Consider the following 57,671-nt stretch of genomic DNA (forward strand, 5'->3'; position numbering starts at 1 on the left):
CCCTCTAAAAACGCCCTTAGCTCAAACCTAAGGGCGTTTACTCTTCTACAACCAGTCAAAACAAAATCCACTCAAAAACACCTCTTCGAAAGCTGCAAACGTTGCCTCCGGACCAAGGAGGCATGGGGCCAGCTATACCACTAGATCAAACAACTACACCTCAACACCACCTTAAGATCAGGCTAGCTGTTTAGTCCCTTGGTGTGCTGGGTTGGGTTGATCTTGAAACGTTCAGGCTCATTTGCCCAGATTTTGCAAACGTATTCGTAGGGGGTGAGCCCCTAAAGAGTTCTCAGTCGGCAGGTAAAGTTGTAGGCCATCAAGAAGGTTTGCAAATGGTTTTTCAGCAGGTCATGCGATTGATATAATGCTTGACCATTGCCTCCTTGATCGTGCATTTCATGCGTTCCACCTGTCCATTGGTCCATGGATGGCAGACTTGGGTGAGCCGATGTTCAATACGAAGTGCGTTGCAAATCCGGTCAAAGGGAATATCCCAATACGCTTCCATCCTCTGGCGTTTTGCAAACTAGATGCCGTTATCAGTCAGGATTGTGTGAATGGTGTAAGGCATGGCCGCGATCAGATTGTCGAGGAACGCTTTCGCGATCACCCGTGTGGCCTTGGGATGAAGTTCTGCATAGGCAAACTTTGACGTCCGATCAATCGCCACGACTAGATACGGCCGACCTTCATCGGTGTGAGCTTCGGCAATATCGATATGGAAGTAGCCAATGGGGTAGACCTTGAATTTCTGCTGCGTGGGCTTATCTCTGGCGGCAAGCGGGAAATGCCATGCCGTTGCAAACACCGATGCAGCGAGGAGCGAGTCAGATGCGGAAAGCTGGGCTGCAATGCATACAAGCAGTCGTCCAGAGGAAGTAGCATGTATTTGCGAAAGGAGACCATGGCGGCCTCTTCCTCCGGCGTCAGGGCCGTTGAGCGAACCTCCTGCAGTCCCATCCGGGCATCGTGTGCAAAGTCCCGCTGACGCCATTCGGCAACCGTCTTTGGATTGAGTCCATGCTGCGCGGCCAGCGCGTTCAGGCTCGCTTGACTATGCTGTATCGCTCGACGTACTGTCTTTGTCGTACGGACGCTTCCATGCAAAATTTGTTCCATGGATTTCTCCTCCGTAGCTGACTATAAATTAGCCCAGCACACCGTGGGACTAAACACCTAGGTCGCAAAATATGAGAGTCATGACGTGCTTGTGTTATCGGTGAGAGGTAAAGGAAGTGCGGATCAGCTGGAAAACTGCCGGATCACAGTTTAACCTGATTAAAGATACCCTTTATCTACTTGGCTGGAGCATCCCATGGCTCAAAGTAAATACCGGTTGGTAACACGCAGTGATTTCGACGGACTGGTTTGCGCCGTCTTGTTGAATGAACTCGATATGATTGATGACATACTATTTGTTCATCCAAAGGACATGCAGGATGGTAAGGTCAACATCACTGATCGGGATATCGTCACCAATCTACCTTATGTAATCGGAGCCCATTTGATCTTTGATCACCATTACTCAGAAACCATCCGAAACACAGGTGAGCGTGTCAATCACATTATTGATGCCGATGCACCTTCTGCTGCGCGAGTGGTGTATGAGCATTTCGGTGGGAAAGCACGCTTCTCGACAATCAGTGATGACATGATGATTGCAGTCGATAAGGCCGATTCCGCACAATACACGCAAGATGAAATCCTGCATCCAACAGGTTGGGTATTGCTGAATTATTTGATGGATGCGCGAACCGGTTTGGGGCGCTTTCGGGAATTCCGGATTTCCAACTATGCCCTGATGATGGATCTGATTCGCTATTGTCGTGATCACACCATTGACGAGATTCTCGATCTACCCGATGTGAAGGAGCGTAGTCAGCTTTACTTCGATCATGAGCCGAAGGCACGTGATCAAATCATTTGTTGCAGTACTGTTCACAATAATTTAGTGGTATTGGATTTGCGGAATGAAGAAACCATCTACGCTACCAATCGTTTTCTTATCTATGCAATGTACCCATCCTGCAATGTATCCATCCATGTGATGTGGGGGCGGGACAAGCAAAACACGGTATTTGCTACTGGAGCCTCAATCGTTAATCGCAGCCCACATATCAATATTGGAGAGTTGATGTTGGCGTATGGTGGGGGAGGGCATGCGAATGCAGGCACTTGCCAAGTAGATAATCACAATGCTGACAGTACGTTGAGGGAAGTGGCTATGAAGATCACTGCATTCAAATAGTACACTGTCTGACAGTAGTTCCACTTTGTCACATTTCGTCGGTAGCGGCAGGCCTTGCATGGTATGAGCGGAAATGGCCGTTTGTCGCTTTTGCGTGTGGTGGTCGGCGATGCGTTGAACCGGTGCGGTGTCGTGGCCGGGGGTAGGGGGAGGTGCAGCATCTTCACTACATCCTTGCTCGACAGCAGGCAGTGCGTATCACGCAAAGCCAGATGCTTCTTGGTCGAGAACATTTGGGCCATCATCACCAGACTCATGTGCTAATGCCAGCAGCGCCAGCCTCGTGTCTGGTAGTCCGCCAAACCGCAAGCGCTCTTGGCATCGTCGAGGACGCGTTTGACGAAGTGGCGGAAAGTTTGCATGGAAATCAACTGGGTCAGTGGGGTATCGGCAGGGGCATTGCTCAGGCAGTACTTAAGTTTGCCTACGCCGAACTCGCTTCGAATTCAGTTCGTTTGGATGTCATGATTCTTCCTTATTGAGGTCAATAATGACCTATCGAGGTGTCCGAAAAAATTAGACTATTACAGACGTCGGTTCGATTCCCGTTTGCGAAATTGAACCCACGTCCGCAACTCCGGATCGGTGCATGGTTTCACTCAGCCGAACCGGCCCTGAGAAGGACTGCGTGCTTCCGAAGTAAGCGCCGGAAGAATGATTCAATCCGTTCTGTGGGCCCGTGGCCGGTGAGAGTTCGTTGACCCCGAAACGATTGATCTGTAATGAGAGAGGTCGTGGACTTTGGGCCATTTTCGGAGAGCGAGGTTGGAGCGAAGAATGGCCAGGAGACCGTGGAATATGGCCCGCAACGGCCGATTTGGGTGGTTGGCGAAGTCCGCAGGCGTTCGCAGGAACCCGCACGAGTACGCGGGAACTGGTGCGATCAGGTAAGAAAACCCCCAGCCGAGAACGGTTGGGGGTTCATTATTGGTGGAGCCGGCGGGAATCGAACCCGCGTCCGAAAGTCCTCTACGGTGAGATCTACATACTTAGTCTGGCCAATTGAATTTGACCCGGCATCCGCCGACCGACAGGCTGAAGACGAGCGAGTTACCTTGGATTTAATGCCAAACCAAGTAACCCGGCCTGACACGATCTGATGTAAATGACTCTGCTGCGGTTGCCCGCCTGACCCACCAGCAGATCAGTGCAGAGTCCAGCTGGGATTAAGCAGCTAGAGCGTAAGTTTCGTCGTTTGCGACTACATTTGTTCAGCGTTTTACGGGAATCTGAGATCCCGGTATGCACCCATCCGCTTTGCAACCCCCGTCGAAACCTGGTCGGCCCCAAATTGGATACTGAGTAAGATGCGGCCTATTCGATTAAGTTCAAGCCGCAGGATGCGATTATAGCAAGGGCGGGCCTGTTTCAGCTACAGATTTGATTGCGGCCACCTTGTTTGGCGTTATAAAGCTTTTCATCGGCATGTAAGAATAAATCGCTTTCACTTTTGAAGTCCGGATAAAAGGCAACCCCGCCGCTGAACGAAAAGTGGCGAATGTCGCCGGGTTCGACTTCAAATGGTAGACGATTGAAAGCTTCGCGCATGTTATTTAGCTTTTGTAACAGGGTGTCACGTTGAATGTCCCAGAACAGCATGACGAACTCTTCCCCGCCGAAGCGGCTGAGGTGATCATTGGCGCCCATGTATGCACCTAGCAGTAAGGACAGGCGTTTAATGACGATATCGCCGAAGTAGTGGCCCCAGGTATCGTTGATGGTCTTGAATTTGTCGATGTCGATCACGCACAGACCTAGTTCGGTGCCATCCCGCATGTCTGCAATGCGGATTACATCTTGTGCTTTACGCTTGAAGCCAATTTTGTTGAGTAGGCCAGTGGCGCGGTCTTTATTGATCAGATCTTTATTGATGCGGATTTTGGCAACCCGATTCACCAGTTGTCGGGTGGTGACGGCTTCTCCCTGCTCAATCAGCAGGTCATCAAATCCGGCCTGGATGGCGCGGGTTGCTGCTGCCGTATCCATACGGGGCAAGTGCAAAAACATTTCCAGGCAAGGGTCTGTCTCCATGTTCAGGCGAATGACTTGCTGTACCGCCGGGATTTTGGAGAACATGATGTCGCTGACAACGGCGATGTCAGGCTTGCGTTGTTTGACGGCTTGGTTGAAGCCATCCACATCCTGATATTCGAGCATTTCTATGCGGCTGGCACTCAATAATTCGCGGCTGAACGGAAAATCTCGCCCCAGTGCGACGATAAGGCTGACATCTGGTGCGCGTCGTTGGGTGAACAGGTTGAACAGCTTTTCAATCAGGCTTTCATTGGAGATGGGTTTTTCGGCATAGGCCAAACAGTTGCATTCAACCAGAGTACGTTGCAAAAGAAAGCGGCCGCCTTGCTTGGCGGTTTGAAGGTAGACGTAACGGTGGTTCTGCGGTAGCTGCCGGAGCAGCTCGGATAGAAACATGGTCTTGTTGTCGCGGTCTTTTTGCAGGCTATAGAGCGAATCGAGATCGACCACAAACAAGTCGTCGTCAGTTGACACGGCGCAAGCCTGTAAGAAATCGACCATCTGATCAAAAAACAAGACGTCGAAATCGTACTTATGCGCGTGCAACAGCAGTTCGTGCTGGTTGTCTTTGATAAAGTACGTCTGTGCAAGCATGTATACCTTGCGCTTGAACAGGTGGTCGGTATCGATACCGCTCATTGTTGTTACCGGTGGCGATGGATGATCTCTATAGCCTTATCATCGTATGTTAATCGGGGCGGTTTCAAGTTTTTTAAACGTGTTGCAGCAACTCTTCGGGATGGTCGATGAAACCGTCGGCCCCCCATGTATGTGGGGTATCAGTATTCGAAATATAGCCATAACTGGCGATGATTGCGCGCATGCCTGCCGCTCGGGCCGCTTCCACATCTCGTTCGGCATCGCCCAGATACAGGCAGGTTTTAGGAACGACACCCAACTGTGAGGCTGCATGTAGCATGGGTTTGGGGTCTGGTTTGGGCACACCAACCGTGTCGCCACTGACTACCACGCCAGGCGGCACTGCCCAGGGCAGCGCCGGTACCAATCGGTCGGTAAAGCGCATGGGTTTGTTGGTGACAATACCCCATTTCAGCCCTCGCGCGGTAAGTGCCTGTAACAGTGGATTGACACCATCAAACAGGGTGGTGAGGTCTGCGAAGCTGGCCTCGTAATGATCCAGAAAGCGGCGGCGATAATCGTCGAATATAGGATCTGTCTTATGGATCCCAAAACCAAGCTCGATCAGCCCACGTGCACCATGTGAGGCTACTGGGCGGATCAGTTCATAGGCTACTGGTGGTTTGCCTTCTTCTGCCAGCAAGCGATTAAGTGCGGCACCAAGATCGGCAGCAGTATCGGCCAAAGTACCATCAAGGTCGAACAAAACAGCCTGGATCATGCGATGGCCTTTCGGCAGGCGATGAGATAGTTCACATCAGTCTGTGTCGTCAGGTGATAGGTCTTGTTCAACAGGTTGTAACCCATGCCGCGTACATCGACGACGTCCAGTCCTGAATGCCTGGCCATACGGGAAAGCTCGGAGGGCTTGAGGAAGCGTGCGTAGTCATGTGTACCACGTGGGAGCAGCCCGAGCAGGTATTCGGCACCAAGAATGGCGTGGACGTAAGCTTTGGGATTGCGGCTGATCGTGGAGAAAAACACCCAGCCACCGGGTTTGGCAAGCTGTGTGCAAGCGTGTACCACACTGTCTGGGCTGGGGACGTGTTCCAGCATCTCCATGCAAGTGACCACATCAAACTGTCCAGGCTGTTGCTGGGCTACTTCCTCGACCGAGATGCAACGGTAATCCACTTTGTTGCCGGATTCCAGCAAATGCAATTTGGCGACTTTCAACGATTTTTCTGCCAAATCAATACCAGTGACAGCAGCACCATGCTCGGCCAGGCTTTCGGCCAAAATCCCGCCACCACAACCCACATCGATGACCTGCTGGCCAGTCAGCGTGGCATATTCTTCAATGAACCCCAGGCGTAGCGGGTTGATATCGTGCAGCGGCTTAAATTCGCTTTCCTTATCCCACCATTTGTGGGCAAGCTCGCTGAATTTGGCGATTTCAGCATCGTCTACGTTGGGGGCTCGGGTATCAGTCATCATCATCAAGGATTGCTAAAAGTAAGAAATCACGCTCAAACAGGCAGGTATCACAGGTTGCGCACTTTATCACGCCATGCCCGGGCACGAGTAATCAATTGGGCCATGTGGAGTGTGGTCAGTTCCCTGGATTTCAACAGGCGTTGGCCGGCCACCCATACATCGGTGACATGCTCGCGTCCAGCGGCATAGACCAAGTGGGAGATCGGATCAAAGCAGGGGGCGGTTTCAACATCGTCCAACCGGATGGCGCACATGTCGGCAGCCTTACCTGGTTTGAGTGAACCAATCAGATGATCCAGCCCCAAGGCTTTGGCGCCGTGCAACGTGGCCATTTCCAATGCCTGATGGGCAGGTACGACATCCGCCTGCAGGGTGGCCACCTTGGCTAGCAGTGCAGTAGTACGCATTTCATTGAACATGTCCAGACGATTGTTGCTGGCCGCACTATCGGTGCCGATGCCGACATTGACACCGGCCTGCAACAGTGCATTGACCGGTGCAATGCCACTGGCCAATTTCATATTGGAGGTTGGGTTGTGGGCAACATGGCAACCGTACTGCGCGAGCCAGTCGATTTCTTCTTGATTCAAGTGCACGCAATGTACGCCAATCAGGTTGGGGGACAGCAAGCCCAGTGCTTTTAACCGGGCAAGTGGCCGTATGTGGAATTGCTGCAGGCTGGTTTCGATTTCAGACAGCGATTCATGCAGGTGAATATGGATTGGTAGGTTCAGTTCTTCAGACAAGGTGATCACTTTGCCAAAAGTACGGTCTGAAATGGTGTAGGGTGCATGTGGGGCCAGTGTGAAGCTGATCAATGATTCGCCGCTGAATTCGTCACGTGCAGCCAAGCCCTTGTTCAAGTAATCATCGGCATCGCTGGCATAGATGGTGGGAAATTCCATGATCGTGGCACCGACCACACCGCGCATTTTGGCGGTAAGCAAGGCTCGTGCTGTGGCAGCCGGATAGAAGTACATGTCGTTGACGCAGGTAACCCCGCTGCGTAATTGCTCGGCCAGTGCCAGCAGGGTGCCATCATAGACGAAGTCATCACGCACCAACCGGCCTTCGGCAGGCCAGATGTGGTGGTTGAGCCAATCCATCAGAGGCAGGTCGTCTGCCAAGCCGCGTAACAGGCTCATTGCGCAATGAGCATGAAGATTGACCAAACCTGGCATCAGCACATGACTGCCGAGATCGACAGTTTCTTTTGCGATATAAGTGGCGGGTGCTTCTGCCGTTGGCAGAATCGTCAGGATGCGGCCTTTGTCGATTGCGACGCTGTGTTGTCGAAGCACGGATCGTACCGGCTCAATAGGAATAATCCAGCGGGCACTGATCAATGTATCGATGAGTTGAGGCATAGGTGCGGGCGGGGATTGCAGTGGATGCACCGATTGTAGGTGGCGACAAGAGCGACAGCAAGGAAATACCCAAGGCCGAATTTGCTGTCGATCAAAAGCTTGTCGGATGGGCTCTGGCACAATCCCTGCTGAAAACGAACCGGCAAGCAGAGTAGTCTCAGTGCCAGTGACCAGTATGTAACCCGTTAGAGTAGGGAACGTATGAAGCAGAACGAGGTACCGAATCAAGCGTGGCATGCCATGGTGGCAGAAGCCGTGTTGGAGAAGGTGGGAAGCCATCGCCAACAAGGGTTGACTCAGGGTGATGCCGAGCGTCGGTTGGCAGAATGGGGGGCCAACCGATTGCCGCCACCGTTTCGTCCGCAGGCATGGCGACGGTTTTTAAGGCAATTCCACAATGTATTGATCTATGCGCTGATCTTGTCTGCCGCCGTGACGGGTCTTTTGGGGCATTGGTTGGATATGTCTGTGATTGCGGGGGTTGTGGTGATCAATGCGGTGATCGGTTTTGTTCAAGAGGGCAAAGCCGAACAGGCATTGGACGCGATTCGGAATCTGTTATCACTGAAGGCCATGGTGGTGCGTGATGGGCAACGTAAGGAAGTGGATGCGGAGCATTTGGTGATTGGCGATGTTGTCTGGCTCCAATCCGGAGACAAAGTACCAGCGGATCTCCGACTGATTGAAACCCGTAACCTTCGCATTGAAGAGGCCGCGATTACTGGGGAATCATTGGCCGTGGAAAAGCAACCGGCACCAGTCGGGAGAGCGGCTGCGTTGGGCGACCGAACAGACATGGCCTTCAGCGGTACGCTGGTGACGTATGGGCAAGGACTTGGCATTGTGGTGGCAACAGCTGCACAGACCGAGCTTGGCAGAATCAGCCAGATGCTGCGAGAGGTCGAACCCATCAGTACCCCGTTGTTACGACAGATGGCCCGGTTTGCACAGATACTGACATATGTCATTGCAGGGGTGGCCTTGGCGGTATTTCTGTTGGGCACACTTTGGCGCGACTATCCTGTCGAACAGATGTTTCTTGCCGTGGTGGGGTTGGCTGTGGCCGCCATTCCAGAGGGATTGCCTGCGATCATGACCATCACCTTGGCGGTCGGCGTGAGACGGATGGCCAAACGTAAAGCCATCATTCGGCAATTGCCGGCAGTCGAAACATTGGGCGCCTTGACGGTCATCTGCAGTGACAAGACAGGTACGCTGACGTGCAACGAAATGACGGTTCGTCATGTGATTCTGGCTGATGCATTGCTGAATGTATCTGGCGCCGGGTATGCGCCACACGGCGGTTTCACACTGGATCAACACGATGTTGACCCAACGTCCATGCCGGTGTTGCAGCAAGCCAGCCTGGCGGCAGCGTTGTGTAACGATGCACGCCTGATTGGTGAAGGTGTGCATTGGCACATCGAGGGCGATCCGACTGAAGGGGCTTTATTGACCCTGGCCGCCAAGGCTGGTTGGGATGTGACACAGGAAAAAGGCCGCAGACCGCGTACAGACATGATTCCATTCGAATCAGAGTACCAGTTTATGGCCACCCTGCATCATGACCATGCTGGCAAAGGCCTGCTGTTTGTCAAAGGCTCGCCCGAAAAGTTGCTGCGGATGTGTTTGCACCAGCGTACCGCCGACGGCGATGTCTCGTTGAATGTAACCTATTGGCAACAGCAGTGTGCTGATTTGGCGAAACAAGGGGAACGTTTATTGGCCATTGCCTGTGGCCAGCCCTCGTCAAATGGGCAGACTCTGACATTTGACGATGTTGCAGATGGCCTGGTGCTGCTGGCCATGGTCGGCATCATTGATCCGCCGCGTGAAGAAGCCCGACAGGCTGTGGCAGCCTGCCATGCGGCAGGCATTACCGTGAAAATGATCACGGGAGACCATGCCGATACAGCTCGTGCGATTGCCGGTGAGCTGGGTATTACCGGAAATGCGCTGACAGGCCTGGAACTTGATCAATTACCCGCTGATGCTTGGCCTGACGCGGCAGCCGGGTGCAATGTGTTTGCACGTGTCAGCCCGGAACACAAGCTCAAGCTGGTATCCGCCTTGCAAACCCGGCAGCAGGTTGTGTCGATGACCGGTGATGGCGTAAATGATGCCCCTGCGTTAAAACGGGCCGATGTCGGTATTGCAATGGGTATGAAGGGAACCGAGGCCGCCAAGGAGGCTGGCACCATGGTGCTGGCAGACGACAATTTTGCCACCATTGCTCACGCTGTTGAGGAAGGGCGGGCTGTCTATGACAACCTTAAAAAAGCCATGATCCAGGCGCTGCCCACCAATATTGCACAAGCCTGCATGGTGATCATCCCCATTTTGGCGGGTATGCCCCTACCCATCAACGCAGTACAGGTACTGTGGGTCAATATGGTGTGCGCCGTGACCTTATCGCTGGCGCTTGCCTTTGAGCCGGCCGAGCCAAATGTCATGCAGCGTCCGCCGCGTGCGGCAGATGAGCCCATCTTGTCCAGATTTCTGGTCTGGCGAATCATTTTCGTCTCGGCATTGGTGGCCACAGCAAGCCTGATCCTTTATCAATGGGCACAGGCTGCAGGCCAGCCAAAGGCTGTATGTCACGCGGTAGCTGTCAATACCCTGGTGTTCTGTCAAGCATTTTACCTGCTCAACTGCCGATATCTGCTGGCTCCTGTACTCAATCGTCAGGGTTTGTTCGGCAATCGTTACATCTGGTTGGCGCTTGCTGCATTGACTCTGCAGCAGGCCGCATTCACCTACCTTCCTATCTTGAATCGGCTCTTTGACACCGCCCCGATGAATGGGGAGCAATGGCTCTGGGTCATGCTGTCAGGTGGGGTGGTCATGTTCGTGGTAGAGATGGAAAAGTGGCTGATCAGCCGTTGGCGAATGTAACTGGAGATAGTTTGCAACAACGTATTGGGACGTTACTCTCTTTCAAATGGCCGCTTGGATTGTGGATTGGCTTGGACTAATGGGCGCTTGCCAGACATGGAATTCACAAGGGGGCGTGGTATGCTGTTGGGAGAATAACACTCTGGTGTGGCGTGTATACCAGGAGCCTGAAGATGAAGGGCTTCGTCATGGGTATTTGCATTGCCACACTGTCCCCCTCGATAAACGATCCCGGGAGTATCGAAATGTATGTGATCGACCGCAATGTGGCTGTGATCAAGCCCAAGCAGCCTTTTCTGGAATGGCTCAACAAATTGCCTGAAAATGATGTCCAACTTGGATTGGATAGCCTGCGTGCCGATTGTACCGTGTTGTTGACGCCGGAATTTGAAGAGCCGGAGGAAGCGGTATCTTACATTGATGACATGTTTGAGCAGATTTTCGAGGCGGAACTTGGCTCTTGGTGTACTGACCAAGCCTTGTGGCCGCGCGAACGCAATTTGAAGGTTTTTTGGGATTGGTTTGATGTTGAAATCCACACCATGGTGGTGGATACATTGGACGAAGATGTGCCACCGACGCCACATGACGTGCATTGATGGGCTGGCTGTTCAGCTCTGGTGCAGGTAGCCTCCATACAATGTGTCCGGTAGCCTTGCCACCCGTGTCATCGGTTGGGGGCAGGGGAATTCAGAATGTCCGTCAATGTCACCCGTGAAAGGCTGTGCGGGTGCTACAACCAAGGAGTTTCAATGCGCCGTTTGACTGTTGTTGCCCTGTCGGGCTTGCTGCTGGCAGGTATTGCCCAAGCTGAGCCACTCAACTACAACGTAGTGAATCTGCAGGCCGAGGCACGTCGTGATGTGCCAAATGATCTGATGGCAGTCACCATGTTTGCCGAGCAAAGCGACAATGATGCCAATCGCCTGTCTGCTGGGTTGAACAAGGCGTTGAACATGGCAAAGGGCATGGCAGATGCTTACCCGAAAGTGAAGTTTTATTCGGGTGAAAACCAGACTTATCCAGTGTATGACAACAAGAACCGTGCTTCCGGCTGGCGTGGTCGTGTCGAAGCTAAGCTGGAATGCCGCGATTTCAAACAGTGTGCAGAATTGATCGGCAAGATGCAGTCGGTGCTGCAGATCGGTCAGTGGACATTCTCGGTATCGCCGGAACGTCGCCGTGAGGTAGAGAATGAGCTGATTGGTGACGCCTTGCAGGCTTTCAATCAGCGTGCCGAGATCGTACGTAGCAGCTTGAAGGCCAAGGGCTACAAAGTGGTGAATCTGAATGTAGGTGGTGGCGATGTTGAACCGCCGCATCCTGTTTATGCAAAACGTGCAATGGCCATGGCCGCCGAAGCGGCGCCTGCACCCGTGGCCGAAGGTGGGACGGGTGCGATTACCGTAACCGTTACAGGGGCAGTGCAGTTGGCCGATTGATCGGCTGTCGGTATGGCGGATTGGTTCGGAAAATCCAACCATAGCGTGATTGTGGTCCATTGCCCGGTTATACTTGAGCACTCTCCGAACTCGAATAGCCACGTCGGCGTCAAGCTGACGTGGCCATGTTTTTATGTCGCAACATGTTTTCTCTCCTGATACCGATGGCCAGATGTCGCCTGCGGCATGGTATGCCGCTGCAGCACAACGGGATGGCTTCATTGCCGACGATGCTCAGGCCAATGCCATCCGTTATCTGCAATCCCTTTATGAAGCCTTGCTGGAATTCAAACGCAAACGTCATCGGCCCTTTGGTAAGTGGCTGTTGACGCCGGATGTCCCGCGCGGATTGTATTTTTGGGGAGGCGTCGGGCGTGGTAAGAGTTTCCTGATGGATTCTTTCTACGCTTGTGTGCCCTACAAGCGTAAGGGGCGACTGCATTTCCACCATTTCATGCATGATGTGCATGCCGAAATGCGTACGCTAAAGAATGAGCCAGATCCACTCCAAACCGTCGCAGAGCGGATTGCCAAAAAGTATCGCTTACTGTGCTTTGACGAGTTTCATGTGTCGGATATAGCCGATGCGATGATTCTGGGTCGCTTGCTGACGGCATTGTTTGAACTGGGGGTGGTGCTGGTGATGACCTCCAACTACGAGCCGGAAGGTCTTTATCCGAATGGGCTGCAGCGACACAATTTCCTACCTACTATCGAATTGCTGAAGGCCAACCTGACCATCATCAACGTTGATGGTGGCAACGATTATCGCTTGCGGAGCTTGCAGCGCATTGAAACCTATCTCTATCCGATTACGCAGGATACCCACGGCAAGCTGGAATTCGCCTTCAATGAAGTGGCCAATGCCGCTGATCTGAAACCGGAGATCACCATTGAAGGCCGCAAGATCAAGTGCATTCGTCATGCACCGGGTGTGATCTGGTTCGATTTCATGGATATCTGTGGTGGGCCGCGTGCCCAGACTGATTACCTGGAAATTGCGCGTGAATACAATACAGTCATTGTATCCGATGTCCCCAGACTGACTGAAAAGGATGCATCTGCAGCACGACGTTTTACCTGGCTGGTGGATGTATTCTATGACTGCCGCGTCAAATTGATTCTGTCTGCACAGGTAGCACCAGAGGCGTTGTATACCGAAGGGGTGCAGGCGAGTGAATTCTTCCGTACTGCAAGTCGTCTTCAGGAGATGCAAACTGCTGAATATCTAGGGCTGGCTCACCGATAATTCCGCTTATCGGTGGACTGATCGCGTGGCACATACTCTGTGCCCGCCCCAACGTTTTCGATTTCGCACAAGCCAGACTGCAAGCCTTTCACAGCCGAAATCTGTACTAACATTCGTAGCACCGGCTATAGTGTTTGCAAGGGGGATGCATGCACTCAATTCGGTTCCGGCTGAGCGTCCTGTATATCGTTGTTGTGACGCTCATTCTTGCCATTTCTGGTATCTATTCTCAGTACCAGCTCTCCAAAGAGTTGGAGATGCGCTTTGATCAGCTCCGTCATGGCGTGGTGACGCGCTTGCAGATCAGCCTGCCCTCTGCCCTGTGGGATCTGGATGAAGCCAAGGTCAACAGTATCATCGAAGCGGAAATGCTGCCGCCCGAGGTGCGGGGCATCCGGGTTTTTGATAGTGCAGTGAGCCTGTTTGCCGGCAAGGTGCGCGATGAGCAGGGGAAGATCGCATCGGCCCGACCGGATTTCAAGATTGACGGCCTGCCTTATGAAAGCAGTCTGTATTTTCGCAGCAATGTCGAGCGCAGTGGTGACGACGCCCAGCAACGTGCGTTGGTTGGCAAGGCCGTGGTGTACTTCTCGCGCGAGAAGATCGATGCGGCACTGACTGCTGAGCTGGTGCGCAAGATCATCGAAGTGGTGGTGGTGGACTGCGTGTTGCTGTTTGCCTTGATCTTGAGCCTTCGGCTGGTGTTTGACCCATTGTCCCGGCTACGAGATGCGCTATTCGACTTGGCTCGGCATGACAGCGATGAGGTGGAGGAATTGCGTGAAGAACGTCGTGACGAGTTTGGCGAGGTGATCCGGGGCTTCAACAGCATTCAGCGTAAAGTGAAAAGTGTGATTGAGCGTCGGCGCCAGGCGGAAGAAGAGGCCCGGGCGGCGGAGGAAGACGCCCGTCAGGCAACCCGCAAGGCGGAGAAAGCCTTGGCCGAGTTGAAAGAAGCTCAGGAGTCGCTGCTGCAGTCCGAGAAGTTGGCTTCGTTGGGGGGCTTGGTGGCGGGTGTCGCGCACGAGATCAATACGCCAGTGGGAGTGACGCTGACCAGTGCTTCGGTATTGAAGCAGGCATCTGAGCAGATACGCTCGGTGATGTCATCCGGGCAGGTCAAAAAGTCGGAAATCAATGCCTATATCGATACCGCCGACGAAAGTGCCCGTCTGATCATGACCAATGCTGATCGTGCTGCCCATCTGATCCAGAGTTTCAAGCAGATTGCTGCAGACCAGACCAGCGAGATTCGCCGTCGTTTCGATTTGAAGCAATACATCGAAGAGGTGATCACCAGCCTGCACCCCAAGATCAAGCACACCCATGTCACCGTTCGTATTCACTGCGATCAGCAAATTGAAATTGACGGCTATCCTGGCGCGTTTGCACAAGTCATCACGAATCTGACCATCAATGCCTTGACCCATGCTTTCCAGGCAGAGCAGGAAGGACATATCGATATCCGTGCGGAAGAATCCAATGACTGGGTCGAGGTGAGTTTTGAGGATGATGGCGTCGGCATTCCGCCTGAATTCCAGGCCAAGATTTTTGATCCTTTTTTTACGACCCGCCGCGGCCAAGGGGGAACCGGACTGGGGTTGAACATTGTCTATAACATCATCACCAAGCAGTTTGGCGGTACAGTTCATACCCGCAGCGAGGTCGGCAAGGGTACCTGCTTCATTTTGCGTTTTCCGCCCGTTGCACCGGAAAGCGGGGTGCCAAGCGTCGGGTTGCCACGTGTGGATTGATGGCTTAGAGAACAGGTATCGGGTTGAACAAAGGCGAGGAGTGTCGGCATGAGTGATGCGGATAACGCAGGCGACAGCTGGATCATTGATGACGAAGCGGGCAGTGAGGCAGGCAATCCGTTGGAAAGCAAGCCTTGGCGCGTGTTGATCGTTGATGACGAAGCAGATGTGCATTCGGTCACCAAGCTTGCACTTCGTAACGTGAGCTTCAAAAGCAGACCACTGGAACTGCTTTCGGCCTACACCGGGCGCGACGCGGCCACCATTTTGCGGGCCGAGCGGGATATTGCGCTGATACTGCTTGATGTGGTGATGGAATCGGATGATGCCGGCCTCAAGCTGGTTGAACTGATCAGAGGTGAGCTGAACAATCAGCTGGTGCGCATCGTGTTACGTACCGGTCAACCTGGGCAGGCACCAGAGCAACGGGTCATTGTTGACTACGATATCAACGATTACAAAGCGAAGACCGAGCTCACCACGCAAAAGTTGTTTACCACGGTCATTGCATCGTTACGGGCTTATGAAGGCCTGGTGACTATTGAGCGTAGCAGGGTGGGATTGTCGAAGATTCTGGAAGGCGCCACCAATCTGTATCAGGCGCATTCATTGCGGGAGCTGGCCTCTGGTGTGTTGAACCAGATCAGTGCGATTCTTGACGTAGGGGCTGATGGCGTACTCTGTGTGGTACAAAACCGGCTGGGCATGTCATCAATGCCAGAAGTGGTGGCTGCCACGGGCAATTACACTCCGTTGGCAACGACGCAAGGCATTCCCGATGATCACCCGGTTGCACCGGCGGTTGCACGGGCGTTGAAGGAAAAGCGCAGTGTATTCGATCATCCGCTGGATGTGTTGTATATCAAAACCATGCAGGGGCATGAATTTGCCATTCTGGTCACGCCACCCTGGCCATTGGCCGATATTCAGCGCGATCTACTGGAAGTATTCTGTAACCGTATAGCGGCCGCGTTCGATAATCTCTACCTGTTTGATCAATTGCGAAAAGCCCAGGAGGCGACCGTGTCGGCTCTGGCGGATCTGGCAGAGTTCCGCGACAAAGATACCGGTGGACATGTGCAGCGGGTTCGACTGCTGACGGATGCCATTGCGCAGACGTTGCATCAGCAAGGCAAATTCAGTGGCGATCTGACACCCGAATTCCTGGATATGGTGGGTATTGCCAGCATCCTGCACGATGTTGGCAAAGTGGGAACCCCGGACAGCATTCTGCTCAAACCGGCGCGGCATACGGCGGAAGAGCGGGTGATCATGGAGGAACATGCGCACATTGGTGAAGTGGTGTTGGCGCGTGCGGCGGAGATGGTGGATGGCATCAGCTACCTGACTTTTGGGGCGCAGATTGCCGGCCATCATCATGAGCATATTGATGGCAATGGTTACCCAAGAGGACTGAAACGTCATGAAATTCCATTGGCAGCGCGCATTGTGGCGGTGGTGGACGTCTTTGATGCATTACTACACCGGCGGCCATACAAAGATCCATGGCCGTTGGAAGAGGTGATGACCTATATACGCGAGCGGAATGGCAAGCAATTTGACCCGGATGTAGTCGATGCGCTGGAATACTGTTTGCGAGATGGCTTACCGGAATGGATGCAAGGGGGCGACTGAGTTGCTGTGGTACTGATGGAAGCAGGGTTGTTTCGTCCGGCTTTCAGGATTGGTATGTTCGCAATCCACGACAAATGACAACGGCACCGTCAGGTACCGTCGTCATGGGGATCGTTTTAGTGTGGCAAGGGTGGAATGGGTTGTGGCCGCAATGGTGAAATCGGCATGGCCTTCAGCTTGTCCTGTAACAGCCCGATGGCGGCATTCAACTGGGCATCCTGCCCTTGAAACGTGGCATGGGGTGGATTGTCTACCTCCTGATCCGGCATGACACCCTTACCTTCAATCAGCCACTCACCAGTTTGTGCCGAGAATTGTGCAAACTCGGCGGCACGTGCTATCCCATTGTCCAGTAGCTTGTTGTAGTCCGTCAGCCACACACCGGCCCCACTGGTACGTTTGCCGATCAACGGGCCCAGTTTGAGCGCCTTCACCGCTGCAGCAAAGGTTTCACCGTCGGAATAGGTGTTTTCGTCGATCAGTACGGCCAAGTGACCGCGGAAGGTTTGTTGCATATGAGTTGAGGCGATATTGCCATGGCGCGGTTGCCAGAACCCCCAAACCCTGCGCAACAGTTTTTCGACAATCCAGCTGTCGACATTGCCTCCTTCATTATTCCGGATATCGATGATCAAGCCTTCCCGATCGATTTGTGCATAAAACTGACGAACAAAATCTGCCATGTCCGCTTCACCCATCGCTTTCAGGTGCAGATAGCCGATCTTGCCATTGCTGGCTTGGTCGACAATTGCACGGCGGCTTTCCTGCCAGTCGCTGTAACGTAGCTGGGCATGTCGCGCCTGTTGGACCGGCGTGACCACGACCTGATGCTCGGCTTGACCCCTGCGCAGTGTCAGTAATACCTGCTGCTCAGCTCGATTGCTTAACAGGTCAGCGATATCTCGCGCTTGACCAACTGCAAGGCCATTTACGGCAATGATCAGATCACCTGTCCTGGCATCGACGCCTGGTTGGGCCAATGGTGCGCGTTCTGTTGGCAACTCAGGGTCGGTTCGGTAGATATGTTGGATGCGCACACCATTTGGTTCACGTACCAAGACGGCACCGAGAAAAGCGGCGGTACGGCCGTCAGTTGCCTGGCGCTGGTCACCGGTACCGATCTGTGAGTGCAGTGTGCCGAGCTCCGCCACCATTTGCGCCAACAGGTCGTTCAACTCGGACCGGTCATTGATGCGGTCAACCAAGGGCTCGTATCGACGATGAACGGCCTGCCAATCGACACCACGCAATTGGGCATCATAGAAAAAATCGCGTTGCATGCGCCATGCATCGGCAAACATCTGCCGCCATTCGTCTGCAGGTTTCACCAGAATGGACCAGTCAGCTGTTTTGACCTGTGCCTTGGCCAGCTCATTGGGTGGCTTGGGGGCGGCATCGACGATGAACAGATCACCGATGGTGTCCTTCGGCCCCCGGCTGAATAACAGCTTCTTGCCATCGCCGGATAATGCGTAGCCCTGGATGTCTGATGCGAACACTTCGGGTTCGGGGCTTTGATCATCGATTGCCAGTGATTTCAATGTGGTCTTGCCATCACTACCTGCTTCATGGTCGGTAAAGAACAGTCGCTTGCCATCGGTTTTCAAGTGTGTGTAGTTACCTGCTGACAACGGTACCTCGAATAGCCGGCTGGCCAACCCCGACCATTGCAAGGGAGCTGGTTTGTCGGTGGATGGTTTTTCCTTGCCTGTTCCTGCTGGTTTGGCGGGTGTCACCGGGGTGTCCAGCTCGGTTTTGGCGGCATATGGGAACCGCAAACCAGTCTGGAGCGCCAATGCATATACCTTGGCACGGCGATCAAAAAATGCGCCGGTGTTACGATCACCCCAGGGTGCAGGGGAGGAAGACTGAAAGTGCCGATCAGATAGAAAGTACAGCCATTTCCCATCGGGTGAGAATGCAGGCGAGCCGGATTCGTAGCGATCGGAGGTCAATACCTGCAACTTGTGGTCAGTCAGTCGCATCAGCAAAAGTTGATTACGGCCTATCGAGCTGTTTGGTCGGGTGAGAGCAAGAAACTGGTTGTCTGGCGAAAAAGCGATTTCGCCATATTCGGCAATATTGCTCTGATCGATATGCTCATTTTTACCTGTGGCCAGATTCAATAACCACAGCACACCCGCTTTGTCCGAATGAGCCAGCCAGTTGCCGTCCGGGGATAGCTTCAAGCTGACGCGCATCAACTTGCCATCATTGGTCAGCGCCTTGCCACCTGAGCTGCCGTCTGCGGGAAAGCGCCAGATTTCCTGTTCGCCACTGGCATCGCAGATTGCATATACCCATTTGCCATCAGGGCTGAGGATGGATTGGCTGGCTCTGCTGCCAGCCGGCAGCGCGATCTGAACCCGGCGCTGCGTGCCTTGATGGGTGACGGCGATCTGACCACGCGCATTCAACACGACTTTGTCACCAGATGGCGCAAAGCTGAGATGCCCGGCGAAACTCAAAGGTGCGCGAATCAGGCGATCGCGACGTTGATCGAAATCGGAGGTCAGGGTAACGGGTACGGTACGATCATATTGGCTGGCCAGATCGATGACGTGTAAATCCGCCCCCAACTGATAGGCAATCTTGCCATGTGACAGATTGGCGTGCCGGATGTCGAAATCACGGTGTTGTGTGTGTTGACGTAAATCTTTGCCATTCGGTGTCATCGACCACAGGTTATCGCGGCCACTGCGATTGCTGACGAAATACAATCGACCTTGCCACAGCATTGGGCGGCGATCCGATGAGTGGATGTCGCCACTCAGCCGGGTGGCTTCCTGCGAGCGACCTACCTCGTAGCGCCAGATGGCGGCCGTGGTACCGCCTTGATAGAAGCGGGCATTATCGCCCGTCGTTGCCAGACCATGGCGAATAAAGAACAAGGTCTTGCCGTCGTCAGACAGCACCGCATCATTGGCGTTAGCCAATGGGAAGACGGTTTGCTTGAGGGTGAGTGGATCAATCATAGCCACCACCCGTTGGCCATCCATCCCCTGACTGTGACGCATGGTAAACAGTACCTGGCCTGTATTGGTGAAGCCCAGTACGGTGCTGCGTTCTCCACTAAAGGTCAGGCGCTTGGGCTGTCCTCCGGCGACAGGCATCAGGTAGGCTTCCGGACTGCCTTCATAGGTGGCGGTGAAGGCCAACCAACGCCCGTCGGGAGAGTAGGCAGCGTGGGTTTCCTGACCTGGGTGGGTGGTTAGCCGGGTGGCTTGACCGCCCGCCAATGGTACGGACCATAAATCGCCTTCAGCCGTGACAACGGCCTGATCACCTTGTAAGGTCGGAAATCGAATATAGGCGGCATTCCCGGCATGGATACTGCTGCTACCAAAAGCCAGCACCAGGGCCAGCGCTGTTTGTTTGATCATCATGCTCCCTCGATGGACATCTCGTTCTTTTGCTCTAGACCGCTATGGGTGCGGTTTGACGGTACCAAGCAGCATTGTAGGGGAAAGTAGCGATGCCGGGCATGGGGGAGGCTGGCCCTAGGTAATATCGATGCCAGTAAGGGGGTACTAAGGACGGATCATTTCATTGCAACAGAATGAGCACACAGCCGGAGTTGTATGGCTTGTATGATGTCGTTACCCGTGGGCTTTTGTAGAAAGGCCACGGCCGTGGCCGGCGGGGTGACGTGATCAGCGGGTAAATTGATCGCTTGGCTGAACCGTCCAAATGGTATCGTCATTGGGCCAAGCAATTGTCTGGCCACGTGGTCATGCACCAGTTGTCGCCCTTGATTCTCACCCGCCACAATTCGTGAAGTCAGACCAGATGTGGTTGTGACTACATAAAGCTGACTGGGGATGGGGGCGTATCCACTGATCACCAATTGCCAGCCTGTTTGCAGGGGCCGGGCTGTCAGAGTAATGTCGGCACCCGCTGGCTTGGTCAGGGCACGGCTTAACTGCCGATCGCGACCAGGCCAAAATGAAGCGGCAGTGCCGTCAATGCGAATTTGCGGGGTATAAATCGTACGTTCGTCGGCCTGTCGTGCTGCATGTTGCTGACGTTGGGTAAATGCGGGTTGAGCGAACCGATCCGGCCAGCCCAGACTATCCCAGTAATCGACATGGAAACCGATCGGCACGATACGGTTTGCTACATCATGACTCGCCAGTTTTGATAGCCAGGCATCGGCAGGTGGGCAACTGCTGCAGCCTTCCGAGGTATACAGCTCCACCAGCACATGATGCAGACCATTTGTCCGGGCGATGCAGTCTGCTTGGGCAGGGGATGTCAGCCAGGGGGCAAGTATCAGGACAAGCATAGGGTGGCGCATATCGTGCTCCAGTTCAACGAGGTGACCGATGCTATTGGTCGCTTCGTCCCCTGCTGGCTTACATCGGGTATCAGAACGTGCAGTAATATCGGGGGTAAATGGCCATGTGGTTAGATGTTTATCTAAATCAGTGCCTTGGTTCGTCATGTGGCAATTTGAACACCACTGATGACCATCAACGATGGGGCGAATGGCTGAGTTTTTGCGGCAAATTGCCGACCCAATTACATTGAAAGCCAAAACACTGATAACGGAAGCAGGGTGAGAACAGGCTGTAAAACCGGTCGATTGGTCGCCGCCGTATTCGTTGTAAAGCGCCGCCACAACGGGGGCAGCACAGGGTTTTACCTTCTTCGGCTGAATCGGTTGGAAGGAGATTCGAGGTGTTCATGGTGAGATGCCCTCGGTATTGCTCAGCCATATTCTGGCGGGTCATTGTGGTATGGCGGGATGCATGATCATTGTCCCGCCTTCGTCTTCCCAATACAACAATTCCAGGTATTGCCGATGTGCACTGACGGATGGTAACTGCACCATCGTGATGCCCATATATTGACTGGTACGGCGGTAGGGCCAGCCTGTTGCAATGACTTGATCAGAGGCGACCAAGATAACTTCGCATGCTTTTGTCTGAATCCGGATGTTGTTCTTAATGAGATGGTTATAGCCAATTTACCGCAATGAAGATAGTACGCAACGGACTAAGAACCTGCTCAATGTCTTATTGCGCGACCACGATCGGGGCGCATGTGCTGCTCAACATCCTCATGTATCACACCTACACGCCAGTTTTTGCGCTGCCCTTCACCCCGCTGGTGGCCGCTCATCACAGACCTTGAACAGGTTCTAAGGCCGATTTGCATGCCTGGCAAAAAAGATCCATTCATGATGACTGACAGCATATCGATGAGATGGTTGCCTGATCGACAAATCCTTAAACCCGGAATCGATGGAGGCTGTTGTTTGGCTTGGTTCGTGTGCCGATCTGTTTCAGCATACACACTTCATGGTAAGAACGTAGTTACGCATAAGATCAATGATAAATCTACACTTGCCGACCCTGAAAATTTGTCCGTATGATCATGCCAATACGCAATTCACATCATGAACCGCACGGAATCGTTTCTGACATGCGGTAAGGCAGTTCAACCAGCAAAGGGCAGCGTCATGAAGCAGGCCGGGCAGTGTGTGGATGTGGTAATCATCGGGGCGGGGTTTTCCGGCCTGGGCATGGCAATCAAGCTCAAGCAGTCCGGCCGAACGGATTTCCTGGTGCTGGAGCAAGCTGCCGATGCTGGTGGATGTTGGCGCGACAATACCTATCCCGGCTGTGCTTGCGACGTGCCGGCCCATCTTTACTGCTTCTCGTTTGCGCCTAGGGCGGATTGGTCGCGCAAATATGCTGGGCAGGCTGAAATTCACGAATACTTGCGGCAATGCGTGACCCGGTTTCAACTCGAGCCTTATCTGCGTTTCAATCACTGCGTGATGCGCCTCCAATTCGATGACGAGACCCAGCGCTGGCAGGTGGATTTGGCGAATGGTGGAACCCTATCGGCACGGATCGTGGTGGTGGGTCGCGGCCCGCTTAGTGTTCCCAAGTTGCCAACCATTCCTGGATTGGCGCATTTTCCCGGTCCGGTGTTTCATTCTAGCCAATGGCAGCATCAGCATGATCTGACAGGCAAGCGTGTGGCGGTGGTTGGCACAGGCGCCAGTGCGATCCAGTTCATTCCTGCGTTGGCGAAAGTTGCTGGTGAGTTAACTGTTTTCCAGCGTACACCTGCCTGGGTGTTCCCACGTCCGGATCGTACCATTGGCCGGTTGGAACAACGGCTGTATCAGGCGTGGCCTGCTTTACAACACGGCTATCGGCAATGGCTGTTCAGGCAGCACGAGTGGCGTTATCGCGCATTGGCCCAACCTGCTTCCTGGTCACATAGCCTGGCGGAGCGATTGGCTCGGCGCTTTATCCGACGGCATGTGAAAGATGCAGATAAGGTGCGACTGCTGACACCCAGTTATGTATTGGGGTGTAAGCGGGTATTGTTGTCGAACGACTATTACCCCGCCATGAACCAGCCGCATGTCCAGTTGACACCCAGCGCGCTGCAATCGGTCGATGATCATACATTGGTTGCTGCCGATGGCAGCCGCCATGATGCCGATGTGCTGGTGTTTGGCACCGGCTTTGAGGTGGCCGATAGCTTGCAACCAGGTTGGATCATCGGGCCCAAGCATGAGGACCTGGGTAGCCGCTGGCAACGGGAAGGCATGCAGGCATATCGTGGTATGGCTGTGGCCGGCATGCCCAACCTATTCTTCCTGATCGGTCCCAATTCCGGCCTGGGACACAACTCGCTGGTGCTGATGGTCGAAGCACAGATCGCCAATATCCTGGCTTGTCTGGACCATATGCAGGTGAATCGATACCACGCTTGTCACGTTCATCCAAGCGCTCAGCAGCGATTCAACCAACAGATTCAGAATACCTTTCCAGCGACCGTCTGGACTAGCGGATGCCAGAGCTGGTATCTGGATCAGCACGGTCGGAACACGACACTATGGCCGGGATTGGTCACACAATATCAACAACTGATGGGTAAATGGGCGGCAGAGGATTACGGCTGGTCAATGATGGACATGCCGCCAGCATTGCAGAATAAAAAAAATCGGGCCGAGGTTGCGGTGATGACTGGATAATATGGGATAGGGCGTGTAGGCGCCGAAATCGTTTTTTGAGGATGGATGGGATGCAAGTCAGCAGATGGTTGTTACGCTGTGGGGGTAGGTGAGACCCGTTGAGAGCGTCGGTCACTTAAACGTTGGCGGGGTAACCGGTAATACGGCCGATTTCTTCATAGAGCGGCTTCAAGCGCTTGTACATCCGTTGGTAAACCTTCTCATACAGTTCGGCATAAATGGCCGCGTGCTGTAGGGTGGGCTCGAATTCCGCTCCGATTCGGGTCATGCAGCGGAGGGCACTGGCAAAGTCGCGATGCAATCCGAGCCCCACACTGGCATCAATAGCAGCGCCCAGCCCAGAGGTTTCATACAGATGAGGGCGTGCGACTGGCAGGTTGAAGATGTCGGCCGTCAATTGCAATGCGGCGTCCGATTGCGATCCACCACCCGATACACGTAATTGCCGAATCGGTACGCGAGAGGCTTTTTCGATTCGCTGCTTGCCCTCTTTCAGTGCATACGCCAAGCCTTCCAGAATGGCGCGGTAGACATGGGCACGCGTATGCACGTCGCCAAAACCGATGATGGCCCCCTTGGCTTCTGGCCCAGGCACCTTGATACCGGGGCTCCAATACGGCTGCAACATCAAGCCCATCGATCCAGGGGGAACCGCATTCACCAGTTCGTCAAACAGCTGCTCCGGCGCAATACCTTGTTCCTCCGCGGCCATTTTTTCCAGGTGGCCGAATTGCTCCTTGAACCAGCTGACCATCCAGAATCCACGAAAGATCTGGACTTCGCTGCTGTAATGTCGCGGAACGGCAGCAGGGTAGGGCGGGATGAAGGGTGTGGCTTCGAAATAGCGCTGGCTGGTGACGTTGATCGTGGCAGTGGTACCGTAGGATAGGCAACCAATATCCGGTGTCAGGCAGCCGGCGCCGATGACTTCACAGGCTTTGTCTGCTGCCGCAGCGACCAACGGGAGGCCAACGGGAATGCCCGTCTGTTCTGCAGCAATGGTGCTGATGTGGCCGATGACCGTACCGGGTGGGACCAGCTGTGGCATCTGTTCCGGGCGGATGGGCATGGCTTGCCATTTCCAGTCGCGTTTGCCGGCCCAATCATGCTTTTTGTAATCGAAGGGCAGATAACCGACCTGCGAGCCGATGGAATCCACCATTTCGCCACTGAGTTTGTAATTCAGGTAACCGGACAACAGCAGGTATTTGTCGGTTTTGTCCCAGATGTCCGGCTGATGCTCTGCCAGCCAGTTGGGGTAAGCCTGATGCAAAAAGAACCGGATGGTGTGATCGACGCCCGCCAGTTTGAAAGCCTGTCGCCAGAACCAGGGCAGGGTTGGCACGCGGGTGGCCTTGCGTTGATCCAGCCAGACGATCGCAGGCCGAAGCGGTTGGCCGTGTCTGTCGAGGTTGATCATGGTGCCACGCTGGGTGGTGACCGCAACCCCCTTGATCGCCGCCTTGGGCGCATGGGTCATCGTCCATAAGCGCTGGCAGGCTTGGCACAGGGCTTGCCAGTAATCCTCAGCATGGTGTTCAGCCCAACCGGGCTGGTCCGAAAAGTAGGCCTGTAGCGGTACTTGCGATTTGGCGACCAAGTGACCGTTCAGATCAAACAGTAGCGCACGTACGCTTTGTGTGCCGTTGTCGATGGCGAGCAGGTAATCGTTGGACATCATCACCTTACACCATCAAGCATGGTCGTGTTGCTTGGGGGGATTTGTTCACGCGATGGCAGGCTGTAGTGGCTGGCAATCAGCGCCTGGTAGGCATCGCATTCTGCCTGCCAGCGGGTGTCATCCCAGCCCAATTCTGCCTGACAGCATGTTCGAATGCGTGGAAGCAGCGCGCGGCCACCTTCACGTAAAAGCAAGCCAAGCCGGGTACGCCGTAACAGCAGGTCTTCCAGGTGAACGACTGCCTCGCTGCGGGCTGCCCAACGTAATTCGATCCAATAGGTATCGGTGCCGCTGATCAATTCATGCTCGGTTGCAGGGCCACAAGTCAGTACTGCCTGGGCATCGGTGCCATAGCGGGCCTGCAACCGCTTGCGCAGCATGGCTGGGAGGGTCTGATCCAGCTTGGGCGCGGGTTGAAAGTGTGGAAGGGGCGTCAAATCCAGTGTTTGGTCGAGCCGCGTTTGTGCCTGTTGCAATGCATCCAGTGCGATCACCCGGAAGGTGGTCAACTTGCCACCGGAAACGGTGAGCAGACCCTGCTCCAACCAGCATACATGATCACGACCTTCTTTGGAGGGGGCAGTCTGGCCGCTGGATACTACCGGCCGCACGCCAGCATAGGTGGAAAGCACGTCTTCCTGGGTCAAGTTCAGTTCGGGAAACTGAAACGCCAGTGCTTCCATCAGGTAACTGACTTCTGCCGGGGTAATGCGTGGTTCGCCTTGCAGGTCGTCATGATCCAGATCGGTGGTGCCAACCAGTGTGGCCCCCTCCCATGGGTAGATGAATACAGGCCGTCCGTCCTGTGGGTGCATCAGACTGACAGCCTGGGCCACCGGCAAGCGCCAGCTGGGGAAGAGCAGATGCGAGCCACGCAATGGCCGTAGCCGCTTGCCAACTCCGATCTCCCCACGCAGTTGGTCCGCCCAGGCCCCGGTGGCATTGATGACCACTTTGGCGTGGATGGCGGCGGTTTGCCCCGTCTGTTGGTCAGTCACCTGGGCACCGGTGACTTGGCTGTTTTCACGCAGCAGCGCATCACAGCGGACGTAGTTGATTGCCAAGCCGCCATATGACTGTGCCTCCTGCAACGTACGCAGCACCAGCCTGGCGTCATCGGTCTTGGCGTCCAGATAGCGCATACCGCCCTTCAATTGATGCCGGCTGATATGTGGCGCCAGCATCAGGAATTCTGTCGGATGGTAATAGGCCCGGCTTTTTTCACCCGCAAACCGATCATAAATGGCCAGCCCCAATGAAAACAGCCAACGACCGGGCTTGCGGCCTTGATAGTCGGCAAACACAAAGCTTTGCGGTTCGACCAACCCTGGTGCTGTCTGCAGCAATTGCTGCCGTTCATGTACCGATTCGCGCGTCAGCCGGATCTGGCCTTCCTTCAAATAGCGCAAGCCGCCGTGAACCAGCTTGGATGAACGGCTGGATGTCCCCCAGGCAAAATCCTTCTGCTCTACCAGCAGCGCTTTCAAGCCACGCCGTGCAGCCTCCAGTAGAATGCCTGCACCGGTGATGCCACCTCCGATGACCAACACATCCCAGGGTTCCGCTAGGCGAGGCCAACTGGCCTCACGCCAACCTTGTGTCCACATGGTCATAGCCCAAGGTTGCCGGAATTCATGATGCCATCCGGGTCCAGCTGGCGCACGATGGCCATCAGGGCATCCATGCCCAACGGCCCTTTTTCGGCGGCTAAGTATGGCGCATGGTCTTTGCCGACACCATGCTGGTGACTGATGGTACCGCCCAGTTGTCCCATGGTTTCGCACACGGCCTGCTTCATGGCTTGCCAGCGAGCGTAGTTCTCCTCGAAGCTAGCCGCACGGCGGAACACAAAGGTGGTATAGACACTGGAGCCTTGCGGATAGGTATGTGACAGATGGGTATAGGCATGCACTCTTTCACCGAACTTGGCCAACGCTTCGACGGCAGCCGCTTCGACACGTCGCATCATGGTTTCCACCTTTGGCCAGTCGCAGGCGGTTTCCACCGTATCGGCGCAGTAGCCGTGCTCCCATAGGGTGTTGCGTAAATACACTGAGCGGAATCGGTTGGCCTTCCACTTTTCGCCAAACGCCTTGCCGACAGCCACGCCGCCAAATTGCTTGACGATATCCCTAGCGGCGTGCAATGCCCCGCGGCAGGTGGCCGCATGGCCCGTCACCCCAAACAGCAGTAAGCACTTGGCCCCTTTGATGCCGCGTACTCCCAGGTATTTCTCCAGCATGCCGATCAGGCGCGGGTGTCCAGCCAGCGTCAACGACGTCAACGTTTCCACCTCGTTGGACAAGCGCAGCATCGATAGCGGCAGCCGGCTTTGCACCAAAGTACGCACGGCCGTTTCCGCCTGTGCCCAACTTGGGAAAAACACAGCATGAAATTGCTCGAACTCGGGCAAGGGGGTGACACGAACGGTCGCTTCCGTCAGCACGCCAAAGCGGCCTTCCGAGCCCATGACCAGCTCGCGCAAATCAGGCCCTGCGCTGGATGCCGGGAACGTTGGAATCATGAGCCTACCAGCTGGGGTCTCCACCCGGCCACCTGCGAAAAGCTGCTCGATACGGCCATACCGCAACGATTGCTGGCCCGACGACCGGGTGACGATCCAGCCGCCCAGTGTCGAGTATTCGAATGACTGTGGGAAATGCCCCAAGGTATAGCCCTGTGCCCTTAGCTGCGCTTCCAGATCTGGCCCTGCCACGCCAGCCTGAAACGTGGCCAGTTGCGCGGTATGGTCCAGATGCAGCAGACGATTCAAGCGAGACAGATTCAGCGAGATCACCGGCTGATCGGTCTGTGGCGGAGTCAGGTGACCTACTACGCTGGTGCCACCGGCGTAAGGGATCACAATTGCACGGTGTTGCAGCGCCAGATCGAGTACCTCACGGACATCGTCACCGGATTCGGCGTAAGCAACGGCATCGACAACCCGGCCCAGCTTACCGAAACGTAACCGCAGCCAGTCTGGCAGGCTTTGCCCAAAGCTGGCTCGAACTCGCACTTCTGCATCGGTCGACCAGCGTGGGTGGGTTGGTAAACGGCTGGTAGGTACACTGGCAACGGTTGCCTCAAGGCTGGCATCATCAGGCGATGTCGTCTCGCCTACACGCTCCTGTAAAAACTGCAATGCCGCACCATTCAGCGTTGATTGGATCGTATCGTCACCCCAGCCGTTCCAGCGTCTCACTGTATCAATCCTTGTTATACTCGTTGCAAAAACCATGGCATCTTAAAACAAGCCGCCCATGCGCTCTTGGGCGATCATGACACAGACGTTGTGCAATCATGCCAAATCTCATGCACTCTCCGATTCAAGCTCGCGTTGTGGGCGCCTACTTGCAAGTCTCCCTGGATGTGGCGAGCCAGCGTGGCGTCAACTTGGCTGAGCTGGCGACCGCAGCAGGCTTGCCCGAGCACGCACTGTCGCCAACGCCGGAACAGTTGCCGGTATTGGACTACCTGAAGGCATTGAATGCAGCCGCAACACTGAGCGGTGACACCTACTTTGGCGTGCATGTGGGTGAGGCCATGCGACTGGCGAATTATGCCGTCTATGGCATGATCACCTTATCCTGCCGTACTTTCGGGGAGGCGATGGCGCAAGTGATGCGTTATGAAGTGTTGGCCCATGATCTGGGCCGATCTGGCCTGCGGGTATTGGGGGATGAGGCTGAATATGTTTGGGAGAGCCCCTGGTTGGCTGAATTGCCATGTCGACACATGCCGGAAAGCGTCATGGTCGGTATCAAGACCTTTGTCGACTGGATGGCAGGGCAATCCATGCCAGTATTGGAAGTCTGTTTTGCGCACCCGGCACCAGCCGATGCCAATGAGTTGGAGCGTATCTTCTGCTGCCCGGTACGTTTCAATGCAGACGAATACAAAGCCCGTTTTCCGGCAGCGATCCTTGATTGGCCAGTCCCGCATGCCGAGCCGACACTATTCCCGGTGTTGGTACAACATGCAGAACAACTGTTACAAGCCCGTGAACGACACCAACGCGAACCTGACATTGCGATCAAGGTTCGCGAAGCCATTCTGCAACATCTTAGCCAGGATCGAGCCCGCCTTAGCTGGATTGCCGACACGCTGCAAATGACCGTTCGAACGCTGCAACGTAAATTGAAGGACGCCAATACCAGTTTTCAGACCGTACTGGACAATACCCGCTGCGATCTGGCCAAACACTATTTGCGAGAAACGGATTTGAGTCTGACGGACATCGCATTCCTGCTCGGCTACCAAGAGCAAAGCAGTTTCAATCATGCATTCAAAGAGTGGACGGGAGTGAATCCGGGTGGGTGGCGGAGTCAGGCAAGCGGAAGGTAGTTGAATGACCGCATTGTTTATCCGTCAATCGTTCAGTTCACGTTTAAACATTACGGCCATGCCGTTTCGATGCGTACTGCAAACAAAATGCAGACTTTTCAGCTACAAGTATTTCAATTCACTGATTGTTGCTAATGCGTGGCTGGTAAAATTCAGCAAAGTACCTGAGACAGCGCGTCGCAATGTAGCATATAGGATATTTACTGGCCGCTTTAAATTTTGGGCAGTGTGACACCTTTCTGTCCCAGATATTTTCCACCACGATCTTTGTAAGATACCTCACATATCTCATCCGATTCGAAAAACAATACCTGTGCTACACCTTCATTGGCATAGATTTTTGCTGGCAACGGAGTGGTATTGGAGAACTCCAGTGTCACGTGGCCTTCCCATTCCGGTTCGAAAGGGGTGACATTGACAATGATACCGCAACGAGCATAGGTGGATTTGCCCAGGCAAACAGTCAATACTGAACGCGGGATGCGGAAATATTCAACTGTGCGGGCGAGTGCAAACGAATTGGGCGGGATGATGCAGGAGTCGCCTTTGAATTCGACAAAAGAGTTCGGATCAAAATTTTTGGGGTCGACGATGGTGCTGTTGATGTTGGTAAATACCTTGAATTCATCAGCGCAACGAATATCGTAACCATAGCTGGATGTGCCATAGGAAACGATCTTATGACCATTTACTTCTCGGACCAGGTTTGGTTCGAACGGCTCGATCATGCCGTGTTTCTCAGCCATTCGGCGAATCCATTTATCTGATTTGATGGACATGGCGTATTTCCTGTTTCAGTTGAGGGCGGTAGTCTAACCAACCGCCCATGATTTGCATATGTGTGATGGTTAAACACCCATGCACGGTGGGTGCTGGTCTGGGTCGTAAAAGGTGAGAGGCCTGAATTGTATGCTTGTTGGCACATTCACGACGGATATTAGGTATTCTGGATCACAATCTTCGGGAACTTGGATGAAAAATCCTGAGCTTTTTCACCAATCTTGACGGCAACACGACGGGCGATCTGCTTATAGATGTCTGCAATCTGTCCGTCTGGCTCAGCTACGACAGTGGGTTTACCTGCGTCGGTCGACCGTCGGATCGACATGTCTAACGGCAATTGACCCAACAATTCTACGTTGTAATCCACGCTCATTTTTGCACCACCGCCCTCGCCAAAAATGGGCTCGGTGTGGCCACAGTTGGAGCAGATGTGCATGCTCATGTTTTCGACAATACCCAAAATCGGTACGCCGACTTTTTCAAACATTTTCAGTCCCTTGCGAGCATCCAGCAAGGCAATGTCTTGTGGTGTGGTGACAATAACGGCACCAGTGACGGGAATTTTCTGCGATAAGGTCAGTTGTATGTCACCAGTACCCGGTGGCAGGTCAATGACCAGATAGTCGAGGTTATCCCAACGGGTTTCGTTTAGTAATTGGGTCAGAGCCTGGGTAACCATGGGGCCGCGCCAGACCATGGGTTGTTCCGGGTCAATCAGATAACCGATGGACATGGTTTGTATGTCATATTGCACTACTGGCGTCATCGTCTTGCCATCCGGCGATTCTGGCCGTTGTTGCTCGCAACCCATCATGGTGGGTTGCGAGGGGCCGTAAATGTCCGCATCCAGTAAGCCAACTCGTGCCCCTTCTGCCGCCAGTGCCAATGCCAGATTGACCGAAGTGGTTGATTTGCCGACCCCACCCTTGCCAGAGGCAACGGCGATGATGTTCTTCACTCCACTCAGTAATGGGATGCCACGTTGCACACCATGCGAGGTAATGACGGAGCGAACATGGACATTGATGGTGCCCAATCCGTCCAGGCCGGTAAGCGAATCCTGGATCAATTGGGCCAAACCCGCCGCTTGCGACATGGCCGGATAGGCGAGTTCAATGTCGATGGTGGTTTGACTGTCCTCGATCTTGATATGTTTGACTGCTTTACCGGTAATGAAGTCTTTGCCGGTATTCGGGTCGATTACCTGCGCCAGGCAGTCACGGATTGCTTGTTCGTTGGGTGTCATGGTCGGCTCCCCCGCTTTACCGGGGTTTAAGATGCGTTGCAAAAACTGTTTCATACAGATCACTTGGGTTGTGGGGCGAGTGTATCAAAGCCCGAGATTTGAACAAGTGACTTGCGACAAGTTTTCTATGACAGTTTCGGTTGGTGTTGTTGGGTGACCGCGAAATATTGTGACCTGTGGATGTCCGGTGTCAGCCGGAAGCCTCAGCGACGGAACGGCTTGCCAGTGGAAGTGTCACGCAAAACCGGGCTCCTTTGTTCCCTGGGCGTTCATACCAAACTCGACCAGCCATGGAAGTAGTAAGCCGTTTGACAATTGACAGACCCAAGCCTGTGGAATGCTCACCACCAGTTGGACGGGCAGAAAGTTTGGCGAACGAACGGAACAGCTGGGGCATTTCATCAGGCTGGATGCCAGGGCCTTGATCTTCTACTTCGAGCCTAGCCAAACCGCTGGATTCGATGAGTCGGATGGTCACCATGCTGCCAGCGGGTGAGAATTTGATGGCATTGGAAATCAGATTTTCACAAATCTGGTAAACCAGTTCAGCATCAGCCCAAATGTCGATATGATCGGGCATTTGTGACTGCAAGCTGATCTGTTTGCTCGCAGCCCAATCATTCAGCTCATCCAGTACGCAATGAATGCTGCCACACCAGTCCATTCGAGTAGCATTGACCTGCAATTTACCTGATTCGATGGCATCCAGATCCAACAACTTGGTGATGATGTCCATCATTCGGACCGTAGCCTGATGCATATTTCCCAGCATGGCCGACGATTTTTCGGCTGGCCACTGGCTGATTTTGTGCTTCAACAGATCGCTGGCTGCCCGCAATTGACTTACAGGATTTTTCAGGTCATGTGCGGCAATACGTAACAATTCAGTTTTTTCGTGATTCAGACGGTCCAATTCGTGATTGGCGTCTTCCAACTTCTTATTGGTTTGCAGCAGTGCCTCTGTTCGTTCTTCAACCCGTTGCTCCAGCATGCGCTCAGTAGTGCGGAGGGTATGCAACGCCAATTCACGAGCTGCTTCACGTTGGCGGTGCATTTGCCGGTAACGATCTGACAGTGCAATGGCCAGCAATAACATTTCAATTGGAATGGAAAGATGCGTGCCATACAAACTCAAAAACTCAGTGCTGGCCAAGCCGGCAGCCCGTAATGCGGTTATCAGCAGGGCGGACAGCCACACACATTGCGAGAACACCAGAAAACGGGCAATCAACTGGCCACGTTGCCAGCATAAAATACCGGCAGTGACACACAGAATCCCGCTGATTAGGGCCAGCAGGGTATTGATACGAGACAGCAGCACTTGGTCTGCCAGGTTGGTGACAGCGCCAATCATGGTAAGCAAGCAGGCCGTGACAATGATCCACAATGCGGTATTCAAGCGTTCGGCAGTTACCTTGAGTTTCAGAAAATACAAGGTGAATAATGCTAAGCCTGCAATACCCATTGCCGCAAACAGGTTGACTGCGACATTCTGGAAATAGATGGCATTTGGCCAAAGATAACGATAGGCCAGCCCACTGTGGGTCAATTGCCACATGCCGATGCCAAATACGGAAATGACGTAATACAGATAGCTGATGTGGATGCGCGACAAATACAACACCAGATTATATGCCGCCAAAGCAAAAATGAAACCAAAATACAGGCCAAATACCAAGTGCGTGGTTTCACTCTTGCGTGCATAGCTTTCCGGATCCCAAAGGGTCGTTGGTACGGTCATGCTGCTCTGGGTTTGTACTCGCCAGTACAGTGTAACTGGGGTGTTGGTGGGTAGCGTCAGGGGAAAGGTGAATTCACGGGTTGGCAGTGGCCGTGCAGCATAGGCCAGCGTGTCACCTGCCCGTAGCAATCGATACCGATTTGGTTGGTTGGTTTCTGGTACATAGAAATCGATCTGGTCCAAGGCAGGCAAGTCAATATTGACCATCCAGCTATTGCGTGTACCAGTATTGTGCAGCGTGATTTTGAACCAGTAGCTGGCTTTGGTATAGCCAAATGCCGCTTGTTTACCAGTGGGTTGCTGAAATTGTGCTTGCCGTTTTGCACTTTGAATATCGGCCAGGGTCCATTCGCTCTTTGTGTCCACCAGAAATTGCAGGTGCCCATCCAGATTCAACCTGGTGGTAGCGTTTCCAACTTTGGTCACGTCAGCATGGCCATAAAGCGATAACAGGCAAAGCAATATGGCGATGGCTAAACGTTGTAGCATGGGTAAGATTAACGGTCGTGAAAAAGAGACAGAGTGTCAGTTTGCATCCAACGACAGAAACCGAAGGCATCGGCTTGGTCGCCAGGCAGGACTGGGCGGGATTGCGACGGCATTTCCAGAAAGGGAATCGAGTCGTTTGGTTTCAAGGTAGCTGCTGTCCTCTTGTTTGCTTGATATTTGCCAAATTACAATCGAATATGCCAGACCACACCATCGTCGGGGTGGTAGGTGCAGCAATCTGCTCATGATATCCAGATGCCATCATTGGCAGTTTTTGAAAGGTGTATCAGGGCTCAGCAGATAATCATCAGTATATTTTATCCAGGTAACGTATTAAAAGGTAAAAACACGTTTTAATCGTTGCCAGTAAAGTCATTTAATTTTAATAAGTGCGGAAATTGTTATGTAATAAATAAAAAGCCCTTCTTGTAAGAAGGGCTTGAATATTGCTTGATGATGAATCAAGTAAGTATTCGCTCTAGTACGCCATGATAAATCTCAGACAGCTTGGGCAGATCATCAATGGCAACACATTCATTGAGCTTGTGGATCGTGGCATTGATCGGGCCAAACTCCACGACCTGAGGGCAGATCTGTGCAATGAAGCGTCCATCGGATGTGCCACCGGTCGTTGACAGTTCGGGTGCAAATCCACAGATTGCTTCAATGGAATCGGACAATGCCTGAACCAATGGACCTCGTTCGGTCAGGAAAGGGTTGCCGGATAGGGTCCATTCAATTTGATAGTCAAGTTGATGTCGATCAAGAATGGCGTGAACGTTGTCTTTGAGCGACTGTTCAGTATTTTCTGTTGAAAAACGGAAGTTGAACAATAGCTCACACTTGCCAGGGATGACGTTGTTGGCACCAGTGCCAGAATGGATATTTGACACTTGCCAAGTGGTCGGCGGGAAGTAGTCATTTCCTTGATCCCATTCGGTATTGGCCAGTTCGGTTAGTGCGGGGGCCAGCAAATGAATCGGGTTCTTTGCCAGATGTGGGTAGGCAATATGCCCCTGTATGCCCTTCACCAGCAAACGACCAGACAACGATCCACGTCTACCATTCTTGATGACATCGCCAAAACGCTCGCTGGACGTCGGCTCGCCTACAATGCAGCAGTCAATATGTTCCCCACGAGCGGCCAACGCTTCGACCACTTTGACGGTACCGTTGATTGATGGCCCTTCCTCGTCAGAGGTAATCAGCATGGCAATCGACCCTGTCGGGCGTTTATGTTCAGACAAAAATGATTCAGTTGCTGTAACAAAAGCCGCCAGTGAGGCTTTCATGTCGGCTGCGCCTCGCCCAAACAGCATGCCGTCCTTGATGGTTGGCATGAATGGGTCTGTATGCCATTGATCCAGTGGGCCGGTCGGGACAACATCGGTATGACCAGCAAAGCAGACCACTGGCCCTTCCGTGCCTAACCTGGCCCAGAAGTTGTCAACATCGGCAAAGCGCATGCGTTCAACGGTAAAGCCCAGCTTCTCCAGACGCTCAATTATGATGTCCTGGCAGCCTGCGTCGTGTGGGGTGTTGGAAGGCAGTGAAATCAGTTGCTCAGTAAGCAGCAGGGTTGGATCTTGATTCATTTACCGAATACCTGCTGATATGTCTGTTCATCAAAACCCAGATAAAGTTTCCCATTTGCTTCCAGCACGGGGCGTTTGATCACGGATGATTTGTCCAACATCAGCGCGATGGCACTCTGTTCGTTGTTTACTGTCGCCTTCTGTTCGTCGCTCAGTTGCCGCCAGGTTGTACCCTGGCGGTTCACCAGCTTTTCCCAGCTGACCTGTTTCAGCCAGTCGCTCAACATGGCTTCGGTCACACCAGCTTTTTTGAAATCATGAAACGGGATATCGATCTGGTTGGCTGCGAGCCATTCGCGCGCCTTTTTGACCGTATTGCAGTTGGGAATGCCGTAAATTTTCATTCTTGTGTATCGTCAATGGGGTGAATCGATCAGATCAATATCGAAGCTGACCTTGGGTTGGTCGGATCCATCCTTGTTTTCCAAGGGTGAATCGTTCTTGTTGCCATTTTCATCCACCACTTCGCCATGGCTGACCAGCCAGTGCAGGTTGGTGGGGGAGTCTGCGTGCAACATGGCTTCGTCGAGCGTGATCTTGCCTTCTTTGTAAAGCCGGTAAAGTGCTTGTTCGAAAGTCTGGGAGCCTTGATGCAGCGAGTTTTCCATGGCTTCCTTGATCTCGTTGACTTCCCCGTTGCGGATCAGCTCGGCGACGCGGTTCGAATTTAACAACACCTCGACCGCCGGGAGCAACTTGCCATCGATGCCGCGCACCAGCCGTTGCGATATCACGGCACGTAACGATGTCGACAAATCCAGTAACAGACCGGGCCGCGCGTCCTCCGGGAAGAAGTTGATGATGCGATTCATGGTGTGATAACTGTTGTTGGCATGCAACGTTGACAGGCATAAGTGGCCTGACTGCGCATAGGTCAATGCCTGCATCAAGGTGTCCTTGTCACGAATTTCACCAATCATCAGTACATCTGGTGCTTCACGCATTGCGTTCTTCAATGCATCAGCGTAAGTCTTGGTATCGATACCGACTTCCCGTTGGTTGACAATGGATTTCTTGTGGCGATGCTGGAATTCGATCGGGTCTTCAACCGTCAGAATATGGCCAGGAGTGGTTTCGTTACGATGGTTCAGCATGGCTGCCAGGGTAGATGACTTACCGGAACCGGTCGCACCTACCATCAAAATCAATCCGCGCTTGAGCATACACAATTCACCCAAGACTTCTGGCACGCCCAATTCACCCAATTTGGGTGGTGTTGCTTTGATGTAACGAATCACAATTCCGCAAGCGCCACGCTGTCGGAATATATTGACCCGGAAACTGCCAACATCCGCGATCGGAATGCCGAAATTCATCTCCCACTCAGCTTCAAACCGGGCAATCTTTTCAGCATCCATCAAACTGTAAGCACATTGCTTGACCTGTTCGACACTTAGAATTTGCTGATTGACCGGCATGACCACACCTTGCAGTTTGATCTGAATCGGCGCGCCTGCCGTAAAGAACAGATCGGAAGCGTGCTTCTCGGCCATGAGCTTGAAAAGGGGAGTGAGATCCATGAAAGCGTGTCCTGCGTTGATGGTGTGTCAACATGTCGGCTTGTCTGGCATGCCGACGTGCTGCACAACCTTATGGTTGGTACCGGGCCCAATGCAACTGACCATCATTGAAAAAGACCCATCCTCGGCCAAGCGTGCCTTATGGGCCGATTACTGGTGCAAAAGCTGCGACTTTATAACAAAAGCATGTGGTTTTCGAGCCCTGTTCTCGTGGCCAACGGCATTCATCATATTGCTCAGACTGTCGCGGGCTAAGTAGACAACGGCAATATTGAAGTTTTGTCACCTGTGAAAACGATGTGATTAGCTTGGTGTGTCAAACATAACAAGTTCGGTACACTATCAATGTGCAATCACGCAGGCGGTAAATCGAGTTTAGCACAGCAAAATTGGCCTCGCGCTCAACAAAAAACCCGCGACTGGCGCGGGTGTTCTTGTTGAAGACAGTGCTCGATCAGGCGGGCTGTTTTTTCATTTCTTCGTCACGTAGCGCACGACGCAAGATCTTGCCAACATTGGTTTTGGGTAATTCCGTACGGAACTCCACGAACTTGGGAATCTTGTAGCCAGTCAGATTTTTCTTGCAGTGCTCTATGATGTCTTTCTCGGTAATTGATGGGTCTTTCTTCACAACAAAGACTTTGACTACCTCACCGGATTTTTCATCTGGCACACCGATGCAGGCGACCTCCATAATGCCGGGTAAAGCTGCAATAACCTCTTCGATTTCGTTAGGATAGACATTGAAGCCCGATACCAGCACCATGTCTTTCTTGCGATCCACCAATTTGAAAAATCCATCTTCATTCATGATGGCCATATCGCCAGTGGCTAGCCAGCCGTCACCCTTCAAGACTTTGGCGGATTCTTCAGGGCGTTTCCAGTATCCAAGCATGACTTGTGGGCCACGAACCCACAATTCGCCAGATTCGCCTAATTTGACTTCGTTTCCATTCTCATCACGTACCGAGCATTCGGTAGAAGGAATCGGTAAGCCGATGCAGCCAGAGAATTCCGTCACATTTAATGGATTAATGCATGCAGCGGGTGAGGTTTCAGTCAGTCCATATGCTTCAATCAATGGTACACCTGTTGTCTGCTTCCATCGCTCTGCGACGGCTTTTTGAGTTGCCATGCCACCACCTAACACCATCTTCCACGTCTTGAAATTCAATTTGGCGAAGTCTGGATTGTTTAGTAAGGCATTGAACAAGGTATTTAGCCCGGTCATGGCTGTGACAGGGTACTTGGCCAATTCTTTGACAAAGCCGGGAATGTCGCGAGGATTGGTAATCAGAATGGTATGTCCACCCACTTTGGTGAACACCATGCAGTTCGCTGTCAATGCAAATATATGGTATAGCGGTAATGGTGCCACGACGACTTCGGCACCGTCCTGGAGGGCGGGTTTAATCCAGGCATGTGCCTGCTGCATGTTGGCGATGACGTTGCGATGCGTGAGCATTGCGCCTTTTGATACACCAGTTGTTCCACCGGTATATTGCAAGAACGCCAAATCATCGTGGGTGACATCATATGTCTTGAGCGGCTGGCTGCGACCTTTGGCAAGAGCATCGTTGAATCCGGTGGCGCCGGGTAGGCTAAAGTCTGGCACCATTTTTTTAACGTGCTTGACGACCAGATTTACAATCAGCGACTTGGGGAAGCCCAGCATGTCGCCAATACGTGTAGTGATAACGTTTTTAATCGGCGTACGCTTGGCCACCTCTTGCAGGACGCTGGCAAAATTTTCAATGATGACAATGGTTTCCGCACCTGAATCCTTAAGTTGATGCTCAAGTTCTCGCGGGGTGTAAAGCGGATTGACGTTGACTACGGTCATCCCTGCGCGTAACGCGCCAAAAACGGCAATCGGGTACTGCAGTAGATTGGGCATCATGATGGCTACGCGATCGCCTTTTTGCAGGCCCAACGTATTTTGAAGGTATGAGCCAAACTGCTGTGTCAGCTGATCGACCTCGCCATACGTCAGTGTCTTGCCCATACAAGAGAAGGCTGAGCAATTGGCAAATTTCTTCGCACTTTTTTCAAACACTTCTCCGACGTTCTTAAACTCGTTGAGGTCGATTTCCGCCGGAACGCCGGACTGGTAGTGTTTCAACCAGATTTTTTCCATGCTTTACTCTCCCGATTGGTGTGCTGCTAACATGTGTAATGTGGAAAACCGGCCGGTCCTGAATGGATATGAACCTTGTTGACTAAGTGTTTGATCCAGATATCGAAACAGGGGCTGGGGAAAATACCTATATGCAAAATTCAATATTGTGGTTTGCCGTAACTGTAACGGATTTGATGGCAGGGTGCAAAGCGGATTCCAGCCATTTTCTCCCTTGTCACGACGTGATAGTGCGCATTTCGATGGCGGGGTGATGCGCCGCTGCGAGCGCTTCAAACCTACTGTTTATTCAATGGGGCTTTGTCTCGGTAATGGTTTTCTGGTAAACTCTTATCGATTTTCTAGAGATGGGCGTTACGCCCATTTTTTATTTCTCAGGACGGAATATATGGATTTGCGGCATCTGCTTGAAACAACGCTGACGGGTTTGGGTTATGAAATGGTCGACCTGGAGCTTGGGCGTGGCGGGATGATTCGCATATTCATGGATTCGCCGAACGGTATCACGGTAGACGACTGCGTCAAGGTCAGTAATCACCTGACACGCATGTTCATGGTTGAAAACATTGATTTCGAACGGCTTGAGGTGTCGTCGCCAGGGTTGGATCGGCCGCTGACCAAAGAGTCTGATTACACCCGTTTTGCTGGCCAAAAGGTCAAGATCAAGCTTCGTGTGCCGATTGATCGGCGCAAGACTTTTGCTGGGACATTGATTGGCCTGCACGATGGTCGTCTCAACCTGGAGGTGGACGGTGCCCCAGTCGAGATCGATCTATCCAATATTGACCGGGCTCGACTGGATCCTCAGTTCTGACGAAATCGCGTGGGTTGGAAAACGCAACGCTATATGAGATTGGCGGGCCTACTGCCCGCCCATAGGTAATGAAGCCGGAGGTGTGATAGATGAGTCGCGAAATGTTGTCGCTGGTAGATGTGCTGGCGCGCGAAAAAAACGTCGACAAGGAAATTGTATTTGGCGCACTTGAGCTTGCGCTGGCGTCGGCGACAAAAAAGCGTTTCTCGGATGAGGATGTAGATGTTCGCGTCTCCATCGACCGCAGTTCTGGCGCGTATGAGTCATTCCGTCGCTGGCATGTGGTGGCTGATCAGGATTGGTTATCTGAAGGTCGGGAAATCGGCCTGACGGAAGCCCGCAAGCAAAAGTCCGATATCGAAGTCGGTGACGTATTGGAAGACCCGCTGGAAGCAATTGAGTTTGGTCGTATTGGCGCTCAAACTGCCAAGCAGGTGATTTTGCAGCGTATTCGTGATGCGGAGCGTGAGCAGTTGCTGAATGATTTTCTGCAACGTCGGGAGCACTTGGTCAACGGTGTGATCAAGCGCATCGAGCGTGGTAACGCCATCATTGAATGCGGCAAGCTTGAAGCGTTGTTGCCACGTGAGCACATGGTCCCCAAAGAGAACCTTCGCGTTGGCGATCGTGCCCGTGCGTTCTTGTTACGTATTGATCGTGGTGGCCGTGGCCCACAATTGATTTTGTCGCGTACGGCCAAAGAATTCCTGATCAAATTGTTTGAGCTGGAAGTGCCGGAAATAGAAGAACGTTTGATTGAGATCAAGGCTGCAGCTCGCGATCCAGGTTTGCGTGCCAAGGTTGCCGTTAAGTCCAACGACCCGCGCATTGACCCTCAAGGCACATGTATTGGCATGCGTGGCTCCCGTGTGCAAGCGGTAACCAATGAACTGGCGGGTGAGCGTGTTGACATCGTGTTGTGGTCGAATGATCCGGCCCAGTTCGTTATCAACGCGCTGTCGCCTGCTGAGGTAACCAGTATCGTCATTGACGAAGACACGCACAGCATGGATGTGGTGGTTGATGAAGACCAACTGGCGCAGGCAATTGGTCGTGGCGGTCAAAACGTTCGACTGGCTTCCGAACTGACTGGCTGGACGATCAATATCATGACGGTTGATGAGGCTGAAAAGAAGCATGAGGCTGAGTATGAGCAGATCCGTAATCTGTTCATGTTGTCACTTGATGTTGATGAGGAAGTGGCTTCAGTGCTGGTGCAGGAAGGTTTTTCGACACTGGAGGAAGTCGCTTACGTGCCCTTGGCCGAAATGATGGAGATCGAAGGTTTTGATGAGGATCTCGTCAATGAGCTACGTAGTCGCGCACGTAATTCTTTGCTGACACAAGCGATTGCCAGCGAAGAGAAAAAGGAAAACGAGGCCGGTAGCCTCATGAGTATCGAAGGTATGGACGCCGACACCTCGCATGCGCTGGTCGAGAAAGGCGTGGCAACACGTGACGATCTGGCAGACCTGGCAGTCGACGACCTGGTCGAGATGACCGGTATGACGCCGGAACGTGCCAAGGCGCTGATTCTGTCAGCCCGCGCACACTGGTTCGCCGAGTAACAGTGCATCTGACTCACGATCAGGCATGCAATACATTTAGGAGTCGTAATGGCGGAAACGAACGTACAACAGTTTGCCAGCGAATTGGGCCTTCAGTCGGAATTGCTACTGGAGCAACTAAAAGCAGCGGGTGTCAGCAAGAGCAAGACGACCGATCTCTTGACCGAGCAGGATAAGACGCGTCTCTTGGACTACTTGCGCCGTTCTCACGGAAATAAGGACGACAAGCAAAAGATTACGCTGACACGTCGAGAGACGTCTGAAATCCGAAAGTCGGATGCTACCGGAAAAGCGCGCACGATTCAGGTTGAAGTACGCAAAAAGCGTGTATTTGTGAAGCGTGATCCAAATGATGCATCAGTGGCTGAGGATGTCCCTCCGATGCCTGAGCCGGAAATTGAAGTCGTGCTGCCGCAGGTATCTGTGATTGACGAGCAAGAGCGTGCTGCACGTGAAGCAGATGCGCGCCGTCAGGCTGAATTGCAGCAGCGTCAGGCAGAAGAGCTCCGTCAGAAACAGGCTCGTGAAGCAGAGCGCCGGGCGCATGATGCCGTTGGCCAAGAAAAAACAGTTGAGTCGGCGGTTGTGATCAAAGAAGAGCCTGTGGCTGAAGTTGCGATCATGCCTGAGCCTGTTCCGACTCCCGCGCCCGTAGAAGTAACCCCAGTACCAGCACCATCTAAGGCAGACACAACTTTGCACGTATCCGAACATCGAACTACTGAAGCACCCAAGCCGGCTCAACGTCCTGCGCAGCCTGCAAATAAACCCGCAGCAAACAAGGCTGCAACGCAGCCTCCTAAGGCTGCAGACAAAAAGGCCGACAAGGGCAAATCTGGTGGTGGGCGCGAGTCTGGTTGGGATGACTCTGCCAACAAAAAGCGCGGTCTCAAGGTGCGTGGGGGTGACTCGAGTGGTGGTTGGCGTGCTGGCGGTAAAGGTCGCAATCGTGGCGACGCGCAGCATGCTTTCCAGCAGCCGACTGAGCCCATTTCTCGCGAGGTGGTGATTCCGGAAACCATTACGGTTGCTGAATTGGCCCATAAAATGTCGGTCAAGGCTGCCGAAGTGATCAAGAACTTGATGAAAATGGGCATGATGGTGACCATTAATCAGGTATTGGATCAGGAAACAGCCATGATCGTGGCTGAAGATATGGGCCATAAGCCACAGGCAGCGAAGGCGGATGACCCCGAAGCATTCTTGGCGGATCATGCTGAGTCCGAGCTGCGGGTTGAGCCTCGCGCACCGGTTGTGACGGTCATGGGGCACGTCGATCATGGTAAGACTTCACTGCTGGACTATATTCGCCGTACTCGAGTGGCAAGCGGTGAGGCTGGTGGTATTACCCAGCATATCGGTGCGTATCATGTAGAAACCGAGCGTGGAATGATCACTTTCCTCGATACCCCAGGTCACGAAGCGTTTACAGCAATGCGTGCACGTGGTGCCAAGGTAACGGACATCGTAGTATTGGTCGTTGCGGCAGATGATGGTGTGATGCCTCAGACTATTGAAGCGATCCACCATGCCAAGGCGGCTGGCGTGCCTATCGTGGTTGCGGTGAACAAGATTGATAAGCAGGATTCCAATCCAGAGCGCATCCGTCAGGAGTTGGTGGCACAGGAAGTTGTACCCGAGGACTGGGGTGGTGATGCCATGTTTGTTGACGTATCTGCCAAGACTGGCCACGGTATTGACGACCTGCTGGAAGGTATCTTGCTTCAGGCTGAAGTATTGGAACTAAAGTCGGCGAAAGATGCGCCCGCAAAAGGTTTGGTTATCGAAGCGCGACTGGATAAAGGTAAGGGCCCGGTGGCGACCATCCTGGTGCAGTCCGGTACCTTGAAGCGTGGTGATGTTATTCTGGCTGGGTCGGCGTTTGGTCGGGTTCGCGCGATGCTGGATGAGAATGGGAAGCCGATTCAATCTGCGGGGCCGTCCATTCCTTGTGAAATTCAAGGCTTATCTGATGTGCCAAATGCCGGCGAAGAAGTGCTGATGCTGCAAGATGAGCGCAAGGCCCGAGAGATCGCCTTGTTCCGTCAAGGTAAGTTCCGCGATACTTTGTTGGCTAAGCGTCAAGCTGCGAAGCTTGAGAACATGTTCCAGCAAATGGGTGAAGGGGAGGTGAAGAACCTGCCTTTGATCATCAAGGCTGATGTACAAGGTTCGTGCGAAGCACTGGCTGCCTCACTGCAAAAACTGTCGACCGAAGAAGTGCGTGTCAATATCGTACACGGTGCTGTCGGGGCGATTTCCGAATCAGATGTCAACTTGGCCATTGCATCGCAGGCTGTCATCATTGGCTTCAACATTCGTGCTGATGCCAATGCTCGCAGACTCGCTGAATCTGAAGGTATCGATATTCGTTACTACAACATTATCTATCAAGCGGTGGATGATGTTAAAGCAGCGATGTCCGGCATGTTGGCGCCAGAGAAGCGAGAGCAGGTAATTGGTAATGTTGAAGTCCGTCAGGTATTCCATGTATCAAAGATCGGTACGATCGCCGGTTGTTTTGTGCATGATGGTCTGATCAAACGTAATGCACGTGTTCGTGTGTTGCGTAGTAACGTGGTGATCCACGATGGTGAGCTGGAGTCACTAAAGCGTTTCAAGGACGACGTGAAGGAAGTGAAGCTAGGCTACGAATGTGGTCTGCAGGTTCGCAACTTTAACGATATCGTTGAGGGTGACTTCCTCGAAGTGTATGAAATCATTGAGGTTGCACGTACGCTCTAATTGTCCGATACAGGCTGTCAGTATTACCTTGGCAGCCTGTTGGGACATTGCGGGCGAGAGCGCCTCGCTCGCAGCGAGTAAGGAAGTATGGCAAGAGACTTTTCCCGTTCGGATCGCGTTGGTCAACAAATTCAGCGTGAATTGCCGGACATCATCCGTTTTGATTTGAAAGATCCACGTATTGGGATGTTGACTATCACCGACGTGGAGGTAACGCGTGACTATTCTCATGCAAAAGTGTTTTTCACCGTTCTGGGTGACGCGGAGCAACAAGCTCGAACGCTTGAAACGCTGGAGCACGCTGCAGGGTTCCTGCGAAACGAGTTAGGTAAACGCATCAAGATGCGCACTATGCCATTGCTGCATTTCAAGTATGACGTATCAGTTGAGCGTGGTATGCAGTTGTCGAGTTTGATTGATCAGGCCGTCTCTGATCATGCCAAGGACGATGACGAAGCGTGATGCAGCAGCTCAAACGAATAAGACGGCCAATTACAGGTGTATTGTTACTTGATAAGCCATTGGGTTTTTCAAGTAATGGCGTCTTGCAAAAAGTGAAATGGCTTTATCAGGCCGAAAAAGCAGGGCATACAGGCAATTTGGATCCGCTGGCTACTGGGTTGTTACCTGTGTGTCTGGGGGAAGCGACCAAGTTCTCACAAGCGCTGTTGGATGCAGATAAAGCATATATTGCTACCATCAAACTGGGGCAGACCACTACGACTGGGGATGCTGAAGGCGATCTGCTTGAGCAGCGGTCTGTTCAATACACTGTCGAGCAATTGAACTTAGTGTTGCAGTGTTTGATCGGCCCGATTAAGCAAGTGCCGCCAATGTATTCTGCCTTGAAGCATCAGGGGCGTGCGTTGTATGAGTATGCCAGGCAGGGCCTTGAAATCGAACGTAAGTCACGAGATGTGACTGTCTATTCGATTCAGCTTCTGGAGGTGGGCCATGATGTCATCAAGATTGATGTCTCCTGTAGTAAAGGCACATATATCCGGGTCTTGGCAGAAGACATCGGCCGGAAATTGGGTTGCGGTGCGCATTTAATTGGATTACATCGTACTCGAACAGCAGGTTTTCATGTGCATGATGCGGTAACCGTTGAGGCTTTGGAAGCCATGGGCATGGCTGAGCGGGATGCCTTGCTGATGGCGGCGGATTGCCTATTGTCCACCTTACCTTCGGTCGAGATATCGTCGGACTCCAGTTATGCATTTACACACGGACAATCGGTTCGTCATAAAGTAAACATGTGTGCCGGAGAGGTACGTGTGTATGACCCGTTAGGTGGTTTTTTGGGATTGGGCGAGATGACGTCGGATGCCAAAATTGCACCTAAGCGGGTGTTAAGGATTGATCGCTGAGTCATGTGCTTGGTGGTTTATGTGTTGCGCTAAGCAAGTTAGTCTTCGCCATCGACAACTTGAGAATGTGCCTGTTGCAAAGGTACAATAAGCGTTTTTGAATATTTTGGAGAATACCGAACATGGCTATGAATGCTGTAAGCAAAGCCGAAGTAGTTAAGCAATTCGCGCGTCAAGAAGGCGATACCGGTTCCCCTCAAGTGCAAGTCGCACTGTTGACTGCTCGTATCAACGACCTGACTGGTCATTTCAAAACCCATCAAAAAGATCACCACGGCCGTCGCGGCCTGTTGAAAATGGTAAGTCGCCGTCGCCGTTTGCTGGATTACCTGAAGGATACTGATCTGGATGGTTACCGCGCTCTGATCGAGAAGCTCGGCCTACGTAAGTAAGCCAAATCTGGAAGTCGGGTCGGACTTTTGTCTGACTGTCTTGTTGGGTAGGTGACCGATTATCAATTCTGGTAGCTGGTTGCCATCCGGCCCGTCTCCATTCTCTTATTTCAACCCGCAGCGTCCAGTCTCTATCGAGCGTCTGGCAGGTTGTTGAAAGTGGCTTGTTTACCAAGGGCTTGTTACAGGTCACTTTCCACAGCCTGCTCGTTCTGACCAACGCCAAAACGAACTGCACGTTGCGCGACTTTTTTGAAAGGACCGTCGTGAGTCTCGTTAAAAAATCATTTCAGTATGGCCAGCATACCGTTACCTTCGAAACCGGTGAAATCGCACGCCAAGCTACCGGTGCCGTGAAGTGCTCGATGGGTGACACCGTCGTATTGGTGACAGTTGTAGGTGCGACAGGTGTTAAGCCCGGGCAAGACTTCTTCCCGTTGACGGTTGACTATCAAGAACGTACCTACGCTGCTGGCAAGATTCCAGGTGGTTTTTTCAAGCGTGAAGGCCGCCCGTCTGAAAAAGAAATCCTCACTTCCCGCCTAATCGATCGCCCTCTCCGTCCACTTTTCCCCGAAGGTTTCTACAATGAAGTCCAGATCGTTGCGACGGTTATGTCGTCCGATCCGGAAATTGATGCGGATATTCCTGCATTATTGGGTGCCTCTGCTGCTTTGGCTGTCTCAGGCATCCCATTTGATGGTCCGATCGGGGCGGCACGAGTGGGTTATGTCGATGGACAGTATGTACTGAATCCAACGGCGATTCAGTTGAAGTCAACGCAGCTAGACCTGGTAGTTGCGGGTACTGCTCAGGCTGTCTTGATGGTTGAATCTGAAGCGTTGGAGCTACCGGAAGATATCATGCTGGGCGCGGTGGTGTTTGGCCATGATCAAATGCAAGCAGCCATCAATGCCATCAATGAATTGGCCGATGAGGCAGGTAAAGATTTGTGGGATTGGCAGCCGCCAGTTAAAGACGACACAATGATTGCACGCGTCGCTGAGCTGGCAGATGCAGAGCTGAACGAGGCATTCCGTATTAAGCAGAAACAACTGCGTTCGGGCAAGATTGATGAAATCGCGGATCGTGTTTTTTCTCAGTTGATCACCGAAGATATGGACACTCAGCGAGTCAACCAGATTAAGGGTATTTTCAAGGATCTGGAAGCCAAGATTGTGCGCGGCCAAATTTTAGCTGGGGAGCCACGTATTGATGGCCGTGATACTCGTACAGTCCGCCCAATCACAATCCGCACTGGAGTGTTGCCCCGGACTCACGGTTCAGTATTATTTACCCGTGGCGAAACACAGGCATTGGTTGTTGCTACCTTGGGGACCAAACAGGATGAGCAAATCATTGATGCATTGACTGGTGAATATACTGAGCGCTTCATGCTGCATTACAATTTCCCACCCTATTCCACAGGGGAAACTGGACGTGTAGGTTCACCCAAGCGTCGTGAAATCGGTCACGGCCGTTTGGCCAAGCGTGCATTGGTTGCTGTATTGCCGGCGGCAACTGACTTTGGCTATTCGATGCGTGTTGTGTCGGAAATTACTGAGTCGAACGGTTCCAGCTCAATGGCATCTGTGTGCGGCGGTAGTTTATCACTGATGGATGCTGGTGTGCCTTTGAAGGATCACGTGGCTGGTATCGCCATGGGGTTGATCAAGGATGGCAACCGTTTTGCAGTGTTGACTGATATCTTGGGTGATGAAGATCATTTGGGTGATATGGATTTCAAGGTAGCAGGTACTGCCAATGGCGTGACTGCACTGCAGATGGATATCAAGATCAATGGTATTACCAAAGAAATCATGAAGGTGGCACTGGATCAGGCCAAAGAAGGGCGCCTGCATATCCTGAACATCATGAAGGGTGAGTTGCAAGGCGCACGTGACGAGATTTCCGAACATGCACCACGTATGTACTCGATGAAGATCAATCCGGAGAAGATTCGTGATGTGATCGGCAAGGGTGGCGCGGTAATTCGCGCATTGACAGAAGAGACCGGAACGCAGATCGATATTGCTGAAGATGGCACAATCACTATCGCGTCAACTAGCGCGGAAGGTGCAGAAGCAGCGAAGAAGCGTATTGAGCAGATCACTGCTGAGGTAGAGATTGGCAAGATATACGAAGGCACGGTAGTTCGTTTGCTTGAGTTTGGCGCGATCGTCAATATTCTGCCTGGCCGAGACGGTTTGTTACATATTTCGCAAATTGCTAATGAGCGTGTCAACAACGTGGCTGATTATGTGAAAGAAGGTCAGCAAGTTCGCGTGAAGGTGCTTGAGCAAGACGAGAAGGGTAAGATTCGCTTGTCGATGAAGGCGTTACTGGCTGAAGTTGCACCAGCACCTACCAGCGAACAACCTACTGCAGAATAATCAGCCTTTAGCTAGGCCGATTTAAAACGCCCCGCTTTGATGCGGGGCGTTTCAATTTAGGGCTGTCAAATATGGTTGTTGTCATGGTATTGGCAAATTGGGGTGGGGAATCAGGTTGTATTTCCATTGTTGTGCTGATCGGTAATTGGCATTACTCGGTAATGAGGCCATACTTTGAAGCAAATGACTGATGATAGAGGATGGTATGAAAGAGTCGCTGAATGTGTTGGGTTTGCCATTGGAGGCATGTAGCCGATCACCAATGACGGGCTTTTTCCGGGATGGTTGCTGTAATACCGATGATACAGATGTAGGCGAGCATGTGGTTTGTGCGGCAATGACAGCAGATTTTTTGGCATTTTCGAAATCAAGAGGAAATGATTTATCGACGCCACGTCCAGAATATGGTTTTACTGGGCTGAAGCCGGGTGATCATTGGTGTTTGTGTGCAGATCGCTGGGTAGAAGCATTGCTACATGGTGCGGCGCCAAGGCTTATGTTGGCGGCAACACACGAAGCCATTTTGGACAAGGTTTCACTTGAAACGCTGGTTGAGTATGCAATTGACCGTCCATAATGACCAGACCATTTTATTTGGCACAGTCATCGGACTTATGTAAACAACAAAAAGCCCGTCAATTTGACGGGCTTTTTGTTGGCAATGCACTGGGACTTACACAGTCGTTGTATCCACAACAGCCAATGCAGTCATGTTGACTACTCGGCGTGGGCTTGCCGTTGGGGTCAGAATATGTACTGGCTTGGCTGCACCTAGCAGGATTGGCCCAATGGTGACGCCATCTGCTGCAGACACCTTGAGCAAATTGAAGCTGATGTTTGCCGCATCCAGAGTAGGCATGATCAGCAGATTGGCATCTTCCTTGAAGCGAGCATTGGGAAACACCAACTGGCGAATTGTGCCAGACAACGCAGCATCACCATGCATTTCACCTTCGACTTCAAGATCTGGTGCGATTCGATTAAGAATATCCAGTACCTGACGCATCTTGGTTGCCGATGGTGTATTTACTGTACCAAAACTGGAGTGCGACAGCAGGGCGACTTTTGGTGCAATACCAAAGCGGCGGACAGCATCGGCGGCCATGCGGGTGATTTCTGCTAGTTGCTCGGCAGTTGGGTCCGGGTTCACATATGTATCCGCAATGAACACGTTACCGTGTGGCAAAATCAGCGCATTCATTGCGCCAAAAGTCTTGACGCCATCACGCAGACCGATGACCTGTTCGACAAATTCTAGATGGCTTTGATACTGGCCATAGGTACCACAAATCATGGCGTCAGCTTCGCCACGACGCAACATCAAAGCCCCGATTAGTGTCGTCTTGCGACGTACTTCACGGCGAGCAAACTGGATGCTGACGCCTTTACGTTGCATGATTTCGTAATAAGTTTGCCAGTAATCCCCATAACGCGGATCGTTTTCGTTATTAACCAGTTCGAAATCGACACCAGGCTTGATACGCAGGCCCAGACGCTGAATGCGTTGCTCAATCACATGGGGACGACCAATCAGAATCGGGTGGGCCAGACCCTGATCGACAACTTCCTGAACACCATGTAGCACGCGTTCATCTTCTCCTTCGGCGTAGACAACACGCTTTTTCGATTGCTTGGCTAGGCTGAATACCGGCTTCATGAATAGATTGGACTTATACACGAACTGAGTCAGTTCGTCGGTATAAGCCTGCATATCCTTGATTGGGCGGGTTGCCACGCCGGATTCCATGGCAGCTTTGGCCACAGCAGGTGCGATCTTCAGAATTAAGCGCGGATCGAACGGCTTGGGAATGATGTAATCAGGGCCAAAGCTGAGGTTCTGACCGACATAGGCATCAGCAACCACATCCGATTGTTCTGCCATGGCCAGATCGGCAATTGCGCGAACGCAGGCCAGTTTCATCTCTTCATTGATCGTGGTAGCACCCACATCCAGTGCGCCACGGAAAATGAAGGGGAAGCACAGAACATTATTGACCTGATTCGGGAAGTCAGAGCGGCCGGTACAAATGATGGCATCCGGACGGGCTTCCTTCGCCAGTGGTGGCAGGATTTCCGGCTCGGGGTTCGCCAGTGCCAAGATCAGTGGATGCGCCGCCATGGTCTTGACCATGTCCTGGGTAACCAGTTTGGGGCCAGACAAGCCCAGGAAAATGTCAGCATTGATGATGCCGTCTTTCAGCGTGCGTGCATCCGTTTGCTTGGCATAGCGGCGTTTGGACTCATCCAGTTTTTCCCAGTCTTCACGCTCGGTATGCACGACACCTTTGGAGTCGCACATGATGACGTTGTCCATGCTGACACCCAACGCAACCAGCAAGTCCAGGCATGCAACGGCTGCGGCGCCCGCACCAGACGTGACCAGTTTCACTTTGCTGATATCTTTGCCGACAATGCGCAGGCCGTTCAGTACCGCCGCTGCCGTAATGATCGCGGTACCATGCTGATCATCGTGGAAGACCGGGATCTTCATCTTTTCGCGCAGCTTCTTCTCAATGTAGAAGCACTCAGGTGCCTTGATGTCTTCCAGATTGATACCACCAAATGTGGGCTCCAATGAGGCAATGATATCAACTAGCTTGTCCGGGTCGTTTTCGTTGACTTCGATATCAAACACGTCGATGCCAGCAAATTTCTTGAACAGGACGCCTTTCCCTTCCATGACAGGCTTACCAGCCAGCGGGCCGATATTACCCAGTCCCAGCACGGCAGTACCATTGGAAATCACTGCAACCAAGTTACCGCGAGCGGTGTAGGCATAAGCATTAGCGGGGTCTTCGACGATTGCGTCACAAGCAGCTGCGACACCGGGAGAATAAGCAAGTGCAAGGTCGCGCTGGCTGGCAAGCGGCTTGGTTGGCGCAACCTGAATCTTGCCGGGTTTGGGAAATTGGTGGTAGTGCAGCGCGCTGCGGCGCAATTCGTCATCCATAAACGGCTCCTGCGTGGGGTTTTATTGCGGAGAGGGCAATATTATAGCGATTCGCTCGAAAACGTGGCGCTTGTGGTTTACACCTAGGCCATATCTCAGTCAGCAATCCTGTTAAAAAGCAGGCCAGCCCGATATGGCCCGTACTTTGAAATAACAGGGAAATAAGGTGATCAAACGAACCGGCCATTACGTGCCTGAATATCGACATGTGTTTGATCTGTGCTCAGATAGCAGGTAATGAGAAATGTTCAATCTACAATTGGTATTGTCTGTGCTTTGTTGTAGTGGAGATTCCACTACCTTGCCAGCCGGTTTGCATCTGCCAGACCAAGGGGCCGCAAGGTTGGACTATGCATCAGCTAACGTAACCAACCGGGGGTTTGATTGACCAGGGTCTGTTTGTCGGCTTGAGTGTCGCCTAGCAGTGCAAAGCCCATCAATTGGCCATTATGCATGAATAGTGCTTTAAGTCCCGTTGTCGTTTCCGTAATCTGCCATTGCCCATCATGTTTGGGGGGAGGGCACACTGTGGTTGGGCAGGCCGGGGTCTTGACCAAAACAGGCATGGCTGGGTAATTCAGGGTGGCTGACTGGCCGGCCAATATTGGTGCCAATGTACGGGCTGCTTGCATAATGGGCATGACAAATGGCAAGCTCAAGCCATCTACTTCAGCACAATCACCCAGGGCATAGATATTGGGATCGTTGGTTTGCAGGGATCGGTTGACAACTATACCTTTATGGGCGACCAAGCCCGCTTCTGTTGCCAAACGAGTTCGCGGTTTCAACCCAATGGCAGACAATACCAGATCGGCTTCCAAGGTGCTGCCATCACTCAGGCTCAGACGATATCCATCGTTGGTATGTTCAATCGTTGTTGCGGTCACCCCCAGTTGAAAACGAACACCAATATTGCCAAGTCGTTGCTGTAGCCATGCTCCAGCTTGTTCGGGTAATAGCCGAGACAGGGGCCAGCCGGCTGGGTCGATCAGGCTGACATCGAAACCGGCACTACACCAATCATTGGCAAATTCGCACCCGATCAGTCCGGCGCCTAGAATGACGACGCGTCTTTTCTCAGCCAGCAAGGTTCGGCAATGGCGGTAGTCATCAAGGTCATTGACTGTCAGTACATCTGTTTGCGCGTCCCCAGTCAGTTTGGGATCAATCTGATCCGCACCCATAGCCAGGACCAGCTTTTCATAGGTACGTTCTTCGCCTGCCAGCGTAATGTGCTGCCGCAGACGATCGATTGCAGTGACAGTTTGCCGTGTCAATATTTCAGCATTCAGCTCGGTCGCCATCTGAGTTGAATTCTTCATTGCCAGCTGATCAGGTTGCTTGTTGTTCGCCAAGCTGTTGGACAACATGGGTTTGGAATAGAACTCACCGCTATCACGGGTGATGATAAGCAGCGGGGTGGTTTTATCCAGTTTACGGAATTCGCGGGCAACGTTATAGCCGGCCAGGCCGGAACCGATGATGATGACAGGTCGGATCATGGCGAAATTTACCATCGAGTTGTCAAAAGTGGGCAAGCGTAACGGAGTGTGCGTTGAATCACCAGCGTTTCAAATGATTAGAGGTAGCTGTCGGTCGGCAATGTAAAGTGCGGCAGTTGGTTGACTCAAAATCAGCATGGCCTGCCGACAGCATGTTTGGTGTATCCCACTTATTGCCTGACAGTTGCCCATGTTTGTGGCGGCATTTAATGTACGACGGCGCAGGTACCTGGTAACTGACAACGTAAAATGGCCTGTTTCACAGTATCGATTGCATCAGGTCTTGGGAAGCTTTTGCGCCAAGCCAATACAATACGCCGAGTGGGGCTGGGTTCGCTGAATGGGCGCACGCTCAAGAGTCTATCATCGGCAAACTTGCCTTCAACTGATGATGCAGGCACAACGCTGACACCGCTGCCGCTGGCAACCATATAACGAATGGTTGCCAGCGAGCTACCTTCCAGGGTCGAGTGCTGACCCTGCGATGCGAAGGCGGACCGATTCAATGCAGGGCAGACCTGCAAGACTTGATCACGGAAGCAGTTACCGGCACAAAGTAACAAGACATTTTCGTCGCTGAGAATGCCGGGGTCCACCTGGGGAAATTGTTCCCAATCGTGACCAACAGGCATGGCTACACGAAAAGCCTCGTCATAGACCGGTTCGACCACAATGCCAGGTTCGGCAAAGGGCAGAGCCAGCACAGCCACATCCACTTCACCTTGTTTGAGCAGTTCTGCCAGCCGGGCAGTATAGTTCTCTTCAATGATCAATGGCATGCGTGGCGCAACTTCACGCAGTGCAGGGATCAGGTCGGGTAGCAAATATGGGCCGATGGTAAAGATGACCCCCAACCGTAATGGGCTGGCCAATTGGTCTTTGCCATGAGCGGCAATTTGTTTGATGACCGATGTCTCTTCTAACACGCGTTGGGCTTGTTCCACAATGCGACCACCAATAGGTGTGATGGTAATGTCGCCGCTATTGCGCTCGAACAGGATCACACCCAGTTCATCCTCCAATTTTTTAATAGCAACGGATAACGTGGGTTGGCTGACGAAGCAGGCTTCGGCGGCGCGGCCGAAATGGCGTTCGCGTGCGACGGCGACAATGTAACGTAGTTCGGTAAGCGTCATGATGGCTTCCTAATCCCGATTTCTATCACGATAGTCTACGGCTAATATGTGTGGCAAGTCATGTTGTATTGCAATTGAAAAGAATGGTTGCAGGTCTTGTCAGGCGTGGCGTTGGTAAAGATGCTGGGCGGGGTGATTGGAAAGAAGTTGGGTAAACATAAGCTGTATCTGCAATTTGTGAACTTTGTCGACGGCTACGTTAGAATACGCCGCTTGTTTTCTCCCTAAATGGAAGGTGTAAAGCTGTCGGTGAATAGTGGCCGATGGCTGGCCCAGAATGCTATGAGACGTTTGCTGATTTCTCTTACCCTGTTGACACTGTTGGGTGCGTGTACCACGGTACCGACCAATGCGCCTGTTGATCCGAAACCCAAGTCTGTTGAGCCGGCGAAAGTAGTACGGCCCTATGTGAAGCCCAAGGTTGCGTTGGCGTTGGGTGGTGGTGCTGCCAAGGGTTTTGCTCACATTGGTGTTATCCGCACATTGGAAGCGAATGGCATCGTGCCCGACATTGTGGTGGGCACCAGCGCGGGAAGCGTAGTTGGTGCACTTTATGCAGGTGGATTGAGCGGTAACGAAATGATGAGCATGATCGGACAGGTCAATTCTGACAGCATTGCCGATTTTACCTTCTCGACCAAAGGCTTTATCAAAGGGGAGGAATTGCAGAGTTTTGTCAACCGACTGTTGCAGGGGCGGCCGATCGAAAAGCTGCAAAAGCCATTTGCCGCCGTGGCAACAGATTTGAAGACCGGACGCATGGTCAGCTTCCGGCAAGGTAATACTGGCCAGGCGGTACGGGCATCCAGCAGCGTGCCTGGTGTGTTTGAACCCGTGATCATCAGTGGCGCAGAATATGTCGATGGTGGTCTGACTTCCCCAGTGCCTGTGCGAGCAGCGAAGGCCATGGGCGCTGATATCGTGATTGCAATTGATATTTCGTCCAAACCTACCTATGGCAAGGTGAATGGGATGATGGACATTTTGCTGCAGACAGTGACCATCATGGGACAATCAATCTCCAGTTATGAATTGAACGATGCTGATGTGGTGATCCGACCTGCAGTGGGCCGAATTGGTGGGGCAGATTTCGATTCCAAATATGAAGCTGTCAACGTGGGTGACAAGGCAGCAGTGGCTGCGATCCCCTACATCAAACAAAAGGTGGCCAACTGGAAAGGTAATGGCGTGTAAGCGCATATCAACGGTCCCTTACCTCATCAGTGAGGGTGGGTTGATCAGTACCTGAATGGGGCCGCTTGATGTGGCCTTTTTTTGGTGCGTGGTAATCAGTTGCATGAGCTATTATCTGCCTGCAGAGAGCAATGGCCACTCCGCCAGTGATGAATAGTGCGGCCCATCGGCTTGTAGTTCGGATGCCATCAGTGCAAATCGATCTACTTGCCAGATAATGGCATCGGTCATTTCTGTGTTGGGGGCATGTAAAGCTTTACGTAACAAGGTGATATGGGGTTTGAAAGGACGTGTTTCCGTTGGTAGGCCAAGGCCAGTCAAACCCTGATTGATACGTTGATGCAGTTCGATCAATGGTGGGGGAATGTACTGTGGAGCACACCAGCCAATGCCAGACCGGCGCCATATGCCGTAGCAGTCCAATTGCAATGCAAAGATAGAGGCGTGTTGCAGCATATTAAAGACGCTTATCAGCTCGTTGAGCCGTTCGATGGGTGTGTCTCCCAAGAATGCCAGCGTAACGTGTAGTAGATCGGTCCTGACCCGGCGACCGCCACACTGCCGATGTAGCATGTGCCCAACACGCTCAAGCTGTGTCAGAACGCTGGTGGGCGGCGGTAAGGCGATAAACAGTCGCAATGGCGGTACCATTTATAAAGCCTGTTCACTCAGCCAATTGAGAATTCGTTTGGCAGGCTCTTCCCAGTTAGGTTCCAGCATCATTACGTGCGCCATGTTCGGGAATATTTCCGCATGTACACCATAACGGCTGGCGGTGGCATGTACTAGATAGGGGGGAAACAATCCATCCTGTTCTGCGCCGATGACCAGCACGGGTAAGTTGACAGGTTTATCTGTCGTACGGAAGGGCAGAAAGGACAGATCAAGAATCGCCCGGTGTGATTCTGGTTGAAATCGCGCCAGATAGCGTACCGCTTGTTGTTCAGGCATGGAGTCAGAAAACAATTGGCGGCGGATGCTGGCAATGGTTGACAGACGACCGTCACTGGCATGGATCAGATTCAGCTCAAAAAAAGCCTGGGGTTCGCGAAACGCCAATTGCATAGTGGCCCCCAGCAGGCCTTCTGGTGGAACTGATGCCATCAACACCAATGCAGCTGCGGAATACTTGTGCAGGTAGAGTTGTGCCAACATACCACCCATCGAATGACCTACCAAGATGGGAGGGGTGGGTAAATCCTGCGTGATTTGGCGGATATCAGCCAGATAGTCATCTATGCTGGTCAGGGCCAGGTATTCATGCCCCTCACTGCCCCCATGGCCACGCAAACTCAGTGCATAGCAATCGTAGCCATGGCTCGCAAAATAGGGCAGATAGAACGTTTCCCAACACCATGCTGCCGAATAGGCGCCATGGATAAAAAGGATTGGATGTGGTTTGGCTTTGCCCGCAGGAGCCCGGTGAAGCAATTCCAGATCCAGATGGGGCTTTGTTCGATAGTTGAACATGACGGCTCTGAGTGAATTGATAACCCCATTAAAGCATGCCTTGCTGGGAATGTGGGTATGTTGGTCAATTGCTGTTCAAGCTGTCGGCGGTGATGGAGTTTCCACGCCGCTGTAAAGTTTTGAATCGGCACGTATTCTGGCGGTACTTGTTTTAAGGTGCTTGAACTTGACGATATGAATGATCGGTGCCAATGGGTGTACTGTTTAGACGGGTAGAAAACGTAGGCGGAGTGAAAAAATAGAGCAATACAGCTTGGTTGGTTTTTCCTGCAGTCTCAAGCCAATCGGCTTGCTTTTTTATCCGGGTTTGCGCAAAGTTCGCACCTTCCGTCATTTTGTTCAGTGTGATTGCCTCATGTTGAAAAGCATTCCCCAACGTCTTGCCGACGAACTCAACGCCCGTGAAGCCCAAGTGGCCGCAGCTATCCAGTTGCTGGACGAAGGTTCAACGGTCCCGTTTATCGCCCGTTATCGTAAGGAGGTGACAGGTGGATTGGATGATACCCAGTTACGCATGCTGGAAGAACGCTTGCGCTATATGCGTGAACTGGAAGAGCGTCGTGATACGGTATTGAAGTCAATTGACGAACAAGGAAAATTGACGGACGAATTGCGATCAGAAATTATGTTTGCTGATAACAAAACCCGCTTAGAAGATCTTTATCTGCCGTATAAGCCCAAGCGTCGTACCAAGGCACAGATTGCACGCGAAGCGGGTTTGCAGCCACTGGCAGATAGCTTGCTGAATGATCCGACAATGGATCCTGAGGCAACGGCGACGGCCTACATCAGCATTGATCGTGGGATTGCCGACACAAAGGCTGCACTGGATGGTGCCCGTCAAATTTTGATGGAGCAGTTTGCGGAAGATGCTGAACTGTTGGGCCGATTGCGGGAT

42 protein-coding genes, 1 other RNA gene and 1 pseudogene (1 of these 44 running past the window's edge) are annotated in these 57,671 nt (G+C 52.7%); 20 read left to right on the forward strand and 24 right to left on the reverse strand.

The features are described 5' to 3' along the window. Positions 1-182: 182 nt before the first annotated feature. Positions 183-1,122, reverse strand: a pseudogene (locus tag FFS57_RS13680) (IS481 family transposase). Between the two features lie 196 nt (positions 1,123-1,318). Between FFS57_RS13680 and FFS57_RS13685 the strand changes: the two are divergent. Next, complete coding sequence (locus FFS57_RS13685) at positions 1,319-2,251, forward strand: exopolyphosphatase (RefSeq protein ID WP_137938370.1); 933 nt, start codon at positions 1,319-1,321, stop codon at positions 2,249-2,251. Between the two features lie 152 nt (positions 2,252-2,403). Next, entirely contained in the window at positions 2,404-2,733 is a 330-nt protein-coding gene (locus FFS57_RS13690; protein ID WP_171013930.1) for a hypothetical protein, read from the forward strand. A 446-nt stretch (positions 2,734-3,179) separates the two neighbouring features. Here FFS57_RS13690 and ssrA read toward each other — a convergent pair. The 5 genes from ssrA to FFS57_RS13715 all read right to left on the reverse strand — a co-directional run bounded on the left by ssrA (position 3,180) and on the right by FFS57_RS13715 (position 7,728). Then, positions 3,180-3,539, reverse strand: a transfer-messenger RNA (tmRNA) gene (ssrA, locus tag FFS57_RS13695). A gap of 80 nt (positions 3,540-3,619) precedes the next feature. Beyond that, positions 3,620-4,924 carry a GGDEF domain-containing protein gene (locus tag FFS57_RS13700; RefSeq protein WP_249383994.1) on the reverse strand — a complete coding sequence of 435 codons (1,305 nt, stop codon included), beginning with the start codon at positions 4,922-4,924 and terminating at the stop codon, positions 3,620-3,622. Positions 4,925-4,997: 73 nt separating this feature from the next. Beyond that, positions 4,998-5,645, reverse strand: coding sequence for a phosphoglycolate phosphatase (gph, locus tag FFS57_RS13705; RefSeq protein WP_137938372.1), 648 nt, complete (start codon positions 5,643-5,645; stop codon positions 4,998-5,000). Beyond that, positions 5,642-6,364 (reverse strand): bifunctional 2-polyprenyl-6-hydroxyphenol methylase/3-demethylubiquinol 3-O-methyltransferase UbiG, encoded by a 723-nt coding sequence (ubiG, locus tag FFS57_RS13710; protein WP_249383995.1) that lies wholly within the window; start codon positions 6,362-6,364, stop codon positions 5,642-5,644. Before ubiG ends, gph begins: the two co-directional genes overlap by 4 nt. Before the next feature lie 44 nt (positions 6,365-6,408). Then, positions 6,409-7,728, reverse strand: a complete 1,320-nt coding sequence (locus tag FFS57_RS13715) for a TRZ/ATZ family hydrolase (RefSeq protein ID WP_137938373.1) — start codon at positions 7,726-7,728, stop codon at positions 6,409-6,411. Between the two features lie 201 nt (positions 7,729-7,929). Here FFS57_RS13715 and FFS57_RS13720 point away from each other — a divergent pair, with 201 nt between their 5' ends. From FFS57_RS13720 to FFS57_RS13745, 6 genes are all read left to right on the forward strand, one after another. Then, complete coding sequence (locus FFS57_RS13720; RefSeq protein ID WP_137938374.1) at positions 7,930-10,623, forward strand: cation-transporting P-type ATPase; 2,694 nt, start codon at positions 7,930-7,932, stop codon at positions 10,621-10,623. 173 nt (positions 10,624-10,796) lie between these two features. Beyond that, positions 10,797-11,222 carry a hypothetical protein gene (locus FFS57_RS13725; protein ID WP_249383996.1) on the forward strand — a complete coding sequence of 142 codons (426 nt, stop codon included), beginning with the start codon at positions 10,797-10,799 and terminating at the stop codon, positions 11,220-11,222. Between the two features lie 153 nt (positions 11,223-11,375). After that, positions 11,376-12,065 (forward strand): SIMPL domain-containing protein, encoded by a 690-nt coding sequence (locus tag FFS57_RS13730; protein WP_171013932.1) that lies wholly within the window; start codon positions 11,376-11,378, stop codon positions 12,063-12,065. A gap of 133 nt (positions 12,066-12,198) precedes the next feature. Then, the gene (gene zapE, locus FFS57_RS13735; RefSeq protein ID WP_249383997.1) at positions 12,199-13,314 is read left to right on the forward strand and encodes a cell division protein ZapE; all 1,116 of its coding nucleotides are present in this window, start codon (positions 12,199-12,201) and stop codon (positions 13,312-13,314) included. A 149-nt stretch (positions 13,315-13,463) separates the two neighbouring features. Beyond that, positions 13,464-15,068, forward strand: coding sequence for a sensor histidine kinase (locus FFS57_RS13740; RefSeq protein WP_137938376.1), 1,605 nt, complete (start codon positions 13,464-13,466; stop codon positions 15,066-15,068). 48 nt (positions 15,069-15,116) lie between these two features. Then, on the forward strand, positions 15,117-16,703 hold the full coding sequence (locus FFS57_RS13745; RefSeq protein WP_137938377.1) for a DUF3369 domain-containing protein: 1,587 nt from the start codon (positions 15,117-15,119) through the stop codon (positions 16,701-16,703). 116 nt (positions 16,704-16,819) lie between these two features. On the opposite strand, the gene FFS57_RS13750 is transcribed toward FFS57_RS13745, so the two are convergent. The 3 genes from FFS57_RS13750 to FFS57_RS13760 all read right to left on the reverse strand — a co-directional run bounded on the left by FFS57_RS13750 (position 16,820) and on the right by FFS57_RS13760 (position 21,609). Next, the gene (locus FFS57_RS13750) at positions 16,820-20,089 is read right to left on the reverse strand and encodes a S41 family peptidase (RefSeq protein WP_249383998.1); all 3,270 of its coding nucleotides are present in this window, start codon (positions 20,087-20,089) and stop codon (positions 16,820-16,822) included. Between the two features lie 155 nt (positions 20,090-20,244). Further along, positions 20,245-21,000 (reverse strand): DUF1223 domain-containing protein, encoded by a 756-nt coding sequence (locus FFS57_RS13755; protein WP_171013934.1) that lies wholly within the window; start codon positions 20,998-21,000, stop codon positions 20,245-20,247. Between the two features lie 432 nt (positions 21,001-21,432). Next, on the reverse strand, positions 21,433-21,609 hold the full coding sequence (locus FFS57_RS13760; protein ID WP_171013936.1) for a hypothetical protein: 177 nt from the start codon (positions 21,607-21,609) through the stop codon (positions 21,433-21,435). 495 nt (positions 21,610-22,104) lie between these two features. Here FFS57_RS13760 and FFS57_RS13765 point away from each other — a divergent pair, with 495 nt between their 5' ends. Continuing rightward, positions 22,105-23,703, forward strand: a complete 1,599-nt coding sequence (locus FFS57_RS13765) for a flavin-containing monooxygenase (protein WP_137938380.1) — start codon at positions 22,105-22,107, stop codon at positions 23,701-23,703. 115 nt (positions 23,704-23,818) lie between these two features. Here FFS57_RS13765 and FFS57_RS13770 read toward each other — a convergent pair whose 3' ends face one another. Genes FFS57_RS13770 through FFS57_RS13780 form a run of 3 tightly spaced genes read right to left on the reverse strand, consistent with a single transcriptional unit; the run spans position 23,819 to position 28,586 of the window. Beyond that, positions 23,819-25,381 (reverse strand): FGGY-family carbohydrate kinase, encoded by a 1,563-nt coding sequence (locus tag FFS57_RS13770; RefSeq protein ID WP_137938446.1) that lies wholly within the window; start codon positions 25,379-25,381, stop codon positions 23,819-23,821. Between the two features lie 2 nt (positions 25,382-25,383). Beyond that, positions 25,384-26,991: a glycerol-3-phosphate dehydrogenase/oxidase gene (locus FFS57_RS13775; RefSeq protein WP_137938381.1), complete on the reverse strand. Its 1,608-nt coding sequence runs from the start codon at positions 26,989-26,991 to the stop codon at positions 25,384-25,386. A gap of 2 nt (positions 26,992-26,993) precedes the next feature. Continuing rightward, positions 26,994-28,586 carry an FAD-binding oxidoreductase gene (locus tag FFS57_RS13780; protein ID WP_137938382.1) on the reverse strand — a complete coding sequence of 531 codons (1,593 nt, stop codon included), beginning with the start codon at positions 28,584-28,586 and terminating at the stop codon, positions 26,994-26,996. Between the two features lie 110 nt (positions 28,587-28,696). Between FFS57_RS13780 and FFS57_RS13785 the strand changes: the two genes are divergently transcribed. Next, on the forward strand, positions 28,697-29,728 hold the full coding sequence (locus FFS57_RS13785; protein WP_249383999.1) for an AraC family transcriptional regulator: 1,032 nt from the start codon (positions 28,697-28,699) through the stop codon (positions 29,726-29,728). A gap of 212 nt (positions 29,729-29,940) precedes the next feature. Here FFS57_RS13785 and dcd read toward each other — a convergent pair whose 3' ends face one another. The 7 genes from dcd to FFS57_RS13820 form a co-directional block, all read right to left on the reverse strand. Then, positions 29,941-30,507, reverse strand: a complete 567-nt coding sequence (gene dcd / locus FFS57_RS13790) for a dCTP deaminase (RefSeq protein WP_137938384.1) — start codon at positions 30,505-30,507, stop codon at positions 29,941-29,943. Between the two features lie 158 nt (positions 30,508-30,665). Then, positions 30,666-31,757: an iron-sulfur cluster carrier protein ApbC gene (gene apbC, locus FFS57_RS13795; RefSeq protein WP_137938385.1), complete on the reverse strand. Its 1,092-nt coding sequence runs from the start codon at positions 31,755-31,757 to the stop codon at positions 30,666-30,668. 190 nt (positions 31,758-31,947) lie between these two features. Continuing rightward, positions 31,948-33,987 carry a sensor histidine kinase gene (locus tag FFS57_RS13800; protein ID WP_137938386.1) on the reverse strand — a complete coding sequence of 680 codons (2,040 nt, stop codon included), beginning with the start codon at positions 33,985-33,987 and terminating at the stop codon, positions 31,948-31,950. Positions 33,988-34,448: 461 nt separating this feature from the next. Further along, on the reverse strand, positions 34,449-35,582 hold the full coding sequence (dapE, locus tag FFS57_RS13805) for a succinyl-diaminopimelate desuccinylase (protein ID WP_137938387.1): 1,134 nt from the start codon (positions 35,580-35,582) through the stop codon (positions 34,449-34,451). Then, positions 35,579-35,926, reverse strand: a complete 348-nt coding sequence (locus FFS57_RS13810; RefSeq protein WP_137938388.1) for an ArsC family reductase — start codon at positions 35,924-35,926, stop codon at positions 35,579-35,581. Before FFS57_RS13810 ends, dapE begins: the two co-directional genes overlap by 4 nt. Before the next feature lie 12 nt (positions 35,927-35,938). Further along, positions 35,939-37,102, reverse strand: a complete 1,164-nt coding sequence (locus FFS57_RS13815) for a PilT/PilU family type 4a pilus ATPase (RefSeq protein WP_137938389.1) — start codon at positions 37,100-37,102, stop codon at positions 35,939-35,941. Positions 37,103-37,556: 454 nt separating this feature from the next. Further along, positions 37,557-39,239 carry a long-chain-fatty-acid--CoA ligase gene (locus tag FFS57_RS13820; protein ID WP_137938390.1) on the reverse strand — a complete coding sequence of 561 codons (1,683 nt, stop codon included), beginning with the start codon at positions 39,237-39,239 and terminating at the stop codon, positions 37,557-37,559. A gap of 388 nt (positions 39,240-39,627) precedes the next feature. Between FFS57_RS13820 and rimP the strand changes: the two genes are divergently transcribed. The 8 genes from rimP to FFS57_RS13860 all read left to right on the forward strand — a co-directional run bounded on the left by rimP (position 39,628) and on the right by FFS57_RS13860 (position 49,098). After that, positions 39,628-40,053: a ribosome maturation factor RimP gene (rimP, locus tag FFS57_RS13825; protein WP_137938391.1), complete on the forward strand. Its 426-nt coding sequence runs from the start codon at positions 39,628-39,630 to the stop codon at positions 40,051-40,053. Positions 40,054-40,142: 89 nt separating this feature from the next. Further along, positions 40,143-41,621 (forward strand): transcription termination factor NusA, encoded by a 1,479-nt coding sequence (gene nusA / locus FFS57_RS13830; RefSeq protein WP_137938392.1) that lies wholly within the window; start codon positions 40,143-40,145, stop codon positions 41,619-41,621. A gap of 48 nt (positions 41,622-41,669) precedes the next feature. Further along, positions 41,670-44,366, forward strand: a complete 2,697-nt coding sequence (gene infB / locus FFS57_RS13835; RefSeq protein ID WP_137938393.1) for a translation initiation factor IF-2 — start codon at positions 41,670-41,672, stop codon at positions 44,364-44,366. Positions 44,367-44,453: 87 nt separating this feature from the next. Then, entirely contained in the window at positions 44,454-44,828 is a 375-nt protein-coding gene (rbfA, locus tag FFS57_RS13840; RefSeq protein ID WP_137938394.1) for a 30S ribosome-binding factor RbfA, read from the forward strand. Continuing rightward, positions 44,828-45,736, forward strand: coding sequence for a tRNA pseudouridine(55) synthase TruB (gene truB, locus FFS57_RS13845; RefSeq protein ID WP_137938395.1), 909 nt, complete (start codon positions 44,828-44,830; stop codon positions 45,734-45,736). The genes rbfA and truB overlap by 1 nt, the downstream gene beginning before the upstream one ends. 122 nt (positions 45,737-45,858) lie before the next feature. Then, complete coding sequence (rpsO, locus tag FFS57_RS13850) at positions 45,859-46,128, forward strand: 30S ribosomal protein S15 (RefSeq protein WP_137938396.1); 270 nt, start codon at positions 45,859-45,861, stop codon at positions 46,126-46,128. A 266-nt stretch (positions 46,129-46,394) separates the two neighbouring features. After that, on the forward strand, positions 46,395-48,521 hold the full coding sequence (gene pnp / locus FFS57_RS13855; protein WP_137938397.1) for a polyribonucleotide nucleotidyltransferase: 2,127 nt from the start codon (positions 46,395-46,397) through the stop codon (positions 48,519-48,521). A gap of 205 nt (positions 48,522-48,726) precedes the next feature. Beyond that, the gene (locus FFS57_RS13860) at positions 48,727-49,098 is read left to right on the forward strand and encodes a DUF2237 family protein (protein WP_137938398.1); all 372 of its coding nucleotides are present in this window, start codon (positions 48,727-48,729) and stop codon (positions 49,096-49,098) included. Positions 49,099-49,194: 96 nt separating this feature from the next. Here the strand turns inward: FFS57_RS13860 and FFS57_RS13865 are convergent, their stop codons facing one another. From FFS57_RS13865 to FFS57_RS13875, 3 genes are all read right to left on the reverse strand, one after another. Further along, the gene (locus tag FFS57_RS13865) at positions 49,195-51,471 is read right to left on the reverse strand and encodes an NADP-dependent malic enzyme (protein WP_137938399.1); all 2,277 of its coding nucleotides are present in this window, start codon (positions 51,469-51,471) and stop codon (positions 49,195-49,197) included. A gap of 359 nt (positions 51,472-51,830) precedes the next feature. After that, entirely contained in the window at positions 51,831-52,973 is a 1,143-nt protein-coding gene (locus FFS57_RS13870) for an NAD(P)/FAD-dependent oxidoreductase (protein ID WP_137938400.1), read from the reverse strand. A gap of 206 nt (positions 52,974-53,179) precedes the next feature. Next, positions 53,180-54,109, reverse strand: coding sequence for a hydrogen peroxide-inducible genes activator (locus tag FFS57_RS13875; RefSeq protein WP_137938401.1), 930 nt, complete (start codon positions 54,107-54,109; stop codon positions 53,180-53,182). 282 nt (positions 54,110-54,391) lie between these two features. On the opposite strand from FFS57_RS13875, the gene FFS57_RS13880 reads away from it, so the two are divergent. Beyond that, a complete protein-coding gene (locus FFS57_RS13880) occupies positions 54,392-55,303 on the forward strand; it encodes a patatin-like phospholipase family protein (protein WP_137938402.1) in 912 nt (303 codons plus the stop codon). A gap of 111 nt (positions 55,304-55,414) precedes the next feature. On the opposite strand, the gene thpR is transcribed toward FFS57_RS13880, so the two are convergent. Continuing rightward, the gene (thpR, locus tag FFS57_RS13885) at positions 55,415-55,954 is read right to left on the reverse strand and encodes an RNA 2',3'-cyclic phosphodiesterase (protein ID WP_137938403.1); all 540 of its coding nucleotides are present in this window, start codon (positions 55,952-55,954) and stop codon (positions 55,415-55,417) included. Next, on the reverse strand, positions 55,955-56,773 hold the full coding sequence (locus FFS57_RS13890) for an alpha/beta hydrolase (protein ID WP_137938404.1): 819 nt from the start codon (positions 56,771-56,773) through the stop codon (positions 55,955-55,957). A gap of 355 nt (positions 56,774-57,128) precedes the next feature. On the opposite strand from FFS57_RS13890, the gene FFS57_RS13895 reads away from it, so the two are divergent. Continuing rightward, positions 57,129-57,671, forward strand: partial view of a Tex family protein gene (locus tag FFS57_RS13895; protein ID WP_137938405.1) — the beginning only. 1,782 nt of this gene lie beyond the right edge of the window; the window shows 543 of its 2,325 coding nt (coding positions 1-543); it begins with the start codon at positions 57,129-57,131; the stop codon falls past the right edge of the window.

Origin of the sequence: Chitinivorax sp. B, from assembly GCF_005503445.1 — a bacterium.
In the GTDB taxonomy this organism is placed as follows: Bacteria; Pseudomonadota; Gammaproteobacteria; order Burkholderiales; family SCOH01; genus Chitinivorax.

Coding starts and splice junctions, on each gene's coding strand:
- FFS57_RS13880 (WP_137938402.1), top strand. CDS start 54,392: ATGAGACGTTTGCTGATTTCTCTTACCCTGTTGACACTGTTGGGTGCG.
- FFS57_RS13800 (WP_137938386.1), bottom strand. CDS start 33,987: ATGCTACAACGTTTAGCCATCGCCATATTGCTTTGCCTGTTATCGCTT.
- rpsO (WP_137938396.1), top strand. CDS start 45,859: ATGGCTATGAATGCTGTAAGCAAAGCCGAAGTAGTTAAGCAATTCGCG.
- nusA (WP_137938392.1), top strand. CDS start 40,143: ATGAGTCGCGAAATGTTGTCGCTGGTAGATGTGCTGGCGCGCGAAAAA.
- FFS57_RS13750 (WP_249383998.1), bottom strand. CDS start 20,089: ATGATGATCAAACAAACAGCGCTGGCCCTGGTGCTGGCTTTTGGTAGC.
- truB (WP_137938395.1), top strand. CDS start 44,828: ATGCAGCAGCTCAAACGAATAAGACGGCCAATTACAGGTGTATTGTTA.
- FFS57_RS13765 (WP_137938380.1), top strand. CDS start 22,105: ATGAACCGCACGGAATCGTTTCTGACATGCGGTAAGGCAGTTCAACCA.
- thpR (WP_137938403.1), bottom strand. CDS start 55,954: ATGGTACCGCCATTGCGACTGTTTATCGCCTTACCGCCGCCCACCAGC.
- FFS57_RS13685 (WP_137938370.1), top strand. CDS start 1,319: ATGGCTCAAAGTAAATACCGGTTGGTAACACGCAGTGATTTCGACGGA.
- FFS57_RS13775 (WP_137938381.1), bottom strand. CDS start 26,991: ATGTGGACACAAGGTTGGCGTGAGGCCAGTTGGCCTCGCCTAGCGGAA.
- rbfA (WP_137938394.1), top strand. CDS start 44,454: ATGGCAAGAGACTTTTCCCGTTCGGATCGCGTTGGTCAACAAATTCAG.
- apbC (WP_137938385.1), bottom strand. CDS start 31,757: ATGACACCCAACGAACAAGCAATCCGTGACTGCCTGGCGCAGGTAATC.
- rimP (WP_137938391.1), top strand. CDS start 39,628: ATGGATTTGCGGCATCTGCTTGAAACAACGCTGACGGGTTTGGGTTAT.
- FFS57_RS13720 (WP_137938374.1), top strand. CDS start 7,930: ATGAAGCAGAACGAGGTACCGAATCAAGCGTGGCATGCCATGGTGGCA.
- FFS57_RS13770 (WP_137938446.1), bottom strand. CDS start 25,381: ATGTCCAACGATTACCTGCTCGCCATCGACAACGGCACACAAAGCGTA.
- FFS57_RS13865 (WP_137938399.1), bottom strand. CDS start 51,471: ATGGATGACGAATTGCGCCGCAGCGCGCTGCACTACCACCAATTTCCC.
- FFS57_RS13870 (WP_137938400.1), bottom strand. CDS start 52,973: ATGATCCGACCTGTCATCATCATCGGTTCCGGCCTGGCCGGCTATAAC.
- FFS57_RS13725 (WP_249383996.1), top strand. CDS start 10,797: ATGAAGGGCTTCGTCATGGGTATTTGCATTGCCACACTGTCCCCCTCG.
- FFS57_RS13745 (WP_137938377.1), top strand. CDS start 15,117: ATGAGTGATGCGGATAACGCAGGCGACAGCTGGATCATTGATGACGAA.
- FFS57_RS13700 (WP_249383994.1), bottom strand. CDS start 4,924: ATGAGCGGTATCGATACCGACCACCTGTTCAAGCGCAAGGTATACATG.
- FFS57_RS13740 (WP_137938376.1), top strand. CDS start 13,464: ATGCACTCAATTCGGTTCCGGCTGAGCGTCCTGTATATCGTTGTTGTG.
- dcd (WP_137938384.1), bottom strand. CDS start 30,507: ATGTCCATCAAATCAGATAAATGGATTCGCCGAATGGCTGAGAAACAC.
- FFS57_RS13755 (WP_171013934.1), bottom strand. CDS start 21,000: ATGCGCCACCCTATGCTTGTCCTGATACTTGCCCCCTGGCTGACATCC.
- gph (WP_137938372.1), bottom strand. CDS start 5,645: ATGATCCAGGCTGTTTTGTTCGACCTTGATGGTACTTTGGCCGATACT.
- FFS57_RS13715 (WP_137938373.1), bottom strand. CDS start 7,728: ATGCCTCAACTCATCGATACATTGATCAGTGCCCGCTGGATTATTCCT.
- FFS57_RS13815 (WP_137938389.1), bottom strand. CDS start 37,102: ATGGATCTCACTCCCCTTTTCAAGCTCATGGCCGAGAAGCACGCTTCC.
- zapE (WP_249383997.1), top strand. CDS start 12,199: ATGTCGCAACATGTTTTCTCTCCTGATACCGATGGCCAGATGTCGCCT.
- infB (WP_137938393.1), top strand. CDS start 41,670: ATGGCGGAAACGAACGTACAACAGTTTGCCAGCGAATTGGGCCTTCAG.
- FFS57_RS13890 (WP_137938404.1), bottom strand. CDS start 56,773: ATGTTCAACTATCGAACAAAGCCCCATCTGGATCTGGAATTGCTTCAC.
- FFS57_RS13820 (WP_137938390.1), bottom strand. CDS start 39,239: ATGGAAAAAATCTGGTTGAAACACTACCAGTCCGGCGTTCCGGCGGAA.
- ubiG (WP_249383995.1), bottom strand. CDS start 6,364: ATGATGATGACTGATACCCGAGCCCCCAACGTAGACGATGCTGAAATC.
- FFS57_RS13810 (WP_137938388.1), bottom strand. CDS start 35,926: ATGAAAATTTACGGCATTCCCAACTGCAATACGGTCAAAAAGGCGCGC.
- FFS57_RS13785 (WP_249383999.1), top strand. CDS start 28,697: ATGCACTCTCCGATTCAAGCTCGCGTTGTGGGCGCCTACTTGCAAGTC.
- FFS57_RS13875 (WP_137938401.1), bottom strand. CDS start 54,109: ATGACGCTTACCGAACTACGTTACATTGTCGCCGTCGCACGCGAACGC.
- FFS57_RS13730 (WP_171013932.1), top strand. CDS start 11,376: ATGCGCCGTTTGACTGTTGTTGCCCTGTCGGGCTTGCTGCTGGCAGGT.
- dapE (WP_137938387.1), bottom strand. CDS start 35,582: ATGAATCAAGATCCAACCCTGCTGCTTACTGAGCAACTGATTTCACTG.
- FFS57_RS13860 (WP_137938398.1), top strand. CDS start 48,727: ATGAAAGAGTCGCTGAATGTGTTGGGTTTGCCATTGGAGGCATGTAGC.